Source organism: Corynebacterium glaucum, assembly GCF_030408855.1.
Lineage (GTDB): Bacteria > Actinomycetota > Actinomycetes > Mycobacteriales > Mycobacteriaceae > Corynebacterium > Corynebacterium glaucum.
In genome coordinates this window covers 2,347,632-2,404,036 of sequence record NZ_CP047358.1, presented here as the reverse complement: position 1 = coordinate 2,404,036, position 56,405 = coordinate 2,347,632, and the positions used below count along the sequence as shown (strand labels likewise).

The 56,405-nt window shown below is 61.2% G+C and carries 52 protein-coding genes and 3 rRNA genes (1 of these 55 only partly in view); 33 read left to right on the top strand and 22 right to left on the bottom strand.

Annotated elements, in window-relative coordinates; all coding sequences use genetic code 11:
• Window positions 1–183: 183 nt before the first annotated feature.
• The 3 genes from CGLAUT_RS11625 to rrf all read left to right on the top strand — a co-directional run bounded on the left by CGLAUT_RS11625 (window position 184) and on the right by rrf (window position 5,519).
• Window positions 184–1,695, top strand: a 16S ribosomal RNA gene (locus CGLAUT_RS11625).
• A gap of 495 nt (window positions 1,696–2,190) precedes the next feature.
• Window positions 2,191–5,268 (top strand): 23S ribosomal RNA (locus CGLAUT_RS11620).
• 133 nt (window positions 5,269–5,401) lie between these two features.
• Window positions 5,402–5,519: ribosomal RNA gene (gene rrf, locus CGLAUT_RS11615) — 5S ribosomal RNA — on the top strand.
• The 16S, 23S and 5S rRNA genes sit together here, the layout of an rRNA operon.
• A gap of 86 nt (window positions 5,520–5,605) precedes the next feature.
• On the opposite strand, the gene CGLAUT_RS11610 is transcribed toward rrf, so the two are convergent.
• Window positions 5,606–6,577 carry a pseudouridine synthase gene (locus CGLAUT_RS11610; RefSeq protein WP_095660863.1) on the bottom strand — a complete coding sequence of 324 codons (972 nt, stop codon included), beginning with the start codon at window positions 6,575–6,577 and terminating at the stop codon, window positions 5,606–5,608.
• A gap of 22 nt (window positions 6,578–6,599) precedes the next feature.
• Here CGLAUT_RS11610 and CGLAUT_RS11605 point away from each other — a divergent pair, with 22 nt between their 5' ends.
• From CGLAUT_RS11605 to CGLAUT_RS11590, 4 genes are all read left to right on the top strand, one after another.
• On the top strand, window positions 6,600–6,746 hold the full coding sequence (locus CGLAUT_RS11605) for a hypothetical protein (protein WP_198304939.1): 147 nt from the start codon (window positions 6,600–6,602) through the stop codon (window positions 6,744–6,746).
• 62 nt (window positions 6,747–6,808) lie between these two features.
• Complete coding sequence (locus CGLAUT_RS11600; RefSeq protein WP_232507124.1) at window positions 6,809–7,738, top strand: universal stress protein; 930 nt, start codon at window positions 6,809–6,811, stop codon at window positions 7,736–7,738.
• Between the two features lie 58 nt (window positions 7,739–7,796).
• Entirely contained in the window at window positions 7,797–8,066 is a 270-nt protein-coding gene (locus CGLAUT_RS11595; protein WP_095660862.1) for a GlsB/YeaQ/YmgE family stress response membrane protein, read from the top strand.
• A gap of 130 nt (window positions 8,067–8,196) precedes the next feature.
• On the top strand, window positions 8,197–8,859 hold the full coding sequence (locus tag CGLAUT_RS11590) for a TetR/AcrR family transcriptional regulator (RefSeq protein WP_095660861.1): 663 nt from the start codon (window positions 8,197–8,199) through the stop codon (window positions 8,857–8,859).
• Here the strand turns inward: CGLAUT_RS11590 and yidC are convergent.
• On the bottom strand, window positions 8,856–10,073 hold the full coding sequence (yidC, locus tag CGLAUT_RS11585) for a membrane protein insertase YidC (protein WP_095660860.1): 1,218 nt from the start codon (window positions 10,071–10,073) through the stop codon (window positions 8,856–8,858). The two genes, CGLAUT_RS11590 and yidC, sit on opposite strands and share 4 nt — an antisense overlap.
• A gap of 18 nt (window positions 10,074–10,091) precedes the next feature.
• On the opposite strand from yidC, the gene CGLAUT_RS11580 reads away from it, so the two are divergent.
• The gene (locus tag CGLAUT_RS11580; protein ID WP_290185350.1) at window positions 10,092–10,895 is read left to right on the top strand and encodes a class E sortase; all 804 of its coding nucleotides are present in this window, start codon (window positions 10,092–10,094) and stop codon (window positions 10,893–10,895) included.
• Between the two features lie 8 nt (window positions 10,896–10,903).
• Window positions 10,904–11,062 (top strand): hypothetical protein, encoded by a 159-nt coding sequence (locus tag CGLAUT_RS11575; RefSeq protein WP_095660858.1) that lies wholly within the window; start codon window positions 10,904–10,906, stop codon window positions 11,060–11,062.
• 14 nt (window positions 11,063–11,076) lie between these two features.
• On the opposite strand, the gene CGLAUT_RS11570 is transcribed toward CGLAUT_RS11575, so the two are convergent.
• Window positions 11,077–12,048, bottom strand: a complete 972-nt coding sequence (locus CGLAUT_RS11570; protein ID WP_290185348.1) for a TIGR00730 family Rossman fold protein — start codon at window positions 12,046–12,048, stop codon at window positions 11,077–11,079.
• Window positions 12,045–12,560 (bottom strand): DUF2020 domain-containing protein, encoded by a 516-nt coding sequence (locus CGLAUT_RS11565; protein ID WP_290185346.1) that lies wholly within the window; start codon window positions 12,558–12,560, stop codon window positions 12,045–12,047. The genes CGLAUT_RS11570 and CGLAUT_RS11565 overlap by 4 nt, the downstream gene beginning before the upstream one ends.
• 70 nt (window positions 12,561–12,630) lie before the next feature.
• On the opposite strand from CGLAUT_RS11565, the gene CGLAUT_RS11560 reads away from it, so the two are divergent.
• Together CGLAUT_RS11560 and CGLAUT_RS11555 are read left to right on the top strand one after the other, a co-directional pair.
• Entirely contained in the window at window positions 12,631–13,902 is a 1,272-nt protein-coding gene (locus CGLAUT_RS11560; protein ID WP_290185344.1) for a sensor histidine kinase, read from the top strand.
• A gap of 4 nt (window positions 13,903–13,906) precedes the next feature.
• On the top strand, window positions 13,907–14,554 hold the full coding sequence (locus CGLAUT_RS11555) for a response regulator transcription factor (RefSeq protein WP_095660854.1): 648 nt from the start codon (window positions 13,907–13,909) through the stop codon (window positions 14,552–14,554).
• Window positions 14,555–14,566: 12 nt separating this feature from the next.
• Here the strand turns inward: CGLAUT_RS11555 and CGLAUT_RS11550 are convergent, their stop codons facing one another.
• Entirely contained in the window at window positions 14,567–15,214 is a 648-nt protein-coding gene (locus CGLAUT_RS11550) for a DUF6474 family protein (protein ID WP_095660853.1), read from the bottom strand.
• Window positions 15,215–15,307: 93 nt separating this feature from the next.
• Between CGLAUT_RS11550 and CGLAUT_RS11545 the strand changes: the two genes are divergently transcribed.
• On the top strand, window positions 15,308–16,864 hold the full coding sequence (locus CGLAUT_RS11545; RefSeq protein WP_425551684.1) for a ribonuclease H-like domain-containing protein: 1,557 nt from the start codon (window positions 15,308–15,310) through the stop codon (window positions 16,862–16,864).
• A gap of 91 nt (window positions 16,865–16,955) precedes the next feature.
• Window positions 16,956–17,447, top strand: coding sequence for a hypothetical protein (locus CGLAUT_RS11540; RefSeq protein WP_290185341.1), 492 nt, complete (start codon window positions 16,956–16,958; stop codon window positions 17,445–17,447).
• Here CGLAUT_RS11540 and CGLAUT_RS11535 read toward each other — a convergent pair.
• The gene (locus CGLAUT_RS11535) at window positions 17,444–18,649 is read right to left on the bottom strand and encodes an MFS transporter (protein ID WP_290185340.1); all 1,206 of its coding nucleotides are present in this window, start codon (window positions 18,647–18,649) and stop codon (window positions 17,444–17,446) included. The two genes, CGLAUT_RS11540 and CGLAUT_RS11535, sit on opposite strands and share 4 nt — an antisense overlap.
• A gap of 362 nt (window positions 18,650–19,011) precedes the next feature.
• Window positions 19,012–19,614, bottom strand: a complete 603-nt coding sequence (locus tag CGLAUT_RS11530; RefSeq protein ID WP_095661201.1) for a superoxide dismutase — start codon at window positions 19,612–19,614, stop codon at window positions 19,012–19,014.
• Between the two features lie 91 nt (window positions 19,615–19,705).
• Here CGLAUT_RS11530 and msrA point away from each other — a divergent pair, with 91 nt between their 5' ends.
• On the top strand, window positions 19,706–20,347 hold the full coding sequence (gene msrA, locus CGLAUT_RS11525; protein ID WP_290185337.1) for a peptide-methionine (S)-S-oxide reductase MsrA: 642 nt from the start codon (window positions 19,706–19,708) through the stop codon (window positions 20,345–20,347).
• A 27-nt stretch (window positions 20,348–20,374) separates the two neighbouring features.
• Here msrA and CGLAUT_RS11520 read toward each other — a convergent pair whose 3' ends face one another.
• Entirely contained in the window at window positions 20,375–21,085 is a 711-nt protein-coding gene (locus tag CGLAUT_RS11520; protein ID WP_290185335.1) for a DUF1345 domain-containing protein, read from the bottom strand.
• A gap of 21 nt (window positions 21,086–21,106) precedes the next feature.
• Window positions 21,107–23,050 (bottom strand): alpha/beta-hydrolase family protein, encoded by a 1,944-nt coding sequence (locus tag CGLAUT_RS11515; protein ID WP_290185333.1) that lies wholly within the window; start codon window positions 23,048–23,050, stop codon window positions 21,107–21,109.
• Between the two features lie 56 nt (window positions 23,051–23,106).
• Here CGLAUT_RS11515 and CGLAUT_RS11510 point away from each other — a divergent pair, with 56 nt between their 5' ends.
• Window positions 23,107–23,868 (top strand): glycerophosphodiester phosphodiesterase family protein, encoded by a 762-nt coding sequence (locus tag CGLAUT_RS11510; RefSeq protein ID WP_290185331.1) that lies wholly within the window; start codon window positions 23,107–23,109, stop codon window positions 23,866–23,868.
• Window positions 23,869–23,878: 10 nt separating this feature from the next.
• Window positions 23,879–24,796, top strand: coding sequence for a DUF5926 family protein (locus CGLAUT_RS11505; protein ID WP_290185329.1), 918 nt, complete (start codon window positions 23,879–23,881; stop codon window positions 24,794–24,796).
• Here the strand turns inward: CGLAUT_RS11505 and CGLAUT_RS11500 are convergent.
• The gene (locus CGLAUT_RS11500; protein WP_290185327.1) at window positions 24,771–25,352 is read right to left on the bottom strand and encodes a type II toxin-antitoxin system RelE family toxin; all 582 of its coding nucleotides are present in this window, start codon (window positions 25,350–25,352) and stop codon (window positions 24,771–24,773) included. The two genes, CGLAUT_RS11505 and CGLAUT_RS11500, sit on opposite strands and share 26 nt — an antisense overlap.
• A gap of 13 nt (window positions 25,353–25,365) precedes the next feature.
• Entirely contained in the window at window positions 25,366–25,611 is a 246-nt protein-coding gene (locus CGLAUT_RS11495) for a hypothetical protein (protein WP_290185325.1), read from the bottom strand.
• 378 nt (window positions 25,612–25,989) lie between these two features.
• Here CGLAUT_RS11495 and CGLAUT_RS11490 point away from each other — a divergent pair, with 378 nt between their 5' ends.
• The 10 genes from CGLAUT_RS11490 (at window position 25,990) to CGLAUT_RS11445 (ending at window position 35,999) form a co-directional block, all read left to right on the top strand.
• Window positions 25,990–26,994, top strand: coding sequence for an extracellular solute-binding protein (locus tag CGLAUT_RS11490; protein ID WP_290185323.1), 1,005 nt, complete (start codon window positions 25,990–25,992; stop codon window positions 26,992–26,994).
• Between the two features lie 5 nt (window positions 26,995–26,999).
• On the top strand, window positions 27,000–27,899 hold the full coding sequence (locus tag CGLAUT_RS11485) for an ABC transporter permease (protein WP_290185321.1): 900 nt from the start codon (window positions 27,000–27,002) through the stop codon (window positions 27,897–27,899).
• Window positions 27,896–28,729: an ABC transporter permease gene (locus CGLAUT_RS11480; protein ID WP_290185320.1), complete on the top strand. Its 834-nt coding sequence runs from the start codon at window positions 27,896–27,898 to the stop codon at window positions 28,727–28,729. Before CGLAUT_RS11485 ends, CGLAUT_RS11480 begins: the two co-directional genes overlap by 4 nt.
• On the top strand, window positions 28,726–29,793 hold the full coding sequence (locus CGLAUT_RS11475) for an ABC transporter ATP-binding protein (protein WP_290185318.1): 1,068 nt from the start codon (window positions 28,726–28,728) through the stop codon (window positions 29,791–29,793). Before CGLAUT_RS11480 ends, CGLAUT_RS11475 begins: the two co-directional genes overlap by 4 nt.
• Window positions 29,794–29,797: 4 nt before the next feature.
• Window positions 29,798–30,589, top strand: a complete 792-nt coding sequence (locus CGLAUT_RS11470) for an MBL fold metallo-hydrolase (protein WP_290185316.1) — start codon at window positions 29,798–29,800, stop codon at window positions 30,587–30,589.
• Window positions 30,590–30,617: 28 nt separating this feature from the next.
• Window positions 30,618–31,385 (top strand): glycerophosphodiester phosphodiesterase, encoded by a 768-nt coding sequence (locus tag CGLAUT_RS11465; protein ID WP_290185314.1) that lies wholly within the window; start codon window positions 30,618–30,620, stop codon window positions 31,383–31,385.
• Between the two features lie 118 nt (window positions 31,386–31,503).
• Window positions 31,504–32,457 (top strand): carbohydrate ABC transporter permease, encoded by a 954-nt coding sequence (locus tag CGLAUT_RS11460; protein WP_290185312.1) that lies wholly within the window; start codon window positions 31,504–31,506, stop codon window positions 32,455–32,457.
• A gap of 87 nt (window positions 32,458–32,544) precedes the next feature.
• Window positions 32,545–33,453: a carbohydrate ABC transporter permease gene (locus CGLAUT_RS11455; protein WP_425551688.1), complete on the top strand. Its 909-nt coding sequence runs from the start codon at window positions 32,545–32,547 to the stop codon at window positions 33,451–33,453.
• Between the two features lie 60 nt (window positions 33,454–33,513).
• The gene (locus CGLAUT_RS11450) at window positions 33,514–34,836 is read left to right on the top strand and encodes an ABC transporter substrate-binding protein (RefSeq protein WP_290185310.1); all 1,323 of its coding nucleotides are present in this window, start codon (window positions 33,514–33,516) and stop codon (window positions 34,834–34,836) included.
• A gap of 32 nt (window positions 34,837–34,868) precedes the next feature.
• Window positions 34,869–35,999, top strand: a complete 1,131-nt coding sequence (locus tag CGLAUT_RS11445) for an ABC transporter ATP-binding protein (RefSeq protein ID WP_290185308.1) — start codon at window positions 34,869–34,871, stop codon at window positions 35,997–35,999.
• Window positions 36,000–36,085: 86 nt separating this feature from the next.
• Here CGLAUT_RS11445 and CGLAUT_RS11440 read toward each other — a convergent pair whose 3' ends face one another.
• Window positions 36,086–37,249, bottom strand: a complete 1,164-nt coding sequence (locus CGLAUT_RS11440; RefSeq protein ID WP_290185306.1) for a PQQ-dependent sugar dehydrogenase — start codon at window positions 37,247–37,249, stop codon at window positions 36,086–36,088.
• 65 nt (window positions 37,250–37,314) lie between these two features.
• On the opposite strand from CGLAUT_RS11440, the gene CGLAUT_RS11435 reads away from it, so the two are divergent.
• The gene (locus CGLAUT_RS11435) at window positions 37,315–38,298 is read left to right on the top strand and encodes an aldo/keto reductase (protein WP_343898639.1); all 984 of its coding nucleotides are present in this window, start codon (window positions 37,315–37,317) and stop codon (window positions 38,296–38,298) included.
• A gap of 17 nt (window positions 38,299–38,315) precedes the next feature.
• Entirely contained in the window at window positions 38,316–38,801 is a 486-nt protein-coding gene (locus tag CGLAUT_RS11430; protein ID WP_290185302.1) for a cysteine hydrolase family protein, read from the top strand.
• On the opposite strand, the gene hutI is transcribed toward CGLAUT_RS11430, so the two are convergent.
• The 6 genes from hutI to CGLAUT_RS11400 all read right to left on the bottom strand — a co-directional run bounded on the left by hutI (window position 38,798) and on the right by CGLAUT_RS11400 (window position 46,215).
• Window positions 38,798–39,988 carry an imidazolonepropionase gene (gene hutI / locus CGLAUT_RS11425; RefSeq protein WP_290185300.1) on the bottom strand — a complete coding sequence of 397 codons (1,191 nt, stop codon included), beginning with the start codon at window positions 39,986–39,988 and terminating at the stop codon, window positions 38,798–38,800. The genes CGLAUT_RS11430 and hutI overlap by 4 nt on opposite strands.
• A 28-nt stretch (window positions 39,989–40,016) precedes the next feature.
• Window positions 40,017–41,708 carry a urocanate hydratase gene (hutU, locus tag CGLAUT_RS11420; RefSeq protein WP_290185298.1) on the bottom strand — a complete coding sequence of 564 codons (1,692 nt, stop codon included), beginning with the start codon at window positions 41,706–41,708 and terminating at the stop codon, window positions 40,017–40,019.
• A gap of 119 nt (window positions 41,709–41,827) precedes the next feature.
• On the bottom strand, window positions 41,828–43,147 hold the full coding sequence (locus CGLAUT_RS11415; protein ID WP_290185297.1) for an MFS transporter: 1,320 nt from the start codon (window positions 43,145–43,147) through the stop codon (window positions 41,828–41,830).
• Entirely contained in the window at window positions 43,144–43,797 is a 654-nt protein-coding gene (locus CGLAUT_RS11410) for a flavin reductase family protein (protein ID WP_290185296.1), read from the bottom strand. Before CGLAUT_RS11410 ends, CGLAUT_RS11415 begins: the two co-directional genes overlap by 4 nt.
• Window positions 43,798–43,909: 112 nt before the next feature.
• Window positions 43,910–45,463 carry a histidine ammonia-lyase gene (hutH, locus tag CGLAUT_RS11405; protein ID WP_290185295.1) on the bottom strand — a complete coding sequence of 518 codons (1,554 nt, stop codon included), beginning with the start codon at window positions 45,461–45,463 and terminating at the stop codon, window positions 43,910–43,912.
• Window positions 45,464–45,468: 5 nt separating this feature from the next.
• Entirely contained in the window at window positions 45,469–46,215 is a 747-nt protein-coding gene (locus CGLAUT_RS11400; RefSeq protein ID WP_290185293.1) for an IclR family transcriptional regulator, read from the bottom strand.
• A 43-nt stretch (window positions 46,216–46,258) separates the two neighbouring features.
• Between CGLAUT_RS11400 and hutG the strand changes: the two genes are divergently transcribed.
• From hutG to CGLAUT_RS11385, 3 genes are all read left to right on the top strand, one after another.
• Entirely contained in the window at window positions 46,259–47,203 is a 945-nt protein-coding gene (hutG, locus tag CGLAUT_RS11395) for a formimidoylglutamase (RefSeq protein WP_290185291.1), read from the top strand.
• A gap of 101 nt (window positions 47,204–47,304) precedes the next feature.
• Complete coding sequence (locus CGLAUT_RS11390) at window positions 47,305–48,906, top strand: alanine/glycine:cation symporter family protein (protein ID WP_290185289.1); 1,602 nt, start codon at window positions 47,305–47,307, stop codon at window positions 48,904–48,906.
• 19 nt (window positions 48,907–48,925) lie between these two features.
• A complete protein-coding gene (locus CGLAUT_RS11385; protein ID WP_415877161.1) occupies window positions 48,926–49,381 on the top strand; it encodes a protein-tyrosine phosphatase family protein in 456 nt (151 codons plus the stop codon).
• Here CGLAUT_RS11385 and CGLAUT_RS11380 read toward each other — a convergent pair.
• From CGLAUT_RS11380 to CGLAUT_RS11365, 4 genes are read right to left on the bottom strand one after another with little or no spacing between them, the layout of a single operon-like run.
• Window positions 49,378–50,154, bottom strand: a complete 777-nt coding sequence (locus CGLAUT_RS11380; protein ID WP_290185287.1) for an amidohydrolase family protein — start codon at window positions 50,152–50,154, stop codon at window positions 49,378–49,380. The genes CGLAUT_RS11385 and CGLAUT_RS11380 overlap by 4 nt on opposite strands.
• Before the next feature lie 2 nt (window positions 50,155–50,156).
• Window positions 50,157–51,557 carry a YjiH family protein gene (locus CGLAUT_RS11375; RefSeq protein ID WP_290185286.1) on the bottom strand — a complete coding sequence of 467 codons (1,401 nt, stop codon included), beginning with the start codon at window positions 51,555–51,557 and terminating at the stop codon, window positions 50,157–50,159.
• On the bottom strand, window positions 51,550–52,722 hold the full coding sequence (locus CGLAUT_RS11370; protein ID WP_290185285.1) for a CaiB/BaiF CoA transferase family protein: 1,173 nt from the start codon (window positions 52,720–52,722) through the stop codon (window positions 51,550–51,552). The genes CGLAUT_RS11375 and CGLAUT_RS11370 overlap by 8 nt, the downstream gene beginning before the upstream one ends.
• 13 nt (window positions 52,723–52,735) lie before the next feature.
• On the bottom strand, window positions 52,736–53,902 hold the full coding sequence (locus CGLAUT_RS11365) for an acyl-CoA dehydrogenase family protein (protein WP_290185283.1): 1,167 nt from the start codon (window positions 53,900–53,902) through the stop codon (window positions 52,736–52,738).
• A gap of 393 nt (window positions 53,903–54,295) precedes the next feature.
• Between CGLAUT_RS11365 and CGLAUT_RS11360 the strand changes: the two genes are divergently transcribed.
• Together CGLAUT_RS11360 and ulaA are read left to right on the top strand one after the other, a co-directional pair.
• Window positions 54,296–55,093: a PTS sugar transporter subunit IIAB gene (locus tag CGLAUT_RS11360; RefSeq protein ID WP_290185281.1), complete on the top strand. Its 798-nt coding sequence runs from the start codon at window positions 54,296–54,298 to the stop codon at window positions 55,091–55,093.
• Window positions 55,090–56,405 carry the 5' portion of a PTS ascorbate transporter subunit IIC gene (ulaA, locus tag CGLAUT_RS11355; RefSeq protein ID WP_290185279.1) on the top strand. 259 nt of this gene lie beyond the right edge of the window, so the window shows 1,316 of its 1,575 coding nt (coding positions 1–1,316); its start codon is at window positions 55,090–55,092; its stop codon lies beyond the right edge, outside the window. Before CGLAUT_RS11360 ends, ulaA begins: the two co-directional genes overlap by 4 nt.

Here is a 56,405-nt window from a genome sequence, read left to right as displayed (position 1 = left end):
AGTATTTTTTTAAAACTGTGTTGTTTGTTGGTTTTTCCTCGTCGGATACAGCAACAACATGAAGTAATTTTTGGATAGCCAGTCCAGCACGGTTTTGTGTTGGGTGGTTTGTTTTGGTTGGGTTTGGGCTTTTCACGGCCTGTTTCTTCTGAAGCACGCACTGGGCAGTTATTGTTTGGTGTTTTTGTGGAGAGTTTGATCCTGGCTCAGGATGAACGCTGGCGGCGTGCTTAACACATGCAAGTCGAACGGAAAGGCCGAAGCTTGCTTTGGTACTCGAGTGGCGAACGGGTGAGTAACACGTGGGTGATCTGCCCTGCACTTTGGGATAAGCCTGGGAAACTGGGTCTAATACCAGATAGGACCACGGTGTGGTGATCGTGGTGGAAAGTTTTTTCGGTGTGGGATGAGCTCGCGGCCTATCAGCTTGTTGGTGGGGTAATGGCCTACCAAGGCGTCGACGGGTAGCCGGCCTGAGAGGGTGTACGGCCACATTGGGACTGAGATACGGCCCAGACTCCTACGGGAGGCAGCAGTGGGGAATATTGCACAATGGGCGCAAGCCTGATGCAGCGACGCCGCGTGGGGGATGACGGCCTTCGGGTTGTAAACTCCTTTCGCCAAAGACGAATTTTGACGGTATTTGGAGAAGAAGCACCGGCTAACTACGTGCCAGCAGCCGCGGTAATACGTAGGGTGCGAGCGTTGTCCGGAATTACTGGGCGTAAAGAGCTCGTAGGTGGTTTGTCGCGTCGTTTGTGGAATACCGGGGCTTAACTTCGGGGTTGCATACGATACGGGCATAACTTGAGTGCTGTAGGGGAGACTGGAATTCCTGGTGTAGCGGTGAAATGCGCAGATATCAGGAGGAACACCGATGGCGAAGGCAGGTCTCTGGGCAGTAACTGACGCTGAGGAGCGAAAGCATGGGGAGCGAACAGGATTAGATACCCTGGTAGTCCATGCCGTAAACGGTGGGCGCTAGGTGTGAGTCCCTTCCACGGGGTTCGTGCCGTAGCTAACGCATTAAGCGCCCCGCCTGGGGAGTACGGCCGCAAGGCTAAAACTCAAAGGAATTGACGGGGGCCCGCACAAGCGGCGGAGCATGTGGATTAATTCGATGCAACGCGAAGAACCTTACCTGGGCTTGACATACACCAGATCGCCGCAGAGATGTGGTTTCCCTTGTGGTTGGTGTACAGGTGGTGCATGGTTGTCGTCAGCTCGTGTCGTGAGATGTTGGGTTAAGTCCCGCAACGAGCGCAACCCTTGTCTTATGTTGCCAGCATGTTGTGGTGGGGACTCATGAGAGACTGCCGGGGTTAACTCGGAGGAAGGTGGGGATGACGTCAAATCATCATGCCCCTTATGTCCAGGGCTTCACACATGCTACAATGGTCGGTACAACGCGCTTGCGAGCCTGTGAGGGTGAGCGAATCGCTGAAAGCCGGTCGTAGTTCGGATTGGGGTCTGCAACTCGACCCCATGAAGTCGGAGTCGCTAGTAATCGCAGATCAGCAACGCTGCGGTGAATACGTTCCCGGGCCTTGTACACACCGCCCGTCACGTCATGAAAGTTGGTAACACCCGAAGCCAGTGGCCTGTCAAAAGGAGCTGTCGAAGGTGGGATCGGCGATTGGGACGAAGTCGTAACAAGGTAGCCGTACCGGAAGGTGCGGCTGGATCACCTCCTTTCTAAGGAGCAGTACTCATAAGCCCTGCAGTTGTGGGGTGTGTGGTGGTTGAGGTTGCCGTGGGTGCGCCTGCCACCGAATACATTTTCAAAATATCCGGGTGGTCACATACCGGCGGGTGGCTTCAGAAACGCCGCCCGCGTTGGAGTTAACCCGAGTGCACCGAAGTATCAACGGGGGTTCATAAACATACGCGTTGGCATGCTGTTGGGTGTCTGGAACAACACACCGTTTGTGTGCACTGTGTGTGCATGGTGTGGTGTTCTTGTGGCCCGCATAGTCCTGGACGCAGCCGGTGGTTGTGTGTGGGGTGTGTGGGTGTGGTGTGTGAGAACTGGAGAGTGGACGCGAGCATGAACCAATCAATTGCCTGGCTCCTTGTGTGGGGTTGGGGTTGGTTGGGTAGTGTTTTTTCTTTCTTTTTTGTGTGTTGCCCGCGCATATCCTGCTGTCACCTTTTGTTGTGGTGGTGGGGTGTGTGTGGGTGTTGTTTAGTGTGTTTTGTTCAAGGGCGTACGGTGGATGCCTTGGCATGCTGGGCCGATGAAGGACGTGTGAGGCTGCGTTATGCCTCGGGGAGTTGCCAACTAAGCGTTGATCCGAGGATGTCCGAATGGGGAAACCCAGCCGTCGTTGTGGGCGGTTACCTGCAGGTGAATGCATAGCCTGTGTGGGGGTTGACGCGGGGAAGTGAAACATCTCAGTACCCGTAGGAGAAGAAAACAAGTGTGATTCCGTGTGTAGTGGCGAGCGATAGCGGATGAGGCTAAACCATGTGTGTGTGAGACCTGGCAGGGGTTGCATGCGTGGGGTTGTGGGGTATGACCGTGGCAGGCTGTCAACTGTCGCATCATGGTGTTGTGTGTTAGCGGAAGTGTCTGGGATGGCACACCGGAGTAGGTGATGAGTCCTGTACGTGAAGGTGCACATGCGTGGTGTGGTTGTCGCCCCGAGTAGCAGCGGGCTCGTGGAATCTGCTGTGAATCTACCGGGACCACCCGGTAAGCCTAAATACTCAGTGTGACCGATAGCGGATGAAGTACCGTGAGGGAATGGTGAAAAGTACCCCGGGAGGGGAGTGAAAGAGTTCCTGAAACCGTGCGCTGACAATCCGTCAGAGCACCTCTTGTGTGTGATGGCGTGCCTTTTGAAGAATGAGCCTGCGAGTTAGCGGCATGTCGCGAGATTAACCAGTTGGTTGGGGAGTCGTAGCGAAAGCGAATCCGAAATGGGTGCCTTTTAGTGGCATGTCCTAGACCCGAAGCGGGGTGATCTACCCATGGCCAGTGTGAAGCAGCTGTAAGAGGTTGTGGAGGCGCGAACCCACTTAGGTTGAAAACTGAGGGGATGAGTTGTGGGTAGGGGTGAAAGGCCAATCAAACTCCGTGATAGCTGGTTCTCCCCGAAATGCATTTAGGTGCAGCGTTGTGTGTGTTTGCCGGAGGTAGAGCTACTGGTTGGTTGAGCGGGACTATCATCTTAGCAATGTCAGCCAAACTCCGAATGCCGGTGAAAATTGAGCACGGCAGTGAGACTGTGGGGGATAAGCTTCATAGTCGAGAGGGAAACAGCCCAGATCGCCGGTTAAGGCCCCTAAGGGTGTACTAAGTGGAAAAGGATGTGGGATCGCGAAGACAGCCAGGAGGTTGGCTTAGAAGCAGCCATCCTTGAAAGAGTGCGTAATAGCTCACTGGTCGAGTGGTTTTGCGCCGACAATTCAGTGGGGCTCAAGTACACCGCCGAAGCCGCGGCAACGTTTTTGCGTTGGGTAGGGGAGCGTCGTGCATGGGGTGAAGCTGTACTGGAAGGGGCAGTGGACTGTGTGCGAGTGAGAATGCAGGCATGAGTAACGAATGGCAAGTGAGAATCTTGCCCGCCGAATGACGAAGGGTTCCTGGGTCAAGTTCGTCTTCCCAGGGTGAGTCGGGTCCTAAGGCGAGGCCGACAGGCGTAGTCGATGGTCAACGGGTTGATATTCCCGTACCCGTGTATCCGCGCCCAGTATCGAAGCGGTGAGACTAACCACCCAGAGCCGTACTGACAGCATCCTTTTGGGTGCCTGTGGTGTGGTGATGCGTGGGGCCTGATCCGTGGTAGGTCAGTGATGGGGTGACGCAGAGTGGTAGCCAAGCCACGTATTTGGATTGTGGTGCAAGCGTGCAGCACGACGGCTTGTCAAATGCGGCCGTTAGAAGGTGTGAGGCGTGATGCGTAGCCCTAGTGGGGTGATGTTGGTGATCCTGTGCTGCCGAGAAAAGCCTCTAGCGATGTGGATAGACGGCCCGTACCCGAAACCGACACAGGTTGTCAGGTAGAGCATACTCAGGCGAGCGGGTGAACTGTGGTTAAGGAACTCGGCAAAATGCCCCCGTAACTTCGGGAGAAGGGGGACCACACCTGGTGCGAAACACATGCGGTTTCAAGCTGGTGGTGGTCGCAGAGAAGAGAGGGGAGCGACTGTTTATCAAAAACACAGGTCCGTGCGAAGACGTGGAAGTTGATGTATACGGACTGACGCCTGCCCGGTGCTGGAAGGTTAAGAGGACCTGTTAGGACTTTTGTCCGAAGCGGAGAATTTAAGCCCCAGTAAACGGCGGTGGTAACTATAACCATCCTAAGGTAGCGAAATTCCTTGTCGGGTAAGTTCCGACCTGCACGAATGGCGTAACGACTCCCCTGCTGTCTCAACCACAGGCCCGGTGAAATTGCACTACGAGTAAAGATGCTCGTTACGCGCGGCAGGACGAAAAGACCCCGGGACCTTCACTACAGCTTGGTATTGGTGTTCGGTGCGGTTTGTGTAGGATAGGTGGGAGACTGTGAAGCGGCTACGCCAGTGGTTGTGGAGTCGTTGTTGAAATACCACTCTGACCGTAGTGGATACCTCAACCTTGGCCCATGATCTGGGTTGGGGACAGTGCCTGGTGGGTAGTTTAACTGGGGCGGTTGCCTCCCAAAATGTAACGGAGGCGCCCAAAGGTTCCCTCAGCCTGGTTGGCAATCAGGTGCAAGAGTGTAAGTGCACAAGGGAGCTTGACTGCGAGACTTACCAGTCGAGCAGGGACGAAAGTCGGGACTAGTGATCCGGCACCTACTTGTGGATGTGGTGTCGCTCAACGGATAAAAGGTACCCCGGGGATAACAGGCTGATCTTCCCCAAGAGTCCATATCGACGGGATGGTTTGGCACCTCGATGTCGGCTCGTCGCATCCTGGGGCTGGAGTAGGTCCCAAGGGTTGGGCTGTTCGCCCATTAAAGCGGCACGCGAGCTGGGTTCAGAACGTCGTGAGACAGTTCGGTCTCTATCCGCCGCGCGCGTTGAAACTTGAAAAAGGCTGTCCCTAGTACGAGAGGACCGGGACGGACGTACCTCTGGTGTGCCAGTTGTTCCGCCAGGAGCAGCGCTGGTTAGCTACGTACGGAAAGGATAACCGCTGAAAGCATCTAAGCGGGAAGCCTGTTTTAAGATGAGGTTTCATAGGTTCCCCAAAGACGATGGGGTTGATAGGCCGGAACTGTACCCACAGTAATGTGGTCAGGCGACCGGTACTAATACACCAAAACCAAAACACCAACACAAACCAGCAGAACAAACCTGCACCGCAACGCGTCCATTCTCCGGTATCTGACACACCACACCACCCCAACCAACAGGGGGGACCCCAACCCTGGGGACAACACAGTGTGTGGCCAACAACCACAAATGTGTCGGTAGTTGATAGCGGCGGGGAAACGCCCGGACCCATTCCGAACCCGGAAGCTAAGCCCGCCCGCGCCGATGGTACTGCACCCGGGAGGGTGTGGGAGAGTAGGTTACCGCCGACCCAACAACTTCACAACAACCGCGAACCCGGTACCTGGAAGCACAATCCAGGTACCGGGTTCGCGGCATTTCTGGATTTAGATCGGGTTTATACGACATCGGATTGGGCGGCGAAATGGCGCGCCTGCCCACTCAACGGGTCCTCGAACGCAATCTCGATCGATTTCAACCGCATCGGCACACTGTAATCCTCGTCGCCGAACGCTTTGACCACCGGGTAGACCGGGTCGCCGAGAATCGGCGCACCCGCTGCGCACATGTGGACGCGAAGCTGATGAGTACGCCCAGTCACCGGTTCCAGGAGATAGCGGGCGAGAGGCCCCTCTGTTTCATGGACTCGGTGAAGCGCATCCTCCTGCGCCGGCTGCAGCCGTTCAACCGAGCGGACAATGGTCTCCGCATTTGGTTGCGCACCTTTGACGTTGTTAGAGGCCACTTCGCCATGACGTTTCTCGATGTGGCTCCGCCATACGGTGGGGACCGCGAGATCCAGCTCCGGGGCGATTGCGGTGTAGCGCTTGAACACCTGCCGGGCGGCGAAGAGCTCCTGGTACGCGCCTCGGATATCCCTGCGCTTCGTAAGCAGCAGCAGTCCAGACGTCATGCGATCGAGCCGGTGCGCCGGCGTGAGTTCCTCGTTTCCGGTAGCGCGGCGCAGGCGGACAGTCGCGGTTTCGGTGATGTGCGCGGCGCGCGGCATCGTTGCCAAGAAAGGCGGCTTGTCCACCACCAAGAGATCGTCGTCCTCGTACACCGTCTGGATCTCGTAGGGGACTGGAGTCTCAGGTGCGGGACGCCGGTAGAAGAAGACGTCGGTCCCTGGTTGGATGAGGTCGTCGGGGTTCACGGGGGAGGCGTCGATAAGCACGACCTGCCCCTGAGCAAACCGCTCCATGACTGCCTCTTCGGTGTCTTCCGGGTGGCGGTGGCGCTGCTCTGCAATGACCCGAACGACGAACTCGAAGGCTGTAGTTGGATCGGGGCCCGGGTGGCGGATGCGCGAAGCGGAAAGGCCGCCACGCGGCGGTAATGGTTGTCGGGGGTGCTTCTTGCGGGCCATGATGTGTAGTAGATTATCCGGCATGGATCTTGGCGCACTACTTGAACCTATTCAGAAGTTCTTCGGCGAGGGCATTGGCAAACTGATTGCCGACTTTGCCAGCCTGCTCTACCAGCTGCTGTACCCGTCGAATGCTGAGGCGGCGCAGCCGATCGAAATACCGAAGTAGACCGGTCTGGGCGGGCGTAGAATACATGGTATAACCAGTCTTCTACCTGAAAGGGCGGGATCGTGAGCAACGAAGCTGACGCAGCTCAAGACTCTGTAAGCCACGACGTGAAAGATGTGGTTGTCGCTGTTGACGGCAGCCCGGCCTCCGACAACGCGGTCCGGTGGGCGGCAAACACCGCGATGAAGCGCAACGTGCCGCTGCGGCTGGCATCCAGCTACACCATGCCGCAATTCCTTTACGCGGAGGGCATGGTGCCGCCGCAGGAGTTGTATGACGATCTGCAACGCGAGACGATGCGCAAGATCGACGCGGCCCGTGAACTTGCCGTAGAGGTTGCGCCGAGCCTGGCGATTGGTCACGCTGTGGCGGAGGGCTCGCCGATCGACATGCTGCTCGAGATGTCGCGCGATGCCGGGATGATCGTGATGGGCTCGCGCGGGCTCGGCGGGTTGTCGGGCATGGTCCTCGGCTCTGTCTCCGGCGCTGTGGTTTCTCACGCCAGCTGCCCGGTTGTGGTGGTGCGCGAGGACAACAACGTCACCGAGGAGACGAAGTACGGCCCGATCGTGGTCGGCATCGACGGCTCCGAGGTGTCACGTCGCGCAACAGAGGTCGCCTTCGAAGAAGCGCAGGCTCGCGGAGCTGAGCTGATCGCGGTGCACACCTGGATTGACACCCAGGTGCAGGCTCCAGGAGCCGGCTTCACGGTTAGCGAGGACCGCTGGAAAGAAGCGCACGACGAAAAGTCTGAGCTGCTGGAAAACTACCTCCGTGAACTGGGTCGCACCTACCCTGAGGTGCAGGTGAAGAAGGTGATTACTCGCGACCGTCCGGTACGCGCACTCACCGAAGCAGCCGAGGGTGCGCAGCTCCTGATCACCGGATCGCACGGCCGCGGCGGCTTCAAGGGCATGCTGCTCGGCTCGACCTCGCGTGCGCTTCTGCAGTCCGCACCGTGCCCGATGATGGTGGTACGTCCCCAATCCTGACCGTTTTTCGGCATAATGGGCCTGGAAGCATTACGTACATATTGAAGGGACCTTTTTCATGACTCCTACACTCGGTTTTCTTGGTTGGATCGTGCTCGGCGGTATCGCGGGCTGGATCGCATCGATGATTCAGAACCGCGACGCGCAAATGGGTATCGGCCTCAACATCGTCGTCGGTATTATCGGCGGCCTGCTCGGCGGCTGGCTCCTCTCCCTGTTCGGTGTTGATGTCGCCGGCGGTAACTGGATCTTTAGCTTGTTCACCTGCGTGCTCGGCGCAGTCGTCCTGCTCTGGATCGTCAACCTGGTGACTGGCCGCCGCCGCTAAACACAAGCATTTTGCTTGACGACGGATCCCCTTGGCGCATTGCCGCCAGGGGGATTTTGCCATTCCGGGACACCGTTTTAAGACCGCCCGTTGTAGGATAGTCATACCGGTTTGTCTATTACTGCTCAGTATGCGAAGGAGGCGCCCAGTGACCAGCTCAAACACCGGCTCAGACGCGGGCAAGAAGAAGCCAAGTGCACGGCGCCGAAACCGCCCGAGCCCGCGCGAGCGCCTCCTTGACGCCGCGACGAAGCTGTTCAACGAAGAGGGCATCCGCGTTATTGGCATTGACCGTGTACTGCGTGAAGCGGACGTGGCCAAGGCTTCGCTGTACTCGCTGCTCGGATCGAAAGACAACCTTGTTGTGGCCTACCTGGAGCGTCTGGACGAGGAGTACCGGGCGCGCTGGGAGGAACGCGCCGCGAAGGCGGATGACCTCGACGGCAAGATCATCGCGTTTTTCGATATGGCGATCGATGAGGAGCCGGGCAAGAACTTCCGCGGCTCGCCGTTCTTCAACGCGGCCACCGAGTACCCGCGCCCAGAGAGCGAGTCTGAGCGCCGGATTGTGGAGACCAGCCTGAACCACCGCCGCTGGATGCACACCACGCTCACCGAGCTGCTCACGCGGAAGAACGGGTACGAATCCTCTGAACAAGCGGACGAGATGCTCATCTACCTCGACGGTGGGCTGGCCGGCGCGCGCTTCACCCGCAGCGTCGCCCCGCTCGAGACCGCGCGCCAGTTGGCGAAGAGCGCTCTCGGCGCACCGGCGGCGGACTACTCGATTTAGCTCTTCGCCGACCCAGGCGCAGCCGGCGGCGTCCAGCGCGTCGACCCAGCGATGGTTGGAGCTTCATCCTTTCCAGCCTGACCCGCCTTACCAGCCTTCTTTGCTTCCTTGGCTGCCTTGCGCTCGGCCATAATCTGCCGGTTGAGCTCCTTGCGTGCCTGGTTGCGCTCCTTCGTCAGCGCCTTCTTGTCAGCTTTCTCCGCGGCCTTCGCGTCCTTGCGCGCCTGCTTCTCGGCCTTGATTTCACGTCGAATCTCGTTGAAGGACTGGGGTCGCGTGATGGCGGTGAGACGCTTGCGTCGTAAAGCAAGCTTGCGCTCCTTGTTTTCCCTCTTCCTTGTGTCGACCGCGGCCTTAGCTTCTGCCTGCGACCGGTGGTGGATCTCTTCTGAGGGGTAGCGGCGCACAATGAGCACCGAGAACGCGGCGGTCTGCAGCGTGGTGAAGAGGTTGTTGCACACCCAGTACATCAGCAGCGCGATGGGGACGAGGCCGGTGAGTCCGGCAGTGAGCAGGGCGCCGGCGACGATCGGGATGAGCCAGTAGAGCATGTAGTAGGTCTGGCGCGTCATCGTGTTTTCCCACTCCAGGGTGGCGCGGTTGCGAAGCTGGTTAACCAGGAGGTTCGTGGAGGTGAGCACGATCGCGGTGGCGATGAGCGGAATGGCGAGGGTGCGGACATCATGCTGCGTGGTACCCAGAAACTCGAACTGCTCATCCGACATGGATACGTAGGCGGGCAGCGGGACGCCGAAGAGGACGGCGCTACGGAAGGACTCGATCTCAGGCTCGGAAAGCACGCCGAGCGAGCGGCCGCCGGCGGCATCGGGCACCGCCATCCAGAGCAGCAGGCGGTACAAGCCGAGGAAGACCGGGATCTGGATCAGCGCCGGCACGCACGCGGCAAGCGGGTTGTAGCCGTGCTCCTTCTGAATGCGCTTGCGTTCTTCGTCCTCCGCGCGAAGTTCCTCCGGGGTGACGGACTCGCCGTACTGCTTCTTCACCGCCTCCAGGTGTGGGCGCATGAGGTAGGTCGTGCGCGCGGATTTATACGTCTGCCACGCGAACGGGAGGATGATGCCGCGCACCGTGAACACCAGCAGGATCACCGACGCGATCCATGTCGCGTTGGCGGGAATATTGAACTGCTCGGCCAAAAGCCAATGCCAGAACTTCATCACGGCAGAGACCGGGTACACGAACATTTCCAGCATGTGCGTTAATGTTAGGCCATGACCTCGCCCGATACGGAACCGCTGCGCATCGGGCAAGTTGTGGCAGAGCTGCTGGTCACAGCGGGGGCACTGCTGCTGCTCTTCGCGTTTTACGAGTCGTTTTGGACCAACATCGCTTCAGGCCGGATGCAGGACGAGGCACAGTCGCGGCTTGAGGGTCAGTGGCAAGAAGAAGGTTGGACCAACCCAAGGTCGCAAGAAAGACCAATGCTTGGCGACGCCTTCGCCCGCCTGTTCATCCCAGCCTTCGGCGCGGATTACCAGTTCGCCGTGCTCGAAGGTGTGGATGAAAAGACGCTCTTGGCTGGCCCCGGGCGCTACCCGGATACGCAGTTGCCCGGCGAAGCTGGCAACTTCGCAGTGGCTGGGCACCGCGTGGGAAAGGGCGCGCCGTTCAACGATCTCGGTGCGCTGCATGCGTGTGACGCGATTGTGGTGGAGACGCGTTCGTCGTGGGTGACCTACCGGGTGCTGCCAATGGGTCTTGCGGCGGAGGAGCGGCGCGCTGAGGGGACGGCGTGTTTGCCGGAGGCGTTGAACGAGCGCGTCGCGGCGGGCGACTACGCAGCAGTGCAGGGCAGGCACATCACCCTGCCGAATGACGTCGAGGTGCTCAACCCGCTTCCGGGTGATGCCTCGATGGAGGTCGCTGATGGCGCAGAGGGGCTGATCACACTGACCACGTGCCACCCGCAGTTCTCCAACGCGGAGCGCATGGTCATCCACGCGGTGCGCACTGAGGTACTGCCGAAGACGGAAGATGGCGGGCCGCTGCCCGCGGCGATGACGGAGCGTACTTAGGAAACGGTATGGGACTTTACGGATTGTTCTGGCGCACTCTGCCCGGCCCGCCGCCGGTGAAATGGCTGCTCACCCTCATCATTGCGGCGGCGGTGTTCTTCCTGCTGATGGAAGTGGTGTTTCCCTGGGTGTCCGCGCAAATGCCCTACAACGACGTCGCGGTTTAAGGTTGCGGCTCTCCTTAAATCCAGCGCGGGACGGGCGGCACCCACGCTCGCAGCGCAGCCAGCAGTTCCCCCGGCTCATCAGCGACGATGAGGTGCTCGCGGTCCGTCGCGCGCACAAACCCGTGCTCGACCATGTGATCCACCATCGTCAGAAACGGTGTCCAAAACTCCACGCCCAGCAACCCGATCGGCTTGGAATGAATCCCCAGCTGCTGGCTCGTCCATTCGTCAAAAAGCTCATCCAGGGTGCCCACGCCGCCGGGCAGGACCACGAAGGCGTCGGCAAGCTGGCTCATCAGCGCCTTGCGCTCAGCCATCGTGCCCACCACCTCCAGCCGGTCCAGCTCATCAAACTTCAGCTCGTAGTTCGCAAGGTGGGTGGTCAGCACACCCACCAAAGAGCCATTGCTTGACGACGCCCCGCGGGCCACTTCACCCATCATCCCCAGCTTCGAACCGCCGTAAACCAAGGTGATGCCAGCCTCGGCGAGTGCGGCGCCGAACTCGAAGGCGAGCTGCGATGTCGCCGCATCGGAGCTGGGGCGCGCGCCAGCGAACACGGCCACCGCCCCGATGTCGCGGGGTGCGAGCGCCGGGAAGATGCGCGTGGTCAAAAGCGGGGCGAGTTCGTGGCCCTGCGGATCTGTGGGGTCAATCCACGCGACCTCGGCAATCTCTGCCGCGGGTGCGGGGTTGTTCGGCACCACCGAGCTGGTGAACGCCGCCGAGGTCACGGTGTACCCCGGCTCGTTGGAAGCCTCGGCGGTAAACCGCCCGAGGAAGCTCAGCGATTCGCGCGGAACGTCAACGCCGACTTCTTCGCGCGTTTCGCGGATCGCGGCGTCCACCATCGATTCGTCCCGCTCCGGCTTGCCTCCGGGCAGCTGGAAGCGGGGACTCTTGGCCTTGCGAACGCAAAGCACCTCACCGGCAGCGTTGCGGATGACCACGGCGGCGACATTGATGGTGGAGGCTGCGGAGTTCACAACCCCAGCGTAGCGATTACGTGCTGCGCGACCACCTGCGCTTTGAAGGATTCGTCCTGGTTAGTGAGCACCACCACAGCCACGTTGTCCTTGGCCACCGCATAGCCTGCGCCGCTTCGCCCCGGCACCTCGCCGCCGCCGAAGCGCCCGCCGTTCCAGCCTTCCGGCTCGTCTGCTGGCGCGGTGTGCTCGATCGGCGCGGCCCAATCAACCACGGCCATCGCCTCGTCGAAGGAGCCCATGCGCCGCACCAGCACCGTCAGCTGCGGCTCTTCCGGGTAGGACCAGAACTGGCACGCCGGCGGGTCGAAGCGGGTATCCACACCGACACCGGTGACCACCTGCCCGTTCGTCTCAGCGACAAACTGGGGGTCCAGGTACGGGCACGTGTCCGAAGCATCGCGCGAGGTGTCCGGAACGGCATCGACCGGGAGGCCGTCTCCGGCAGGCGGAGCCGGGGCGGCCTGGGGGTCCGAGGATTGCGGGGGTGGGGATAACGTGGGCGTCGTCAAGCTTGAGCCCTGTGAACAACCCGCAGCCAGTGCACAAACCGTGACCAGTGGGGTGAGTAGTCTCAAGCGCATGAGCTCCAGATTAGTGATGCTGGAACGCGATCCCGCCGACATCCCCGACAACAAGGCGCTGGACGCGGGTATCACCGTGCTGTCGGTGTGCTTGGTGCTGGTCTCGCTTGGGGTGCTCGCGCGGATGCCGCTGAACTCGGCGCTGCTGCACATCATGCTGGTCACAGCGTTTTCCTTCCTGCTGTTCTACGGGATCGTCGAGATGCCGAGGTGGGGCGCGTGGAACCGGGTGATTTGGCTCGTCGGGCTCACGGCCGTGTGGGTGGCGGATATGACGATCTCGCCGGTGGCCGTGTACTGGGTGTTCATTCTGTTTTTCGTCTACCTGCGCGCGTTCAACGATTGGCGCGGGCTGCTCGGTGTTGTGCTCGGGCTCGGCGCGGCGATCGCATTCCAGGTACCCGCGGGGCTCACGCTCGGCGGCATCATGGGGCCGACGCTCGCCGCGGTGGTCGTCGTGGCCACGAACTATGCATTCACCACGGTCAGCAGGGTCAGCAGGGAGCGCGAGGCGCTTATCGACGAGCTCTTGGCAACGCGAGAGCAGCTCGCCAACTCTGAACGGGAGGCGGGCGTGGCTCAGGAGCGCGAACGGCTCGCGCACGAGATTCACGACACGGTGGCGCAGAACCTGTCGTCGATTCAGATGCTGCTGCATGCCGCTGAGCGCGATGTGCAGGCGCTTGGGTTGGGTGAGGAGCAGGTGGAGGCGCCGCTGCGGCGAATGGAGGCGGCGCGGCGGGCGGCATCGAATAACTTGGCGGAGACGCGGGCGATGATCGCGGCGCTGACGCCGGCGGGGCTACGGGAGGCGTCGCTGTCGGAGGCGCTGGGGCGCATCGCGAACGACTTTTCGCAGGCCGCTGACATGAGCATCGAGGTAGAGGCGCACGGGGAGGTCGCTGAATTGCCGATGCGCACCGAGGCCGGACTGCTGCGAGTTGCGCAGGGGGCGGTATCGAACGCGGTGCAGCACTCTGGGGCATCGCGGGTGCGCGTGACGCTGACATATGAGCCGGACGGGGTGCGTCTGGATGTGGTGGACAACGGCGTCGGCTTCGACGTTGCTGCGCAGGCGGGCAAACCGTCCGGGCTCGGGCATTTAGGGTTAAACGCGATGCGCTCGCGGGCGGCGGAGTTGGGCGGGGAGCTAGTGATTGAGTCCGCACCAGGTGGGCCGACGGCGTTGTCCGTGGCGGTGCCTGATGAGGTGCCCGCCGAGTCGCCTGCGGGTGCTGTCAATCAAAAGGATGAGGCGGAGATAGGATAGAGCCATGATTCGCGTGTTGCTGGCAGACGACCACGAGATTGTGCGCCTCGGCCTACGCGCCGTACTGGAAGACGCCGACGACATCATGGTGGTTGGCGAAGTCGCCACCGCCGAAGCCGCGATTGCAACCGCGCAAGCAGGCGGTGTGGATGTCGTGCTGATGGACCTGCGCTTCGGCGCCGGCGCGGAAGGCGCGCGCGTGATGACGGGTGCGCAGGCGACGGCCGAGATCAACGCGGCAATGGAGACCCCACCGAAAGTGCTGGTGGTGACCAACTACGACACGGACGCGGACATCCTCGGCGCCATCGAGGCCGGTGCGGTGGGCTACCTGCTCAAAGACGCACCGCCGGACGAGCTGGTTGCTGCGGTGCGCTCCGTGGCGCTCGGTGAAGTGGAGGAGCAGCCGATGTCGGCGGTGGTGCGCGACCGTTTGGAAGTTCGTGAACGCACCCCACGCACCTCGCTCACCCCGCGTGAGCTTGAGGTGCTGCAGCTGGTGGCTGCCGGCTCGTCGAACCGAGAGATTGGCCACGAGCTCATGCTTTCCGAGGCGACGGTGAAAAGCCACCTCGTGCACATCTACGACAAGCTCGGCGTGCGCTCACGCACCTCGGCGGTGGCCAGCGCTCGCGAACTCGGGCTGCTCTAGCGAATAGAGCGTCTAGCCGCGCTGCTTCGCGTGGATCTCCGCAGCGAGGTCGGTGAGGTCCTGCTCGATCGCGTTGTGGGTGAGGCGCTGCTGCTCCGGGCTCGCGTGCTCCGCGTTGCGCACTGCCTGATCCAGGTCGGCCAGGCGCACACGCGCGTCGTCGGCAAAGCCACGCGGCAGCGATGATTCGTTGTCGACGTTTGCCCGCAGTGCCTCAATGCGCGCCTTCAGCTCCGCACCGCGGCCCGAGTGGCGGGCAAGATCCTGCGACGTCAGCCCCATGCCTGCGGCACGGTTGTCCAGCTCGCCCTGGCGGTAGGAGGTCCAAGCCTTGTAGATCAGCGGCAGCAGTACCGGCACGAGCGCACGGGCGGCACCGGTCCACTGCTTCGCCTTCTTCTTGGTCAGGCCGGACTCCTCGATGCGTTTGAGGTGCGCCTGCGCAAGCTGCTTCTCGTGCTTGCGCTTGCTTTTCAGGGCCTTCTTCTCCTCCTTGACCAGCCGCTGCTCCGCCTTGTCCAGAAGTTCCATGGTGCGCAGGTCAGCCTTCGCCTCGTCGCGGGCGAACTTCCGTGCGCGTGCCTCAGCTTTCTTCAGCTCGGCCTTGGCCTTGGTGGCCTTCACGTTCTTGCGGCGGCGGTTCTTCTTCAAAATTCCCATGGGGTGCGGGCTCCTCAAGTTGCATAGGTAACTTCGGCTAAATTCGCTTCGCCCCACAACTGTACCCGGCTCCCAGGTACACTCGCTGACATTGTGGATACGGTGCGTGCGTCCGATCTGGTCGGCTGCAGGTTTCGGATGCGTCAGCGTGCGGCGCACCCGGATGTCCCGCCGTTGCCCGACGCACTCGCCCGACAGCCGCAGATTGACGCTGCTCGGGCCGTTGTGTTTGATGCGCTGCCGGTGGAACGAGCGGTTGGGGACGGGCGTCGAAAAGCATTCGTGCGAATTGACTTGGACCCTGCTTTTGGCACCGAGCGTGAGACCGAGCAAGCCCTCGCGCGGCGCGCGCACCTGATCACGAACGCGACGCTGCGCGGCACGGTCGCAGGGATTGAAACGGTCGCGGAGGTCGATGTTCTTGTGCGTGTCGACGACGCGTACGCCCCCGTCATCATCTCGAACCATCGCGTCGCACGACCGCACCCCACCGCCACGCTCGAGATGGTGGCCACAAACCGGCTGGGACTGTCGAAACCGCTGGTAGTGAATGCCAAAGCTCGCCATCACACCACTGACGGGTACCGGCTCGCGCTCGCTGAGCTGCTGTTGCGCGAGCGCGGCTTAGCGACGGGGCGCGGAGGCATCATCGGCCAAGACCGCTCCCGCGCTTATGTCGGCGATGTCACCCGTTTCATCCCGCCATTGCTGGACGCGCTCGCAGCGCCGGTACCGACTGAGCCGAAGCGGCTGAAACAGTGTGCGACCTGCCGGTTCTGGCCGCTGTGCGAGCCGCGGTTGGAGGAGCTCGACGACATCTCGCTGGTGCTGCCTGGCGGGCGCGGCGACACGTGGCGCGAGCGGGGGTATGCGACGGTGCAATCGCTTATCGACGCAGGCGTGGGCGAGCCCAGCGCCGTCGCCCGCGCGTGGCGCGAGGGTGTGCCGGTGCTTCGCCGCCCCGGCGAGATTGCGATGCCGCGAGCCGACGTGGAGATCGACGTGGACATGGAGGCGTACCTGGACCAGGGGGCGTACCTGTGGGGCGCATTCGACGGTCAGACCTACCGCGCGTTTGTGACCTGGGATGAGCTGGAAGCGCCGACTGGGTGCGGGGGTGCTGGCGGGCGCGGGGGTGCTGGCGGGCGCGGGGGTGCTGGTGCGCGCGGTGCCGATGCAGCTGTGACCGCTGAAGAGGCGAACTTCAACGCGTTCTGGACCTGGCTCATGGGCGTGCGCGCCGAGGCCCACGCGGCCGGGAAGACGTTCGCCGCGTACTGCTACGCCTCCGGCGGCGAGAACTACTGGCTGAAGGCCTCTGCGAAGCGCTTCGACTCGATCGATGCGGCGGAGGTGAACGCGTTCATCAGCTCTGACGAATGGATCGACGTGTTCGCGCATGCCCGCCGCCACCTCGTCGGTACCGATGGGCTGGGGCTGAAGGTACTCGGACCCGTGGTGGGTTTCGAGTGGGAGGACGACGACGTCGACGGTGAGCGCTCCGTCGCCCTGCGCCGCGCGGCCCGCCTCGGTGACCAGCGCGCCCGCGACATGCTGCTGCGTTACAACGAGGACGATTGCCGCGCCACCCGCGCCGTGCGCGAATTCCTCACCGCAGGTGCGCCGGGGCTACCGGAGCTTCACGCTTGACGACGCTTCTCCGTCACGGCGTTAACTGGTGCCGAACAGGGAAGAATTAGGTTCGGTGCGGTTTAGAATCAGCGCTTATAATTCTCAATTTATGGCTGGGGATATCGGTAGCAACAACCGCATCGAAGGAGACGGGAACTTCTTCTACCAACACATTGGTGGTGTCAATCTCGGTAGTTTGGACGCGGCTGGGTTGGCCGACGAGTGGGCTCTTGCGGGCAAGGTAAAACGCGAAGCCCGAACTGAACGTTTAACTCAAGCTGGGGAAGCATTTGCCGCGGCCCTAGTCCTCATGGCGCTTGGAGCGTATCTTCTATGGCGAACCGGTGGTTTGGACTCCGCCTCGGCGATGTTAGAAGCGGTACAGGACGTATCGGTTGAATTGATCGGCGGAGGCCTCGCTGCAGCGATCAGTTTATTCTGTGCTGCGCTTGGCTTTGGGAAGCTTCAGACTTCTGAGGCGGAGCGTGAGGCCGAGCAACATCAATTACACGCGGATAATGTTGCACGTTACAAAACCGATCGTCGTAATTGGAAGCGGCTTAAGAAAGAAGCGAAGTTAGCCCGACACCGTCGAGACTAGTGACGTCGCCCGTCGTCACTCTGACCATAACGCCTCTCCGTTCTAGCTAACCAGCCCGTGATCACCGTGAGCGCTGCCAGAAGCGCGGCGAGCACTCCAACGAATCCGCCCCAGGACAGAGCCTCGAAGGCGCGACCCGTCGCCGCGCCGAGGATTGACGAGCCCATGTAGTAGGAGAACACGTACAGGCTCGACGCTTCGGCGCGGTCGCGCTCCGCGATCTGGCCCACCCAGCCGGACGCCGTCGAGTGCATTGCGAAGAAGCTTGCAGTGAAAACAAGCAGGCCGAACAGCGTCGCCCACAGATTTGGGCTCGCCCCGATGAGCGCGCCGACAAGCATGAGCGCTGCACCAGCTAGCACCACCCGGCCGCGGCCGAAGCGCTTCACAAGCGAGCCAGCACGGGCGCTCGACCACGTGCCGGAAAGATACATAAGGAACGCGAGTCCGGCGAGTGAAGGTGGCAGGCCGAAGTCATTGATCGCGCGGAACCCGAAGAAGTTGTACATGGACACGAACACACCCATGCCCAGAAATGCGGTCACCGCGAGCGCCACGAGGCGCGGGTTGCGCAGGTGACCTGCCACAGCCCGGAACTCTGCGGCAGGACGGATGGTGTCCTTCGCGTGGAAGTTGCGCTGCTCCGGCAAGAGTATCCAGGTGGCTATAGCCATTGCGAAGCTGACCATCGTGCCTACTGCGAGTGCCCACCGCCAGCTGGCTACCTCCAGCACGAATGCGGGCACGATGCGGCCCATGATTCCGCCAACCGTGTTGCCGGCGATGTAGAGACCCATCGCGCCGGGCAGGTCGCGCTCATCGAGCTCCTCAGACAGCCAGGTCATGGCCACTGCGGGTGTCCCCGCCAGAAGCGCTCCTTGCAGCGTTCTGAGCAGCACCATCTGCTCGATGCTCTGAGTCAGCGGAAGAAGCAGACCAACGGCGGTGGCGGCCACCGCCGAAATGACGAGCACCCGCCCACGGCCGAACTTCTCAGACAGGATCGACGCTGGCACCACGCAGATCGCGAGTGAGCCAGTGGCGGCCGAGACAGTCCACGCGGCCTCGGACGGAGTAATGCCGAGCTCGATGGTCAGCGTCGGCAGCAGCGCCTGGGTCGCATACAGCGAAGAGAAGACAGCCAACCCGACGAACAGCATGGCGATTGTCGCCCTGCGGTACTCCGGCGTTCCCTTCCTCATATCCCTATGCTCTCGCACCGCCGGTGCCGCCGCAAAAACCGCTCTTTCGTACAGCCATCTCTGGTCAAACCCGGACAATGGTGCCAAACCCGGATATCTACGAGGGTTTATGTCTGTTGGTTCAGGCATAAAGGGGTGTAACTATCCGGGTTTGGCACCATTGTCCGGGTTTGGCTGAGCGGATAGGTGGCGAAGCGGGCGGCCCGGTGGGTGGTCGCGTGGGTGGGCGGATAGGCGGCGGGGCAGGAGAGTAGCGGAGCGGGAGGGCGCGAAACCGCCACCACGCGAAACGGCACCCGGCCCGGCGGTTGAGCCGGGCGGGGTGCCGCCGTCGTTAAGCGTTAAGCGAAAGCGAACTGGGCTTACGCTGCTGCCTTTGCGTAGCGCTCGTTCACATCGTCCCAGTTGACAACGTTCCACCAAGCGTCGACGTAGTCAGCCTTGACGTTCTTGTACTGCAGGTAGAACGCGTGCTCCCACATGTCCAGCATGAGGACCGGGGTGAAGTCAACGGAGATGTTGCCCTGCTGGTCGGTCATCTGCTGGATGATCAGGCGGCCAGCGATGTGGTCGTAGCCCAGGACTGCCCAGCCGGAGCCCTGCAGGGAGTTGGCTGCACCGGCGAAGTGCTTCTTAAACGCCTCGAAGGAACCGAAGTCGCGGTCGATCGCAGCGGCGATCTCGCCGGTCGGGTTGCCACCAGCGTTTGGTGCCATGTTCTTCCAGAAGATGGAGTGGTTGGTGTGGCCACCAAGGTTGAACGCGAGGTTCTTGGACAGCGCACGGATCTTGTCGGCATCTGCCTCGCCGCCCCGCTCCGCCTCGAGCGCCTCGAGCGCTGCGTTTGCGCCCTTGACGTAGTTGGCGTGGTGCTTGGAGTGGTGCAGCTCCATAATCTCGGCGGAGATGTGCGGCTCCAGCGCGTCGTATGCGTAAGGAAGTTCCGGAAGCTCGTAAACAGCCATGATCATGAGTCCTTTCGTTGGAGATCAAGTTACGGCACCCCATGGTAATGAAATTTGGAACACCGCGACTTTTCCGGGCGTTAGCACTGGTATGGGATTCCTTTTCGCACCGAAACCTGAACTCGTCGAACCCGGCCGCGCGCTTCCCGGCCGCGATGAGCCCGTCTTGGCCAACCCCCGCCCGCACGCCGTCTTAGGCGCCCCGATCACCGGCCCGTGGAAGCCCGAGCAGAAACGCCTGCTCATCGGCATCGGCTGCTTCTGGGGTGCGGAGAAAATGTTCTGGCAGATGCCGGGCGTCGAATCGACGTCTGTCGGCTACGGCGGCGGCGTCACCCCGAACCCCACCTACCGCGAGGTCTGCTCCGGCCAGACTAACCACGTTGAGCTGGTCGAGGTGGTCTACGACCCCGCCCAGGTCGAACTCAAGGAGCTGGTCCGCGCCGCGCTCGAGGCGCACGACCCGACCCAGGGTTACCGCCAGGGAAACGACGTCGGCACCCAGTACCGCTCTGCGTTCTACACAGACTCAGCCGAGGAAGCGGAAGCCATCAAGGCTTGGGTTGAGGAGTATGGGCAATCGCTTATCGACGCAGGGTTTGGCGCGCCTACCACCGAAATCGCAAGTGGGGTGGACTACTACTTGGCTGAAGACGAGCACCAGCAGTACCTGCACAAGGTGCCCAACGGCTACTGCCCGCATCACTCCACGGGCGTTGCCTGCGGGATCTAGGCGGATCTAGGCTGCTGACTTCGAGCGCTACTCCATCAAGCCGGTGGTCACCATCGCTACCACCACGGCGATGACCAGGGTGTTGAACGCGAACGCCACGATCTTGTTCGCGCGGAAGCGGTTCCACCCCTCGCGGGTGATGGGCACGGCTGGGCTCGCCGAGCCCATCGTGGAGGTGGTGGTGGCGAGGGTGAGGTAGTCGTCGAAAAGCGGCTCGTCGGTGTGCTCAAAGTTGAATTGACGCTCGTCGCCGCCCAAGTCGAGCTCGAGATACGAGGTGGCGTAGGCGACCACGAGGTGCGCCCACGATAAGACAGCAGTGAGGGCGGCGAGTGTCAGCATGATGGGGTCGTGGCGCGACCAAGGGATGCGCGCGACCATGATGGACATGGCCAGCGCAACGATTGCCGCGGTGATCGTGATCGTGGCAGCGCCTTTGGTACCGCTCCAACGAACCCAGCGTTTTTCGGACACGCGAGACTCGCGCCTGGCGTAGGCGCGCAGCTCTTCGATCGTGCATGCACGCAGCATGCGAATCGTCCACCAGACATAGATTCCGATGTAGAGCACCCAAAAGACCAGGTAGTACGCCAAGCCAAAGCCTAAGGGTCCGATGGCTTCGAAATCCAGCCGGTCGGAGGCGATCACCCAGTTGAGCGCAACGGTGGTGATCATTGCGGCGATGCCAAGCGACGAGTAGTCGCGGTATATCTCCGAGCGCATCCGTGGTTTCGCCATGGCTGTGCTGCCTTGCTGGCCCTAGTACCCGTGCTTGGACGGAAAACCGCCCGGAGGCTTGCGCAACTTCACCGCGTCGTTGTGGATCCACTCGGCTGCGCGATCCATCTCCGCGTCGCTTAAGCCTCCGTTGACACCGTGGACCACTGCATTCCAATAGGCCACCGTCTCGTCGTGGTAATTGTGCCCGTGCGGGGACGGCACATCCTGCGAGGCCAGCTGGTCGATCCCGACCTGCCACCACGTGATCAGCGGCATCCAGCGCAACGTCTGCAGCACGTCAAGCTTCTGCGCTTCGGGGGCGGCGTCGCCGCGCGAGCCGGGTTCTTTCAACCAGTCCGGAATCTTCCAGATCAAGCTAGGTTCCCACCACACCACCGGATCCGAAGCGTGCTGGGCAAAGACGTAGCGCGGCGACTCCCATTCGTGGGCGTAGTCGTCGCCCTTGAAATCGTGCGTGATGTGGTCCGGGTGGGCGGTGAAACGGACATGACGCCCGCCGTCGACAAGCGGGAGGCGCTGCGGCGAGCCCTCCTCGCGTGCGCGGGTCAACTCCGAGTGGTTGCGGGCAAAACCTGGCACTCCGGTGAACACACCGCCAGAGGTGGCCTGGAGGAATTCTTCCACGCTGCGGAACACGTCGGACACTCCGTAGGCGCCGAGCGATTCGCCGCCGACGTAGAGTTTCGGGCGCACTGATTCGTCGATAAGCGAAAGCTCCTCCCGGATGGCGCGCACCAATGCGCGGGAGGAGCGGACCGGCGAGTCGTGGTCGGCGATGTAGGAGTACGCCGAGGGGAGGAACGAATACTGTACGGCGACGATGGCGCTGTCGCCGCGGGTGACAAATTCGAAGCCGGACGTGTGGAAATCGTTGATCCAGCCGGTGCCGGCGGCGGACATGACGGCGATGTGGTTGCGCTCGAACGCGCCGGTGCGGTGCATCTCGGCGACGGCTTCCTGCGCCATTTGGTCGAAGTCCGGCGACTCGTCCGGGTCGAGGCCGTGCAGGCCGATGAAGATGCGGATCGGCTCCTTGACCTCGTCCTCGCTGACGCCAAGCACGCGTGCGATCTGCGCCTTGCGGGGACCGCCTGCAGCCGTTGCGCGGCCCTGACGGCCCATGGAGCTCCAGTTCACGTTGGATTCGGGCGAGCCGGAGCGCTCCGGCTCCGCCGGCTGATCAGCGCCCTTCATAAACGCGCGGTCGAGCTCCTGAGCGCTCTGGGAGACCCGGGAGAAAAAGCGGCGCACAACCACCCGGTCGGCAAACAGCAAGATCACTCCGCCGCCAACAGCAATGGCCAGCGGCCAGGAGGTGACGGGCGGCAAACGCTTGCCCAGCACGGCGTTGATCGCGTCAATGAAGGATTGGATCGCCTCGCCGACCGTCAGCATCGCGCCGTAGCCGAGCGAACCCAGCGCAAGGCCGCCGATGGTGTCCCACACCGAGTACTCGCCTTCGACCTCGACCAGTCGCTCTTGATCGCGGCGGCGATACAGTGCCATGGCATACACCCCGAGCGTCGTGGCGGTCATGCCCAAGCGCGCGGGCGTGGGCAGCGGGCCGCCCTCGCTTCGCTTGCCCGGGCGCACCGCCTGCGATACCGCGGTGGTCACGGCGTGGCCGATGCCCTGGAGCACCGCCGTGTTCGCCGCGGTGGTGGACCACTTGTGCGGCAAGAGCGAAGGCGAGACCGCACCCCAGGTGGCTACCTCCGCGCCGACGGCGCCCACGCGGAAACTCTGCGGCAGGCGCTGCAACCCGCGCAGTCGAAGCCCCGGCGTGAGGTCGGTGAACACCTCGAACGCTGCCACGGGAGCGGCGAGGATGCCGTCGCGGCTAACCGAGTAGCGCCGGCGCGCATTGCGCACCGTGTTGAAGGCTTCGGCGGCCTTGTCGCCCAACGGGGATGGCAGCCGGCGGAAGCTGGACATGGGTTGTACCGGGTCGTCGAAAAGCACACGCTCATTCTGGCAAAGATCGAGCGGGGAAGCGGGGCAGCTGTACGTTGGGTGTCGTGGACAACCGAGCGCAAACCCAGATCATCGCGCACCGTGGGTTCTCCGGCCTGTATCCGGAGCACACGCAGCGCGCGTTCGAGGAAGCACTGAAGCTGCCCATCCACGGGATCGAATGCGACGTGCGTCTGACCCGCGACGGCAAGCTCGTGGTGTTCCACGACGCGACGGTGAACCGGACCACTAACGGTCGCGGGCGCGTGGCCACCATAGATTACCGCGACCTGCGCGAGCTCAACTCCGGCACGGAGGAAGACCCGCAGCACATTTTGCTTCTCGACGAACTGTTGGAACTCTTATCCGACTATCCCCACAAGCACATCTATATAGAGACCAAGCACCCCACCCGCTTCGGTCCAGAAGTGGATGAACAGACGCTGCGCGTGCTGCGCTACAACCGCCTGCAGGATTCGGAGCGGGTGCATGTGGTCTCCTTCAGCCACTCGGCGGTGCGCTACTTTGCCAAACAAGCGCCGGAGCTGGAGACCTACTACTTGTTCCACCTACGCGAACGAACCTGGAACCCGGGCAACACGATGTTTTCGAAGCCCTTCGGTGTCGGCCCTGCGCTCTCTCACCTGCAGCACAAGCACGAGCTCCTCGGCTTCAAGGGTCTGAAAACCTACACCTGGACCGTGAACACCCCGCGCGAGATGCTTTGGTGCGCGGAGAAGGGCGTGGACGTGATGGCCACCGACTTGCCGAACTTGGCGCTGGACACGTTCGAGCGCGGTCAAGGTGGTGTCGAGGGCGTGCGCTAGCCTAAAGCGCATGCCACCTAGGAAACCGAAGAAGCAAAAGAACCAGCTGCCCGAGGGCATGACCCGCCGCGAGGCGAAGCTTGCCGCCCGCGCCGCCGAGCGCGAGCAGTTTGCCAAGGATCCCCGCCCGTACGGCGGCTTGGCCATGGAGTCTGACCTCATCGCGCTGCAGGAGTTCGTCCCGTCCGCCGTCGCGCAGGTGGAGGTCAAGGGTACGCCGGTGAACATCGTCACGGTGCTGCCTGGCGCCGGCGCCGCCATGGTGCGCGCCGAGGAGGAGGGCGGCGAGCGCTTCGTCGCACTTCAGGTGCAGTCCCACTCGCAGAACCCGGGCCGCGACCTGGCGTACGCGCTTAACTGGGTACTCGAGGCAAAGCCAGGGGAGACCTTGGGCTCCACAGTTGCGGATGGCTCGCAGCCAGAGCTTTCCTCGCTTATCGACGCCTCGTCCCAACTGCAGATCACCGAGCACAACGACTTCGGTTGGTGGTTCGCCGAGGGCGCGACCGTGCCCCCGGAGATCCGCCAGGCCCTGGGCCGCGCCAACGAGGCTGTCCTTCCGTCTACCCAGGTCAAGGTTGATCTACCGGGTTCGATCTGGTGGGTTAACCCTGGCGGCGGCAAGGCCCACATCCGCTGGGTGCGCCCGGAGGAGAGCGAGAACCAGATGCTCACCGCCCTGGCTCGCATCGCCGCTCGCGGCGAGCTGAATCTGGGCGAGGGTACCAAGTTCGCTGGCGCATTCCGCACCCACGGCGTGGTCGTGCCGGTGTGGGACCTCGACCCGTCCGTGGACGCCGCCTCCTACGCCGAGGCGCTGACCGCGCTGAACGAGAAGATCGAGGCGGAGTACGCCTCCGATGCGCAGCTCTCCGCCGAGGAGCGCAAGCAGCTGGACAACATCAAGTCCCGTCAGGTGACGATTTAGGTCGACTCCAGTGGTAGGCCAACATCTGCTGTGCTTCCTCTTGAGTGAGCACGCTGATGCGCTCGTCTGACAAATGCAGTTGGTCCTTTAGAGCCTGCGTGAGCCATGTGGGCAAGTCAGCGGTTCCTGATGGCTCCGCATGCGCCTCTATTCCGGCATACCGTCGCCCAAATTCGGCCAGAATGTCAGCCAGTGCACGGGTCTCTAGGTCCTCTTCATTTTCGAGTAGCTCCGCTCGGTGAACCATTTCGCGGTAAACCGCGGCGTCTGACCGGGCTCCTGCTGCCCACACCTCCGCGATCTCGAGTACCGGTCGGAACCTCTCATCATTAGAGACGCGCCACACGATCCGATAATCGCGATCCCCGATGATGAGCTTTCTGAAGGTCACTAGTGAACCTAGGAGCGGCTCGCCGGCGTAGGGGGATTGCTCCAGGAGCAGCATCTTTCTAAAGATGCTTCGGACAATTTGGGGATCCTTCTTTTCCAGCCGCCGGAGGTCTTCAACTGCTTCCTTAGTCAACCTCACCCGGGCGGGAGGATTCGCTTCTGCCATTGGCTTGCGGACGCTAGAGGGATTCCCCATCGGCCGCGATCTCGGCCATTAATTCTGCGCGACTAAACCCGAACATTTCCATCGCATCGTCGAGGTCGGTGCGTTCGCCTGAGTCAGTCGCAAACCTCCCGAGCGCGAGAACAGCGTCCCGTAGCGTCTCGCTATCCCGGCGCAAGCGCTCAATCTCGTTGGTGGAAACTACTTCCGCGACAACTCTTCCGTGCCTAGTCAACGGCACCGGTGCGCCGGATTCAGCCATTGAGACCAGTCTCGAAACACCGGCTGAGGAGGCCTGGCTGATGGATACGGTTTGCATAGACCTAAAAATACCCAGATTTCTACCTAGATTCAATGGGTTGCGGTGAAGTGGCTGTTCCACGGATTCAGTAGCGGGTCTAATAGGTTGTGCTTGAACTAATAGTCGCCTGAAATCCAGCTTAGAGAAATTTACCGTGAATTTACCGTAGGTTCCCATCAGCGACAGCCCGGATTTAAATTCGCGAGCGAAACTTTCCTGAGCGAGTCGATTCGAATCGCGTTGTCCGATTACGCCACTTCGGTGGCCGACGATGAGAGGGAAAGTTCGATGTTTAACAACCGATTGGTTCGCGGAGTTTTCGCAGTCTCCGCTGTCGCTATGCTCAGCGCATGCGGAAATACTGGGGTAGACACCTCTGCAGGTTCCTCCGATAAGAGCTCTTCGGGCGGCGCGCAGACCGTAATCTCCTACAACTCGCCTGCGGAGTGGGGCAACTTCGGTGAGGTACATGCTGCATTCAAGGACTCAACGGGAATCGACGCTCCCAACGACCCGAAGAACTCCGGGCAAGCGTTGGCTGCTCTGCAAGCAGAGAAGGCTTCTCCGGTTGCAGACGTGGTTTACACAGGTATTGCTTTCGGTGGCCAGCTGGTTGAGTCCGGTGTTCTCCAGCCGCACACCCCTAAGCGAGCCGGTGACATTGCCGATGACTTGAAGAGTGCGGATGAAATGTGGCACACCGTGCACTCCGGCACCGTGGCATTCATCGTGAATGAGGAGTTTCTCGGTGGTGCGCCGGTTCCGTCCTCGTGGGCGGACCTGTTGAAGCCCGAGTACAAGGGCAAAGTAGGTTTCCTTGACCCGACTCAGGCTGCAGTCGGCTACTCCGTTGCAACCGCCGCGAACGAAGCGATGGGCGGAAGCCTCGATGACTTTGGTCCGGGCTTGGATTACATCAAGCAACTCGTCGATAATGGCGCGATTATTTCTGCTCAAACTGCGACTGCAAAAGTGGCACAAGGCGAAATCCCGATTCTCATCGACGCCGACTTCAACGGATACAAACTGCGTGATGAGGGATCGAATGTGAGCATCATTATCCCCGAAGAGGGCTCTCTTCAGATCCCATACGTTGTGGGTCTCGTCAACGGTGCGCCACACGATGATAACGGTAAGGCTCTGCTTGATTTCTACTTCTCGGAGGAAGGGCAGTCACTCTTTGCGCACGGTTACATGCGCCCGGCAGTTGGGGAAATCCCAGCCGACATGCGCGGAAAGTTCCTGCCTGAGGAGGATTACGAGCGTGCACGCACTGTCAACTACTTGAAGCAGGGTGAGGTACAGCAAAAGTTCAACGAGGATTACAAAGCTCTGATCGGGTAGACCTCATGAACCAGGCAAACTCCGCGCCAGCAGAGAGTGCCGGACGAGACGCCGTGGAACGCAAATCGAAAAGGTTCAGTCTCGGTTTGCTGGCACTCATTCCAGTACTTGTGATCGTCATAGTGTTCGGCCTTTATCCCGTTCTGGTCTTGATACTCAGGTCATTCGGGATTGGTGAGGTGGGCATCTATGAGACCTCGGGGCCTACCCTGCAGTATTACAAAGAAGCGCTGGGCTCCGCTTTTATCGCCAGGTCGGTTCGCAACTCGGTGATAGTCGGTTTGGGATCGGTGGTTATCACCGTGGTTCTTGCGATCCCAACCGTTCTATACCTGGCGAAGCGGTCACGCGAGAATCGAGCTCAACCTGCGTTGGATGCCCTGCTCACTTTCCCAATCACTCTGCCGGGAATCATCATCGGGTTCTTCTCGATTGTCCTGTTGGGTAGGAACGGTTTGATCGGGCAGTTTTTTCCGCCGTTGGCTGGCGCTGCTTTCACATACTTAGGGTTCTTCATCGCATATGTCTTCTTCTCGGTCCCCAGAATCGTTGGGCCACTGAGAGGCGCGGCCGAGATGCTTAATCCCGAGTATGCGGAGGCTGCTGAAACTCTTGGGGCCTCGAGGTTCCGAGCATTCTGGACCATCCAACTGCCTCTCATTCTCCCTGCCGCAATTGAAGCGTCCGGTACGGCTGCAGCTGTGGCTCTAGGTGGGTACGGGACTGCTGCGACGCTGTCTGAAGGTATCCGGCTGTTGCCGCTGGATGTCGTCGATGCGTTGAACAACGGGTTCAACATCGCAACATCGTCCGCTCTAGCGGTGATTCTGGCGTCCTTGGCCTTACTCGCTATCGTTGCCGGCCGTCTGTTGGCACGTCTCGTTGAAAGCGGACTCAGAAAATGACCATGCATGAAACTGGCGCACCCGTAGAGCGCGCTACCCCCAACGAGAATCCGGTCACTGCCGGCCGGATAGTGACGTGGCTGCTGACGGTCTTCATTATTGTCCCGGTGTTGGCTACCTTCATCGCAGCCACATCTGTCGATTTTTCAAAAGGGCCCTGGGGCGGTGGATTCACCTTAGACTGGTTCGTCCTTGGTTGGAATCTACTGGGATCGACCCTTCTGCGGTCTCTCCTTGTGGCGCTGCTTGTAGTCGCTCTCAATCTCCTCATCGTTTTTCCGCTTGCCTGGTGGGCTCCGCGGTTGCCGGATTGGGTGTCGAGGGTGCTCATTACGCTGTCAAACATTCCGCTTGCCATCCCGGGCATTGCGCTTTCGATTGCTCTTATCGGGACATTCTCGGGGTTAAGGCCCTCCGGCATCCTGCTGGTAGTGGGCCACTTGATCTTCACCCTCCCGTTCGCGATGTCAGCACTTGTCCCGGCGCTCGCAGACCCTCTCCTGCGTGAGGCTGAATACACAGCGCATTCACTGGGGGCATCGTGGCTCAGGGTTATTTTCAGTATCACGATTCCATGGACGAACGTGGCGATTCTCCAAGCTGTGACGATGATTTTTGCCATTTCGTTCGGCGAATTCAATATCTCGTTCTTCATTAATCCGCCTGCGACACCTATGGCTCCGTTCGCACTGTTCGATGCCTACTCAACGCGGCGCCTGGAAGTTGCGTCTGCGATGTCCTGCCTGTTTATCGCTTTTGCAATCCCGGTGCTTGTGGCGATTGTGGCGGCCCGTACACGTTCAAACTCTCAAGCAAAGGACAAGAAATGACTTCAGCGGCAATCAAGGGCGGCAGCTTGGCAGTTGATCGCATCACGGTAAAGTACGGCGACTTCGTGGCTGTGGAGGACATCAGCTTGCAGGTTGAGCCAGGGGAGACCACTGCTGTGATCGGTCCCTCGGGCTGCGGCAAATCGACCACGTTGAAAGCCGTCGCCGGGTTGAATCATGTCTCGAAGGGATCAGTGATCATCAACGGGAAGGACGTTACCGAGCTCACTGCGGCTCAGAGAAACATCGGGCTGGTCCCTCAATCTTATGCCTGCTTCCCGCACATGACTGTCAGGGGGAACATTGGCTACGGCTTGAAAGTTCGTGGCATTGATGCTGGTAAGCGAGACGAAACGGTAGAGCGCGTGTTGGACCTCACCCAGCTCACCGAGTATGCCGATCGTAAGCCGGCCCAACTTTCGGGTGGTCAGCGTCAACGCGTCGCTCTGGGACGCGCCATTGCAATCGACCCAAGCGTGTTACTCCTTGACGAGCCCCTCGCAGCTTTGGATCCCCAGTTGCGCAATGACCTCCGCCGCCAGCTCGCCAACATTGTCGCCGACGTCGGCTGTGGAACATTGATTGTGACCCACGATCAGCACGAGGCACTCGCTCTCGCAGACAAGATCGCTATCTTGCGTAGTGGAAAGCTCGTTCAGTATGGGACTCCTGACGAACTCTGGATGCGGCCGATCGATGATTTCGTGGCCAACTTCTTAACCAACTCGACACTCCTCGACTGCGAGGTCGGAGACGGGTTCGCCTATGCGCTCAACCGGACATGGCGAGTCCCGCTATCCGATCTCGTCATCCGAAACGATGATCGCCCGAAACCTCAATTGCTGATTCGTCCCAACACCCTGCAGCTCGCTGACAACGCCGATGAAAACGCATTCGACGCGGTAGTTGAATCTGTGGAGTACATGGGGGGTCGATTCCAGGCAGTGGTGAAAACTGCGGACGGTGTGGCTCTTCTCATCACTACAGACGAGCGACTATCCAACGATGACACCGTGCGTTTGACGGCACGTCCCGGCGAAGCTGCACTTCTAGGAAGGATCTGATCCCATGACAATCAGACTTCAGGTTCTTGGTTCTAATGCAACCGCACCATCGGAGCACGGAGGAGCTTCAGGGTACCTTCTGCAAACCAGTGAAGGCGTAGTACTCGTGGACTCCGGACCGGGCGTCATGTTGAGCTACTTTCAGCAGGGCTTCGAGCTAGACCAGCTAAAGGCCATTGTGCTCACGCACATGCATGCCGATCACTCACTCGACATGATGGCATGGGCTTTCAGGTGGACATTTCCGGTGGTACGTGATCCGGTTCCAGTTCTCCTTCCCTCCGGCGAGACCGAGAAACTTGCCCGTTTCGACGATCTTTTCGGCATAGAATCCTTGCCGACCATGGCTCGCCCGATCACCGGAAACTTTGAAGTAAATGAGATGCCGATGGACGGCGGGCGCACCGAACTTCAACTTGCAGGGTTAACGCTCACCACGTTTGAGGCAAGGCACGCGGTACCGTCTGCTGCACTCCGTTTCGAAGCCGAGGGGAGAACCCTAGTATTCAGCTCTGATACGGGGGATTGCGAAGGGCTGCGCGACGCCGCTTCGGATGCGACGGCATTCGTTTGTGAGGCAACGTATCTCGATCCCCGCGAGCAAGCAATGGCCGAGCATGGGCACCTAACCCCAGCTCTCGCTGGGGAAATCGCAGCATCAGCTGGTGTGGAGAATCTCATTCTCACCCACCTTGAAGATCCCAATAATGGGGAGGAATCTGTGCGACGGGCAAAAGCCACTTTTGGTTCGGAACAGGTGCACTTGGCCCGTCCGGAGTTTACGTTCGATCTGTAAGGCGAGTATCTCAAGGAGCGCAGCACGTATGTCCACACCCACCACCACCGGCATCATCGCCCACCGCGGCCTCAACGGCATCTATCCCGAAAACACCCGCCGATCCTTCGAAGAAGCCCTCAAGCTCGACGGCGTTGCCGGCATCGAATGCGATGTGAACCTCACCGCCGACGGCCAAGTCGTGGTCATCCATGACCAGACGGTGGATCGCACGTCGGACGGGAGTGGGGAGGTCGCTGAAATGGGCGTCGATAAGCTCAAAGAGCTTAACTTTGGCACCCAGAGTGACCCGCAGGAGCTTTTGCTTCTCGACGAGCTGTTGGACCTGCTCGATGCGCACCCGGGCAAGATGATTCTGATTGAGACGAAGCATCCGTCGCCCTTTGGTGACCGGCTGGAGCAGGCCGTGGCCGACGTGCTGCGTGCGCGCGGGATGGATTCAGACGAGCGGGTGCAGCTGATTTCCTTCAATCCCGAAGCGATTGAGCGGTTCGAGGAATTGCTGCCTGAGCTGCAGTCCTTCCTGCTGCTTGACCCTGAGCCGCTGCTGACGGGGAAGGGCGGGGCGCCGTTCGAGCGGATCGGGACGTGCGGTGTGGGGCCGTCGATGCGGCAGGCGAAGGCGGAGCCGGAGCTATTGGGTGGCGATGTGCCGAGCTATGTGTGGACGGTGAATTTGCCGAAGGACATGCTGTGGTTGCGTGAGCGCGGGGCGAGCCTGATTGGCACTGATTTGCCGCACATCGCGGTTGAGGTGTTTGAGGGGACGCACTTTCCGCAGGGTACGAATGTGTGACATCGCAACAACAGTTCGACGAGTGTTCATCAAAGTAACGCACATGCAACGTTAAGTTCCCTGTAATACAAATCCAATTTCATCGTCTGTTCATTCGGGGATTCTAATTTCGTTCCTCATGAACACGATGATTCCTGCAGTCTCCGTGGAGCCGGAGGTCTCCGAGGAATACGCAGCAACGTATAAAAAGCGGAAAGGTCGGATCGACTGGCACCAGGTCGGCCTAGCGGCGCTGCTCATCCTGCCGAATTTGGCTCTGCTGATCCTGTTTACCTACCGCCCACTGATCGACAACATCCGAATCTCATTCTACAACTGGAACATTTCCTCGCCGAACATGACGTTCGTCGGGCTGAAGAACTACACCGATTGGTTCACAGCGCCGGAGACGCCGACCGTGGTGTGGAACACCGTGATCTTCACCTTCTTCGCCGTGGCGGGTTCGATGGTCATTGGTCTGCTCCTGGCGATTCTGCTGGATCAGAAACTGTTCGGCCGCTCCGCGGTTCGATCGATGGTCTTCGCGCCGTACGTGATCGCCGGTGCAGCGATCGGTGTGGCCTTCCAATTCGTGTTTGACCCGAAATACGGCCTGATCCAGTTCTTCCTGGGCTTGGTGAACATCCCGGTGCCGAACTTCTACCAGCAGTCGGGCTGGGCAATGTTCATGATCACGGTGACCTACATCTGGAAGAACGTCGGCTACGTCTTCGTGATCTACCTGGCTGCATTGCAGGGCCGTCGCGCGGATTTGGACGAAGCGTCGGAAATTGACGGCACCTCGCCGGTGCGCCACTTCTTCCGGGTGGTGCTGCCGCAGCTGCGCGGCACAACTTTCTTCCTGCTGATCACCGTGCTGCTGAACTCGTTCCAGGTCTTCGACGTGATCAACGCCATGACCCGTGGCGGCCCGTACGGCTACGGCACCACCACCATGGTGTTCCAGGTCTACACCGAGACCTTTGTGAACAACCGCGCTGGTTACGGCGCCGCTGTGGCCACCATCATGTTCATCGTTGTCCTGATCATCACCGTCGCCCAGATCAAGCTGCAGGAAAGGCTGGACAAGTAAATGTCGACGAAATTTACTCAGGGCAAAAAGACCGCCAAGGTTGCAAAAGCAGTGTCTGCGTCGGCGGCAACCCACGAAGAGCGTGATATGCCCCCGGTGCCGGGCAGCCAAGCAGAGGGCGAGCCGGTCATTTCAGAAGCCCAGCGCAAGCGCAAGGGCGGAGGCGCAGATTACAGCTCTCCTGGGATGAAGATGTTTGGCTACCTCGCGCTCGTGCTCACCGTGCTGTTGATCATGGTTCCGCTGTACTTCATCGTCATCACATCCTTCAAGACGTACCAGGACGTGTACTCGGACCCGATCACCTTCTGGCCGAACCCGTTCGAGCCGGGCAACTACGCGCGTGTGTGGGAGACCTCCGGTTTCCAGAACTACCTGCGCAACTCCATCGGCATCACGCTTATCCTCACGGTGATCGAGGTCGTGCTCGGCGTGATGTCGGCGTACGCGTTTGCGTTCCTGCGGTTCCCGGGCCGCAACGCACTGTTCCTGCTCGTGATCGCGGCACTGATGGTGCCGAACCAGATCACCATCATCTCCAACTACGCGCTCGTGGCCTCGATCGGCTGGCGTGACACCTGGCAGGGCGTAATCATCCCGCTTGCCGGCGTGGCATTCGGTTGCTTCCTCATGCGCAACCACTTCCAGTCGCTGCCGGGCGAAATCATGGAGGCCGCTGACATGGATGGTGCCGGATTCTTTACCAAGCTCTTTCGCGTGGTGCTGCCTATGTCTTGGCCGACCTTGTCCGCGTTCGTCCTGATCACCGTGGTCAACGAATGGAATGAGTACCTGTGGCCGTTCCTGATCACGGACACCCCAGCGGCGACGACGCTTCCGGTCGGTTTGACCCGCCTGCAGGACGCAGAGGGACTGACCAACTGGGCACCGGTGATGGCCGGCACCGTGCTTACCACCCTGCCGATGATCATCGTGTTCCTGCTCCTGCAGAAGCAAATGATCAAAGGCCTGACCGCTGGCGCGGTCAAGGGATAACCGCCGTCCAACAACCCAACACAACTTCACCCCTATAACCCCCAAGAATGGAGTCCCCCCATGTTCGCATCCAACTCTCTTCGTAAGCGCATCGGTGCAGCCACGGTTGCAGCGCTGACCGCTGTCACCCTGACCGCTTGTGCAGGCGGCAGCACTACCGGCGGCAATAACGATGGCAACGCTGGCGGCGACGAGAACAAGATCGTCTTCTGGTCCAACCACCCGGGTTCCTCCCGCGACCTCGAGCTCGAGCTGATCGCAGCATTCGAGGAGGAGAACCCGGACCTGACCGTCGAGCTGGTCACCGCCGGTTCGTCCTACGAGGAGCTCGCCCAGAAATTCAACGCAGCACTGGCTGGTTCTGACCTGCCGGACGTAATCGTCGCTTCCGACGTGACCTGGTTCAACTTCGCCCTCAACGAGGCAACCACCCCGCTCGATGAGCTGTGGGAGAAGGAAGGCCTGGACCCGGATTCTTACGTTGACACCCTGCGCGAGGACTACGAGTACAACGGCAAGCACTACGGTGCCCCGTACTCCCGCTCCACCAACCTGATGTACTGGAACACCGACGATCTGGCTGCTGCTGGCCTGCCGGCAGATCGTGGCCCGGAGACTTGGGAAGAGTTCGATGAGTGGGCTGCAAAGCTGAAGGAGCAGACCGGTAACCCGGCACTGGTCATCCCGGACGGCTCGAACTACCTCGACTGGTACTTCCAGGGCATGGTGTGGGCATTCGGCGGCGCGTACTCCAACGAGTGGGAGCCGTCCTTCTCCGACCCGAAGACGCTTGAGGCAGCTAAGTTCCTCCAGGACCAGGTGAACAAGGGCCACATCGAGATCAGCACCGACCCGACCGTCGCTTTCGGCAACGGCAACGCTTCTGCCCTGCTGCAGTCGACTGGTTCCCTCGCAGGCCTGACCGACTCCGCGACCATCCCGTTCATCACCACCTACCTCCCTGGCCCGGGCCCGTCCGCCGCAACCGGTGGCGCTGGTCTGGCTATCCCGAACGGCATCTCCGACACCCGCAAGTCGAACGCGATCAAGTTCGTCGATTTCATCACCAACACCGAGAACACCATCATGTTCAGCCAGAAGACCGGTTACATGCCGGTGCGCAAGGACGCGTTGGAGGATCCGGAGGAGCGCACCTTCCTGGATGAGAACCCGAACGCTGAGACCGCGATCAAGCAGCTCAACGAAAACACCAAGCCGCAGGACTACGCCCGCGTCTTCGTGCCGGGTGGCGGCAAGCGCATCGGTGGCGCCCTGGACAAGATCACCAACGGTGGCCAGGACGTGGAGAAGGTGTTCGCTGACCTGGATAAGGAGACCCAGCAGGTCATCGACCGTGACATCACCCCGAACCTGAAGAACTAGCCCCAGTCCGATTAGGAGAAAAGGAGTCACACATGGCAACCGTTGAGTTCCGCCAAGCGTCTCGCATTTATGACCCAGCGCGTCCGCCAGCGGTGAGCCGTGTCAACCTGGAGATCGCGGACGGCGAGTTCTTGGTCCTCGTCGGACCATCCGGCTGCGGCAAGTCCACCACGCTGCGCATGCTCGCAGGTCTCGAGCCGGTCGATGAGGGGCAGATTCTTATCGACGGCCAGGACGTGACGGAAACCCGTCCCCGCGAGCGTGATGTCGCGATGGTGTTCCAGTCCTACGCCCTGTACCCGAACATGACGGCACGCCAGAACATGGCGTTCGCGCTTGAGAACGCCAAGGTGGACAAGGCGACGATCGAGGAGCGTGTCGCCTTCGCCGCAAAGATGCTCGAGCTCGAGGACCTCATCGATAAGAAGCCGGCGGCAATGTCCGGTGGTCAGCGCCAGCGCGTGGCCATGGGGCGTGCAATTGTGCGCCAGCCGAAGGTCTTCCTCATGGATGAGCCGCTGTCCAACCTGGACGCGAAGCTGCGTGTGTCCACCCGCGCGCAAATCCTCGCGCTGCAGCGCGAGCTGGGTACCACCACGGTCTACGTCACCCACGACCAGACCGAGGCGATGACCATGGGCGATCGCGTGTGCGTGCTGAAGAAGGGCATCCTCCAGCAGGTAGACACCCCGGACACCCTGTACAACAACCCGGGTAACACCTTCGTGGCCACCTTCATCGGTTCACCGGCCATGACGATCATCGAGAACGTGCCGTTCATCGACGGCCGCGTTGTCGGCGGTAAGGATCACGCGCTGGATTACTACATGCCGCGTGAGCTGGCGGCAAAGGTGAAGACGGACCGCGTGGTTGTTGGCGTGCGCCCGGAGAACTGGGAGATCGCTGGTGTGAATCATGCGGGCGAGCAGTACGGCCTGCCGGTGCACGTCGACATCGTGGAGCACCTCGGTTCTGAGCTCTACGTTTACGGCAGCCGTCAGGAACAGGCGGACAGCAAGGTCGCCGTGCGCGGTGACCGCATCACGGTCAAGGTGCCGCGCGGCATTGACATCGATCAGGGCGACACCATCTACCTGCGCCCGATGGAGGGCGGCTCCGTCTTCTTCGATCCGGAGACCGAGATCAACTACGACTACCTGTAGTCACTAACCCGCCACACCAAAGCGAGGCTCAGGGTGTCATCCCAACCGGGGTGGCGCCCCTTGCCATTCCGGCCAAGTGCAACGGATCAGCGCGGGCGCAGCTCGAGCAGGTACCCGCCCTTGTCCTCCATCACCCAGATGGCACCGTCGGGGGCTTGCTCCAGCGCCCGAATGCGCTGGCCCATGTCCCACTTGTCCAGCTGCGTGGCAGTGCCGTCCTCGTTCAGCTGCATGCGCACGATCGTCTGGCCGCTCAACCCGCCGAGGAACGCATTGCCCTTCCACTCCGGGAACAGCTCGCCGGTGTAAATCATCAGGTTGGCAGGTGAAATCGCCGGTTTCCAGTACGCGGCGGGCGCCTGGTACCCGTCGCCGGGCCCGTGGTCGGGGATCGGCTGGTTGTCGTAGTGGCTGCCCATCGACGCGTTGGGCCAACCGTAGTTCTCCCCGCCGACAATCAGGTTCAGCTCGTCGCCGCCCTGCGGCCCCATCTCGGAGGCCCAGATGCGGCCGCTCTCATCTGCCGCGATGCCAAGCGGGTTGCGGTGCCCCATCGACCAGATCTCCGCCGAGCGCCCGCCCTGACCCGCGAACGGGTTGCCAACAGCGGGCGTTCCATCGAGGTTCAACCGAAGGGTCTTGCCCTGGTTTGTACGCACGTCTTGTGCTGGGGTGAAATCGCGCCGGTCTCCGGATGTGACGTACAAGAAGCCGTCGATAAGCAACATGCGCAGCGAGAAGTGACCGTCGCTTTCGCCGGGGTCCTGCTCCCAGATGACCTTGAGGTCTTTCAGCTGCGCGGTGGCGGTGTCGAGGTGGCCGTAACCCACAACACCCTGCGCACCTTTGTCGTGCGGGCGCACCCACGACACGTACAGGCCACCGTCCTGGGTGAAGCTCGGCGCGGCGACTACGTCGTGGAGGCCGGCCTCGGACTGGTGGAAGATCTCCGGCACTCCGCTTACCTCGCGCAGCTCGCCGGTGGTCTGGTCGCGCAGCTGCAGCAGGCCGGAGCGATCGGAAATCAGCAGGTAGTCGGTGCCGGGGAGGAACTCCATCGCCCAGCCCTCCGCATGCCGCTCATGCTTGATCACTTCGAAGGGGAAGTTGCGCATGTCCGAGAGCGAGCTCGAGCTGGGCAGAATGCTTGACGACGGCTCCGGGACACTCGACATCGGCGAGGTCAGGCCGAACAGGGAAAGGAACGAGAAAAGGATGGTGTGGATGAGGCTGACAACGGCGGAGCTCATGGCCCACATTTTAGGTCTATACTCGCGCATAACCGCGGACAGACGCGCTCAGCAAAGGGGTCACTATGAGGACGAACATCGGTAGATTGTTTCCGTCGAGTTCCAGGGTTGGGCTCGGTTGCATGGGTTTCAGTTGGGGGTACAGCAGGCCAGGGCAGCTTGACGACGGCCAGAGCGCGGAGACAATCCGACGTGCCTACGAAGCAGGGGTGCGACACTTCGACACCAGTGATATGTACGCCGCAGGCCACAACGAAGAACTCGTTGGTCGAGCGCTTGTCGGTTGTCCGGACGCGTTTGTGGCGTCGAAGGGCGGCATCGTCGTCGACAGCGTTGAACCGTTGTCCATGCACGTCGACGGCACGCGTGCACATCTGACGGACGCGCTCGAGCAGTCGCTGCGCCGACTCAATCGAGACCACATCGACCTGTACTACTTGCACCGGTTAGATTCCGAGGTCCCCGTGCAAGAGCAGGTGCAGGTGCTCGCGGAGGCGCAGCAAGCCGGAAAGATCCGCCACATCGGTGTCAGTGAGGCCACGGTAGAGCAACTCGTTGCCGCTGCTGAGGTGGCCCAAATCGCCGCGGTGCAATCCGAACTTTCCGTGTGGACCCGGGACCCTCTCAAACCTCAGGAGGCGAAGGAAGGCGCCGAGCCGCTGAGTGTCCTGGATTGGTGCGAAGAACACGGTGCGACGCTCGTGGCCTTTTCACCGCTGGGACGGGGATACCTCACGGGCAAGCTGGATACCTCAAAACTCATGGAGGGTGATTTCCGGACGTGGATGCCCAGGTTCACCCCTGATGCGCAGGAGCGGAACGCGCAGATCGTTGAAGCGCTTGAGCGTATCGCCGATCAGCGCGGGGTCGCTACGTCGCAAATTGCCCTGGCATGGGTGCTCGGTCTCAGCCAGTCGACGGCCGTGATCCCCGGCAGCCGCAGCATCGGCCACATTGAGTCGAACCGTGACGCGGGCACCATCCAGCTCACGAGTGAGGAGATGGAAACGATCACCTCGCTGCCGGAGCCGGTCGAGTCCCGGTACTAGGTCAGCGCTGAGAACCGATGTCTTCCTGTCTCGTCGTCATCGACGCTCAAGATTGGATCCTCGACCTCGCGGGCGGGCCGCTCTCCCGGGCTGAGCTGATCAGCGCGATAGCGCGCCGGGTTGCGCAGTTCCGTGCCGGCAATGTGCCGATCATCTGGGTGCGTTTCCTTCGCCAAGACGGTTCGGACGGTGGCCCGGATGGGGCTGCACAGATCGCTGATGGCTGCGGCTTGATCGACGGTGATGTGGTGATCGACAAGTTCGGGGTGGATGCGTTCGCCGGGACGGAACTTGACTCGGTACTGCAGGCGATGAGGATCGACGAGCTTGAGCTGGCCGGTTTTTCCACTGCCCACGCGATCATCGAGACTGCGGTAACCGGTGCGGATCTCGGGTACCGCATCAGTGTGCTTGCGGACGCATGCTCTGCGCCAACGGCTCAGATGCACGCCGACGCACTGCAACAACTCAAACGCGTCTGTGGGATTGTCGTCGAGGCCTAGCCGTACACCCGCTCACCGGCGACCCAGGTTTGCCACGTGATGGGCATGCCGGGCCGGTAGGCGAGATTGATCGCGTTTTCCGCATCCAGGATGTGCAGGTCCGCGGCCGCGCCGGGAACCAGCGTGCCTTTCGCGGGGCGGCCCTGCGGGTCTTGGCCTTCGCCCACGTTGTGGCGTCGCAAAGCCTTGGCGCCACCGGTGGTCGCTGCCTCAATGGCCTCGTCGAGCGTGAGGTGTTGTTGCAACACCGCGGTGGTCACGCAGAAGTTCATTGAACTGGTGAAGCTCGTGCCGGGGTTCAGGTTCGAGGCAATCGCTACGGTCGCCCCAGCATCGATCAGCCGTCGGCCCGGTGCGAGTTGCTCTCGGGTCGAAAGGTCGCACGCGGGCAAAAGCGTGGCGACGGTCTGTGAACCCGCCAGCAACTCAAAATCCTTATTAGACAAGTAGTTCACGTGGTCCACGCTGGCTGCACCCATCTCCACCGCGAGCCTGACACCGGGACCTTCACCGAGCTGGTTGCCGTGTACCCGCACTCCGAGGCCCGCAGCCTTGCCGGCTTCGAGGACCCGCCGGGATTGCTCCTCGTTGAACGCACCGCGTTCGCAGAACACGTCGATCCACTGCACGTGTTCCTTCACCGCGTCAAGCATGGGGCCGACGACCTCGTCCACGTACGCCTCGACTTCCGCACCTGGCGGCACGAGATGGGCGCCGAGGAACGTCACGTCATCAACGTGGCGCGAAGCCACGCGCGCGGCCTCCAACTCGGATTCCACGTTGAGCCCGTAGCCCGTTTTCGTCTCGAACGTGGTTGTCCCGCCTGCACGGCCCGCAGCGACACGCTCCGCGAGCAGCTGGTCAAGTCGCGCAGCACCCGCCGACCGGGTCGCCTCCATTGTCACAGCGATGCCGCCCGCCGCGTAAGATTCGCCGGCCATGCGCGCCTCGAACTCCTCGGCGCGGTTGCCGTCGAACACCATGTGAGTATGCGAGTCGACCCATCCCGGTAACACCGCGCGCCCACCCACATCGACACGCTCTGCAGCGTCCGCCCCGGCGGGTATTTCCTCGGCGGGGCCAACCCAAGCGATCACGCCGCCGTCGATGAGCAAAGAGGCGTCTTTGATCGTTCCAAGCTCAGAGACGGTGCGGAGCTCGGAGATGCCGGTGATGAGGGTGTGCATAATTGCCTTTCAGCGCGGGTAGCAGTTGTTAGTCGCGGGCCTGGAATGCCATTGGGATGCGCACGTCGCGCTCCTGTGCCACTTCCCACGCGCGAGAGTAGCCGGAGTCAACGTGGCGGATCACGCCCATGCCCGGATCATTGGTCAAGACAGCCTCGAGCTTGGCCTCGGCGATCTCGGTGCCATCAGCCACCGTTACCTGGCCGGTGTGGATGGAGCGGCCCATGCCCACGCCGCCGCCGTGGTGAATGGACACCCAGGTAGCGCCGCCGGCAACGGCGGTCATGGCGTTGAGCAGCGGCCAGTCTGCCACCGCGTCGGTGCCATCGAGCATGGACTCGGTCTCACGGTACGGTGAGGCCACCGAACCGGAGTCCAGGTGGTCTCGGCCAATAACGATCGGTGCCTTGACCTTGCCTTCCTTGACCAGGTTGTTGAAGATCACGCCGGCCTTGGCGCGCTCGCCGTAACCGAGCCAGCAAATACGCGCCGGCAGGCCTTCAAACTCCACGTACTCCTCAGCGGCGTCGATCCAGCGGTGCAGGTGCTCGTTGTCCGGGAAGGCCTCCTTGATTGCCTGGTCTGTGACTTTGATGTCCTCCGGGTCGCCGGAAAGCGCAACCCAGCGGAACGGGCCGAGACCCTCGCAGAACAGCGGGCGGATGTAGGCCGGGACGAAGCCGGGGAACTCGAAGGCGCGGTTGTAGCCGGCCTTACGGGCTTCGTCGCGAATCGAGTTGCCGTAGTCGAACACCTCGGCGCCCTCGTCCTGGAATTCCACCATCGCCTGGACCTGGGTGGCCATCGCCTCGCGGGCCTTCTTGGTGAAGGTGGTCGGGTCGGCCGCCGCCTCGGTGTGCCAGTCGCTGAAGGTGATTTCAGTTGGCAGGTAGCTCAACGGGTCGTGCGCCGAAGTTTGGTCGGTGACAATATCAACGGTGAACTCGCCTGCGCGCTGGCGGCGCAGCATCTCCGGGAAGACGTCTGCGGCGTTGCCAACGAGGCCGACGGAAAGCGCGCGCTTTTCCTCTTTCGCCTCGGTGACTAACTTAATGGCCTCTTCGATGTCGGTGGTGACTTCATCGAGGTAGCGCTTGGCCTGGCGGCGCTTCAGCCGAGCCTCGTCGACATCGACGATCAGGCAGGCACCACCGTTGAGAGTGACGGAAAGTGGCTGCGCACCGCCCATGCCGCCGCAGCCGCCGGTGAGGGTCAACGTGCCTGCAAGCGTACCGTCAAAGCGCTTCTTGGCTACCGCGGCGAAAGTCTCGTAAGTGCCCTGAAGAATGCCCTGGGTGGCGATGTAAATCCAGGAGCCTGCGGTCATCTGGCCGTACATCATCAAGCCTTCGTCTTCGAGTTCGCGGAAGTGCTCCCAGTTGGCCCAGTCGCCGACGAGGTTAGAGTTGGCGATCAGGACGCGAGGTGCCCATTCGTTGGTCTTCCACACGCCGACCGGTTTGCCGGATTGGACCAGGAGAGTCTCGTCAGCTTCGAGGTCGCGCAGCGTATCGACGATCGCGTCGAACGCCTCCCAGCTCCGCGCGGCGCGGCCGGTGCCACCGTAGACCACGAGGTCATCGGGGCGCTCAGCGACCTCTGGGTCGAGGTTGTTGTGGAGCATGCGCAGCGGCGCTTCGGTTTGCCAGGATTTTGCGGTGATGTCCGTGCCGCGCGGGGAGCGCACCTCGCGCGCACCCTCAGACCAGTTCTTAGCCATGGTGGTTCCTTTCCGTGGGGTGTGGTGGTTGTTGGTTCAAGGTTAGAAACCGAGAAAACGAAGCGCGGGCGTTTCTGCTCGCTTTCGTCTCGGATACGAGACGTGAATGACCGTTGGGCCTATGCTTTCAGGTCGAGATCCTTTGTTTCTTTCATCAGGGCGCCGGTGAGCAGTGTGACTGCTGCCATTGCCACAAGGTAGTAGGGGAATAGGTGACCGTAGCCCTCTTTAGACAGCCAGGTGTTCAGGTATGGTGCCGTGCCGCCGAAGATGGCTGTTGCGGCAGAAAGCATGGTGGCTACGCCTACGGCGCGGTAGCGAGTGGGCAGTGCCTCCGTCCAGATTGCCCCGTTCACACCGAAAAGAAACGACAGTGACACTAGCGCTGCTATTTGGCCAACCAGTTGCGTGATGAAAGTGCCGTCGAGGAAGCGGTAGATCGGGATGGTGATCAAGACGAAGAGGGTGCCCGCAATCATCACCATCGGCTTCCTTCCAATGTGGTCGCCGAGCATGCCCATCAGGGGGATTGCGAGTAAGAAAATGAACTCTGCGATTAGGCTCGCGCTGAGCGCGCTGTTCGCAGATTGGCCGTGCACCACTTGGACGTGCGTGGGCAGATAGATCGACCAGGTATAGAAGAACAACGACCCGCCTGCAGAGATAAGGAAGATGCGCACCAGGCCGCGCCAGTGTGACCAGATGGAGTCTTGGGTGCGTGCAGTGCCCGTCGCGGCTACTGCACCGTCGGTTTTCTCGGTGTTGAACGCGTCCGTTTCAGACATGCTGCGCCGCAGCCACAGGGCGTAGAGCCCGAGAACACCGCCGATGATGAATGGGATGCGCCAGCCCCACGCCCCAACCTGCTCTTCGGTCAGTAGGGCGTTGATGAGCAGACCGGTCATGGTTGCCGTCATGGTGCCGATGACAACGCTGGTCCACGACGTTGAGCCGAAGAATGCACGGCGTCCCTCTGGTGCGCGCTCCACCAAGTAGGTCACCGCGGTGCCCATTTCGCCGCCGTGCGCAAGACCCTGGATGAGGCGGGCGGCCACCAAAATGACAGATGCCCAGACTCCGACGGCGTCAAACCCGGGAGCAAAACCAATCACCAGCGAGCCGACCGCAGTGGTCATCATCGCAACCACCAACGCCTGCTTGCGGCCGACCCGATCGGCGTAGGCTCCGAAGACGAATCTGCCGATGGGACGAGCGACAAAGCCGACCGCGAACACTGCGAGGGTGCTCAGCAACGCCGAAGTTGGGTTGTCGTGGTTGAAGAACTGGATCGCCAGAAATGGTGCGAAGATCGTGTAAACGTTCCAGTCGTACCACTCCAGCACGTTACCCAGGTTGGCAACCAGCATGTCGCGAACGCGCGACTGCTGGGGCGTAGCCGGCCAAGTGGGAGAGGGCCTGCCCACTTGTGCGGTTGTCATGCCGAGCCTTCCAAGCCTGCCTGGGCTGCCGAATCGGATCCTGGTACTCGCATTTCAAACTTCTCGGTGACCACGGTGTAGTCGAAGTAGCCCATGCGTGCGATAGGGCGGATTTTCAACACGTCGATCTTGCCGTCCGCGTCGAGGAAGTCTTCGTTGATGTGAATCGTCTCCACATCCGCCACGACCAGATCAATCGTGCCCACCGGTGTATTGCCGGGGATGCGCAGCGTGGTCTTGTAACGGCATTCGAACTTGATCGGACTCTCGGCGATCATCGGAACCGGGTAGTTATCGGCGTAGATTTTGGTCACCTCGAGGTGGTCCCACTCACTTTCCTCGTGCGGCAGAGCCATAGCGGACTTGTTCACCTCCTCACGCAGGTCGTAAGTCGCCATGTTCCACACAAACCAACCGGTTTGCTCCGCGTTGAGGACGGTGTCCTTTCTACGCCCATCCGGGTATTGGTTTGCGGAGAACATCACCATCGGCGGATCGAAGGTGAGGTTCTGCCACTGGCTGTACGGGGCAATGTTTTCGCGCCCCTCGGGGTCGACGCTGGAGAGCCAACCGATAGGGCGGGGAACCGTGCTGGACTTGAACGGAGAGTAAGGCAACGGGTTCGGTTCGGTTTTTGGGTGCCATTTCATGACAATGCCTCCTGTGACTTGAGTTACATGGGAGAGCATATTGCGGCGCAGGGCACAAAATCCAGCGTTAGATATGACGACTAGTCTGAGATCCCAGACTTAACCCGTGCTCTTACTGCAGAGCCCCCACGGCGTTCTCTACTGCGGTGACTAAAGTGCCCGATTTGACCAGCTCGACAGTGTGCTCAATTTCCGGTGCAAGGAAACGATCCGGGCCGGGACCGCTAACCCGCTGGCGCAACGCACCCACAGCAGCGGCAGTTCCCGGCGCGGGTGCGCCTTCGCGCATATCCAGTGCGCGGGCTGCGGTGAGAATTTCAACGGCCAGCACGCGCTGCAGACCGTCCACACTGCGACGCAGTTTCCGTGCGGCTGCCCAGCCCATGGAGACGTGATCTTCCTGCATCGCCGAAGACGGGATCGAATCCGCCGACGCCGGCGTCGCGTTGCGCTTCAGCTCGTGCACGATTCCGGCCTGCGAATACTGTGCAATCATGTGCCCAGAATCCACGCCCGGGTCATCGGCAAGAAAAGCATTCAGCCCACGGTTGCGCGCCGTGTCTAGAAAACGGTCGGTGCGCCGCTCGCTTATCGACGCCAAATCCGCGACGACAATCGCTAGAAAGTCGAGTACATACGCCACGGGCGCGCCGTGGAAGTTCCCGTTCGAGGTGACACGCCCATCCAGCGCCACCACGGGGTTGTCCACCGCGGCGGCGAGCTCCCTGCCCGCGACCTGCTCCGCGTGAGTGAGCGTGTCGCGGAATCCGCCAGCTACCTGGGGTGCGCAACGCACCGAGTAGGCGTCTTGGACCTGCTTTTCCCTAAACTCTTCTGCTGCTGCCGCGAGGATCGCAGAGTCTGCGGCGACAGTGCGGATGTTCGCCGCTGAGGCGGCTTGGCCAGGGTGGGGACGTAGCTGCTGAAGATCGTCGTCAAACACCGAGAGTGTGCCGGTGAGGCCTTCTACCGTCATGGCGGCCGCGATATCGGCCACCTTCGCGGCCTGGCGGAGATCAGTGATGGCGAGACAAAGCATGCCGAGCATGCCATCGGTGCCGTTGATCAGTGCCAGTCCTTCCTTCTCCTGCAGCACCAGCGGAGTAATGCCTGCATCTGCGAGTGCATCCGCGGATGCCATGATCGGGCCGCCATCAACGCGGCATTCGCCTTCACCAATCAAGGCGAGTGCGCAGTGCGCCAGCGGAGCGAGGTCGCCTGAACACCCCAGCGAGCCGTATTCGCGCACGACCGGGGTGATGCCGGCGTTGAGCACCGCCGCGTACGTCTCAGCGACCACCGGTCGCACGCCGGTGCGCCCCGTGCACAAGGTGGACAGCCGCAGGAGCATGAGTGCGCGGACGACTTCTTCCTCAACTTCCGGTCCGGTGCCCGCGGCGTGCGAGCGGATCAATGAGACCTGCAGTTTGGCACGCATGTCTTCGGGGATGTGACGGCGCGCCAACGCGCCGAAGCCGGTGGAGATCCCGTAGACCGGGGTGGGGTCGTTCGCCAGCTCCTCGACACGCGCGCAGGTGGCGGCCATTTCCTCAATTGCAGCGGAATCAATTTCAACCTGCGCGCCGTAGCGCGCAACAGCAACGACGTCGGCGATGGAAAGCGCGCCTACGCCGACGGAAACAATGTGGTCAGCAATTTCAGTCATGGAAGTCAACCTAATCCGTTTCCAAAGAATCGTTGCGAGATTTGGGTCGCGGCGTTCGTAAGTGCGTCGATAAGCCTGGATTTTTCCTCCCTGGACTTACCGACGGGGAATGTGACGGCGAGTGCTGCGGCGGGGCGGGCGAGGTGATCCACAATGGTGACCGCGATGGACTCCTGCCCGCGAGACACCTCCTGATGCTCCGAAGCCCAGCCCTGGTCGCGGGCCGTGTCAATTAGTTCCTTGAGCTCCCGGTACTTCCCCCGCTCGCCCGAAGCGTCAAACACCGCGCGCAGCTCGGCCTCCGGGAGATGGGAAAGCATGGTCCGCCCCGAGGCGGTGGTCAGGGCAGGGAGGCGAACACCGACCTCTGTCAACAGTGACATCGTGCCAGGGGCGCGAATTTCCTGGAGGTACACAATCTCTGACCCCGCAAGCCTAGACAGGTGCGAAGAGCCGCCCGCGAGCTTCGCGATACGTTGCATGTCCTTCGACGTCGCTCGCACAAGCGGCTGCTGAACGGTGTATGCCTGCGCCATCTGGTATGCCGCCAGCCCCAGGCCGTACGTCGCCGGCTTATCCAAACGGACCACGAAACCGGACCCCTCCAACTCGTGGAGCAGGTGGTACGTGGTGGAACGGGGCAAATCCAACTCGCGCTGAATGCGGGTAGCGGAAATTGGCGCGTCCGTGTTTGACAGTAGCGTCAGAATCCGCAGCACATTATGCGCGGCAGGTACCTGCGGCTTAGTCATGCACCCAAGTATGCAATACCCGCACACAGCTAGGCTGGGGCGCATGAACACAGTCAGCGCGCCCCTGTACACCCCAGCTAAAGCATGGAGCGGGCGTGATGACGGCCCCGGCCCGGAGCACGCGCGCTGGCACAGCGTCATGCAGCTCGCCGACACCTCGGCCACACCCCGCGACGGCGTCGCGCTCATTGGTTTCGCCTCAGACGAAGGGGTACTGCGCAACGGCGGCCGGCAAGGTGCCGCCGCTGGCCCGGAAGCACTTCGCGCAGCGCTGGGAGGTTTAGCGGTGCACGAGGAGCGGTTGCTTTACGACGCAGGAACCGTGACCACCCAAGGCGACGACCTTGAAGGTGGCCAGCGTGAACTCAGTGATCGCGTTCGTGAACTCGCTGAGGCTTCAAACATGGTGATCGTTCTCGGCGGCGGGCATGAAACGTCGTTCGCTTCCCACCGGGGAGTCTTCGAAGCGCGCGGGCCGATGCAGGTAATTAACTTCGACACGCACTTTGACCTGCGCAAGGCGGACCGTGCGACCTCTGGCACCCCGTTCCTGCAGATCGCTGAGCTGGCCGGGGGGGAATTTGATTACTCCGTGCTGGGAATCTCCCGACCGAACAACACCGCGGTGCTCTTCGACACGGCAGAATCGCTCGGTGTGCGCACGGTGTTGGATACCGAGCTTGCGGGTCTGTCGGTGCACGATGCTTCGAAGTTGATCGATGAGATCGTGGGGAGAAGTACGCTGCCGATCCATCTGAGCATCGACTTGGACGTACTGCCCGCAGCAGTCGCGCCGGGGGTGTCCGCTCCAGCTGGTTACGGAGTGGCGATGGAAACCGTGTTGGCAATGGTGTCCGCAGTGGCGGCAACCGGGCGAGTAGCACTTCTCGATGTGGTGGAGCTCAACCCTGACTTTGACATCGACTCACGCACCGCCAAGGCAGCAGCGCGACTCATCGAAGAAGTTGTCGCCTCCGCCATTTCCTAAGCAACAAATTTGGCTGAAAGTGACGCGGGACACACGGCGATGGCCTAGATTCTCTATTGACCTACAGGTTTCCGTTTGTCTTGCCACTTCAAGGAGGCGCTATGGAGGACTTTCTTTCAACGCTAAACGGCATTATCTGGTCCCAATGGCTCGTGTTCCTTTGCTTGGGCGCGGGCGTGTACTTCACCATCGTGACATTGTTCATGCAGGTGCGTTGCCTGCCTGACATGTTGAAGCAGCTGTCCCAGGGAGAATCATCCGAGTCAGGTATCTCGTCGTTCCAGTCCCTGATGATGTCGCTGGCAAACCGCGTCGGCGTAGGCAACATCGCCGGTGTGGCGACCGCTACCGCGTTCGGTGGTCCGGGCGCGGTGTTCTGGATGTGGATCGTGGCGTTCCTGGGCGCTGCCACCTCCTACATCGAGTGCACCCTGGCACAGATCTACAAGGAGAAAGACCGTGACACCGGTGAGTATCGCGGAGGCCCGGCGTACTACATCGAGAAGGCGTACTCGCACACCGCAGCGCGCCCGTTCGCGCTGGTATACGCGATCTTCTTCGCCATCTGCATGATCCTGGCTACCTCCTACTTCCTGCCTGGTATTCAGGCAAACGGTGTGGCAGCCGCGGTGCAGAACGCGTGGGGGATCGAGACCTGGATCTCCGCCGCGATCATGGCTGTGCTGCTCGGCGTGATCATTATCGGTGGCGTGAAACGCATCGCCACCTTTGCTTCCCTGGTTGTGCCACTCATGGCAGGCATCTACATCTTGATCGCGCTGGTCGTACTGTTCGCCAACTTCTCGCAGATCCCGGAGGTCTTCGGCCTGATCTTCCGCTCCGCATTCGACCAGGAGGCGATCTTCTCCGGCATGCTTGGCGCGGCGATCATGTGGGGTGTTAAGCGCGGCATCTACTCCAACGAGTCTGGCCAGGGCACCGGCCCCCAGTCCGCAGCCGCAGCCGAGGTTTCCCACCCGGCGAAGCAGGGCTTCGTGCAGTCCTTCGCGGTGTACGTGGACACCTTGTTTGTCTGCTCGGCGACCGCGTTCATCATCATCTCTACCGACATGTACCGCGTGTTTGAAGGACAGTCCGAGGACGGAGCGGTGATCTACGAAGGCTCGCTGCCTAGTGACATTGCTGTTGGCCCGGGCTTTGTGCAAGAGGGTCTGAACACGATTGCCGGTGGTCTCGGCCCGAGCTTCGTGGCGCTGGCGATCATGTTCTTCGCATTCACCACCGTGCTTGCCTACTACTACCTGGCCGAGGTGAATTTCACCTACCTCAACCGATGGGTGAAAAACGTGGCTGCACGCCGAGCAATTATCTGGATCCTGCGCGTGCTCATTGTTGTCGCCGTGTTCATCGGTGCGACCTCCACGCCGGGCACCGCCTGGGCGCTTGGCGACATCGGCGTGGGCGCGACCGCTTGGCTCAACATCGTGGCGATCCTGTTCCTCCAGGTACCGGCGATGAAGTGCCTGTGGGACTACCGCCGCCAGAAGAAGGCCGGCCTGGATCCGCAGTTCGACCCGGAGGCGCTTGGCATCAAGAACGCCGAGTTCTGGGAGGTGCGCAAGCGCGAGATGATCGAGGCTGGCACCTGGCCCGGCGTTGAAGGCTCCGTAGTGACTAGCAACCGCTCTTTTGGTTCTGCCGGCACCAGCTCTACGGGCGGAAGCGACACAGTCGCACGGTAACCGGAAGCTCTACTGCATGATGAACAACCGCACCTGGGACCACACCGCCCCGGGTGCGGTTGTTTTGCCTTCAGGCCGTGTGGTGCTCGGCCGCGCATTGAGCAAACCGCGACCATTGCAGCGCGATCCCGAGCTGGGTATTTACCTTTCCTTCCGCCCTCCCCGGGATACTCCGTGGGACTCGCGTTGGATTCAGTGGGCTGACTTCTGGATCCCGAGTTCCCGCCCCGACGCTTATGCCTCGCTTACTGAGGCGTGGAAGCGCTCAGCTGCTGAACGGGTCGAAGTGGCTTGCCGCGGCGGCATCGGCCGCACGGGCACGGCGCTGGCGGTACTGGCCGTCCTCGACGGCATCGAGCCCCGCGCTGCTATTAAGTACATACGCGAAAACTACCACCCCAGGGCAGTAGAAACCCCCTGGCAGCGGCGCTGGGTGACGCGGCTTCCAGAGGGAGCAGGCGGCGCGAGCTGCTAGGTTCGATGCAGATACCAGCGCGCCGCGTTGTTCCAGAACACATCTTCTACCGCGTGCGCGCCGAGTGCATCGGTCACGGTTTGCGCGATCAGGTCCAGGTCCGAGATCTCAAACGGGCGCTTCGCGCGTGTCGACGGCACGTCGGTGCCCACCATCAACGCCCCCGGGTTCACACGCAGCACGGCGGCCATAGTCTTTGCCGGGTCGAGTTCCACCCGCCCAAAACCAGTCGCTTTCACCATTGCGCCGCGTTCAACGAGGCGCAGCATCGCGTCGAGGCCGTCCTGGTGCATACCGAGGTGACCGATGCTGATCCGAGGAAGGCGTGCAAGAACAGGTGCGAGCTCGTCCAGCTCTCGGGAGTCGACGTAGAGCTCGGTGTGCCAGCCCGCGAGGTCGTAGACGCGGTGAGCCAGCAACTCCAAGTCTTTGACACCGGCGGATCCGCCACGCTTGAAGTTGAAGCGCACCGCCCGCACACCCGCGGCGTCGAGTTCGAGCACTTGGGAATCAGGCACGTCGGCGGGCAGCTGGGTGACGCCCACAAAACCGTCGCCAAGCATTGAAAGCCCCTCGGTGAGGTAGCCCTGATCGAAAGCCTGGAACGAACCGGAGACGATGGCACCTCCGCGAACCTCGTAGCCGCGCTCAGACCATGTTTCGGTGGTGGAGCGGTAATCGGCGACCGTGTACGGCTCGGGCATGAACCCGCTGTTTTCCACCAGTGGATGGTCGGGAGAGATGATGTGGAAATGGGCATCGAAGAGCAGCATGCTTAAAAGATCAGGTACGCAATCGGCACGGTCAGGATCACGGAAAGCACCACGCGCTCGAACCAGATCACAACCATCTTCCCAATGCTCAGAGGGATGTCGGTGGCCAGCACCGCCGGGATCATCGAGGAAAAGAAGAACACCTGGCTGATCGAAACCACTCCGACGGTGAAGCGCAGAATTTCGGATTCGTTGCCAGAAACCAAGGTGGCTGGCAAGAACAGCTCTGACAGGCCAATGGCAAACGCTTCGGATGCAAGCCCGGGATCAGGGATCTGCATGATCCAGGCCAGTGGATAAAACGCGAGGCCCAGGATCTTGAATACCGGTGTGTAGAAGGCGAGCGCCAAACCGATGATGCCGACAGCCATGATGCCTGGGATCACCTGGATGGTCATCAACACGCCGTCTTTGAAGTTGCGCCAGATCGTCGTGGCCAACGATTCGGACTGGGCCAGGAACGCCTTTGCCTCTTTCCATGCGGCAGCAAAGATGTTGCCTTCAGCGCGCTCTTCCGGTTGCGGAGTCGCCCCTGGATAGTAATCATCCGGAATGGTGCTCAGCGGCGGGATGCGCACGATGACGGCAGACACCAGGAAGCACACAATCAGGGTGACGCCGAAGTACACGCCCCAAATGTGCATCAGATCGAGGGTTCTGGCGACGACGACCATGAAGGTGGCAGAGGCCGTCGAAAAGCCTGCGGCGATGATAGCTGCCTCTTTCCCTGTGTATCCTCCAGACCGGTAGACACGGTTGGTGATCAAAAGTCCGAGCGAGTATGAGCCGAGGAACGATGCCACTGCATCGACGGCTGACTTGCCTGGGGTGTGATACACCGGCCGCATGAATCGCTGCACCAAGACTCCGATGAATTCCATGAGGCCGAAGCCAACGAGGAGCCCGAGGAAGACTGCGCCTACCGGGATTAGCAGGCCCACCGGGATGACCAATTTGTTCAGGATGAACGGCCCCAGGCGGTCTTCGAATAGGAAGGCTGGACCAAAACCAAACACCAGCATTGCGCAGAGCAGCACGGCGAGCGCGCTGAGAAACGCGAACACTCCGCGGGCAAAGTCCTCTTTCCACCTGCCCGAGATGAACTGGTAGACAGCGCCCGCCGTAATCATGAACAGCGAAATGTATGGAAGAGCTGTTTCGAGAGAGGATTGCAGCAGGCCAACAATATGATCCAGCAAAATGGTGTTCTTCTCGCCGATGGTGAACGGCACGAAAAATGCGAAGATGCCAATGCCGCTGTAGACAAAGAACCGCCATTTATGGCTCGGTTCACCGGGATCCGTTGTCGGGTGCGGTTGGGGCGGAGAGGGAACAGCTGCCAAATTCTCAAAGTCGATGCGCCGCGAAATTCCCCTCACGCGGCTGTCGGAGCTTTCACTCATCACGGTCCTCCAATCCAGTGCGGGGATCCTCGCTAAGCCAGGAATCAATTTCGTCATTGTTCGCCCCCAGACTTGGGGCCGGGTGAGGCAGGCCCATCCCCTCCAGCTTGAGGGGGGAGGCCAGGGTGCGGAATCCGTCAGACTCCTCTACAACCACGCCACGCTCTGTTGCCAACGGGCTTGCCAGGGCGTCGTCGAGCTCATATACCCTCGCGGTGGGAACTCCGTGTTCACCGAAAAGCGCGATGGTCTCGTCCATTGTTTTTGTACTGAGGGCTTCTTCGATCAGTTCGCGCAGCGCAACCCGGTTCTCAGAGCGGTCTAGAGGTTCGGCGAAGCGGTAATCGGTAGCGAGCTCGGGCATTCCCAGAGCGGCTGCGAGCCGCTCGAACAGCCGATTGGTCGTAATCGCGATGACTACGTCTCCGTCCTTGGTCGCGTAAGTGGAAAATGGCGCGGAAAGGCCGTGGTCGTTGCCGATGCGGGTGGGCGGCGTGTCGTCGTACAGCGCGCGCATGCCGACAGACTCCATGACGGAAATGAGCGAGTCGTACATAGCCAAGTCGATGTGCTGGCCTTTACCGGTGTTGTTGCGCTGGTACAAGGCGGAGACGGTGCCGAGCGCCGCGTAGAGCCCGGGGATGAGGTCACCGAGGGAAATACCTACCCGGGTTGGCTTGCCGGTGGGCCAACCCGTGATGGACATAAGCCCGCTCATGGCCTGGGCGACAAGATCGTAGGCGGGCTCCTTGGCCATCGTTCCGGTCTGTCCAAAACCCGAGATGCTGGTGACAACAAGGTTGGGGTTGAGCTCGAGGAGCGTCGCAGGGCCGAGCTCAAGTTTTTCAAGGACACCTGGGCGGAAGTTTTCCACAACCACGTCTGCGCGTCGGACCAGTTCTCGCAGTACCTCCTTGTCTTCGTCCTTCTTAAAGTCAAGCGTGATGCCCTTCTTCGAACGGTTGAACAGGCGGTAATAGGCTGAAGTGCCATCGACAAAGGGTCCGAATTGGCGTGAATCGTCGCCCCAGGGTGACTCCACCTTGATCACTTCCGCGCCGAGGTCGGCCAGGAGCATTCCGCAGAAGGGGCCAGCCAGCACGCGGGACAAATCAAGGACTCGGATGCCAGCCAATGGTGCTGAGTGTGCCGTTGAGTGTGTCATGGATGGCAGCTCCTCACACGAACGCGGATTCGCCGGTGAGCGCGCGCCCAACGATGAGTTGGTTGATGTCGAAGGTGCCTTCGTAGGAGTAGATGGCCTCAGCGTCGTTGAAGATCTTGGCCATGCGGTAGTCCGAGATCAGGCCGTTGCCGCCCATGACCTCCCGGCCCAGTGCAACGGTCTCGCGCATGAGCTTCGAGGTGAATGCCTTCGCTAGCGCAGACTGCTCATTGTTTGCGGTGCCGCGGTCTTCCATGCGTGCTAGCTGCGCCATCATGGATTCGGAGGCCACCAGGTTGCCCTGCATCGTGGCAAGTTTGTTCTGATTCAGCTGGAAGGAAGAGATTTTCTTGCCGAATTGCAGGCGCTCGTCGGCGTAGTTCAGCGCAACATCGAGCGCGCCCATTTGTGTGCCGACGGCTTGCCAACCCACCGTGGAACGTGCGGATTTGAACACCTTGTTGATGTCTTTGAAGGAGTTCGCGTTGGCCAGCTTGTTCTCGTCGGGCACGAACACGTTGTCCAAGGTGATGTCGGCGTTTTGCACCGCACGAATCGCAACGCGGTTTTCCATCAGAGTTGCGGTGTAGCCCTCGGAATCAGTTTCTACGATGAAGCCCTTGACCTGCTCGTCTTCGGGGTCTCGCGCGTACACGGCCACGTAATCAGAAAACGTCGCGTTGCCAATCCAGCGTTTCGCGCCGTTGAGTACCCAACCACCGTCGACCTTCTGCGCCGTGGTTCGCATGCCTTGGGCCACGTCGGAGCCCGCCTCCGGCTCGGTAATGGCGAGCACACCGGTCTTGCGCACCGCGTACAGGTCACTGAGCCAACGCTCCTTTTGCTCGTCGGAGCCGAGCAACTCAATCGAGCCGGTGAACAGCCCGTCCTGGCCAGAGAAGAAGGTGCCCACGGAACCATCTGCGCGGTGGATTTCTGCTGCTACCAACCCGGCCAGCAAGCGGGAGCGTCCCTGTCCCCGGACCAGGCTGATGATGTTCAGCTCCGCAATCTCCGGCAGGAGTTGGTGGGGAAATTCCGCCCGGTTCCAGTGATCCACTGCGATCGGCAGCACGGAGCGCTGCGTCCAATCGCGGACCTTGTAGAGAATGTCTTTCTCTTCGGTCGAAAGCTCCCCTTCGAAATCGTAGAAATCGCCATTTGGGTAACGGCCAGCCATGTGCATCCTCCCATCACGAAACGTCCTATTCGAGTTTGGAAGTAGCTTAAGTCACACTAAGAGACAATCAAGATGCAAATTACACTTGAAGTCTCGGATTCGAGACACCCACAGCACCACGTTGCCCACCTCTTTGCCAACCTGGTTGCCCACATCGGTGTCCATGAACCCGCCGAACCGGATGGTCACCGTTTCTCGGCCGCCGCGCATGGCCAGCGGGATGCGCGTGAGGTTCCAGATGCGGTCGCCCTAGTCAAACACGAACATCGACGGCCCTGACGGATGGTCGGGGGAGATGATGCGGAAGTGGGCGTCGAAAAGCTGCATGCTTGTGAAAATAATCCCATGTCAAACGGGTACTTCGACCGCCGCCATTGGTTGTAATATTCAATCATGTCAGAGATCAATAAACTACTCGCGGATGAGTCGATCGATCTTGCGGGATCGGCATCCACATGGTCGGATGCGGTGCGGCGTGCAGGAGAGTTGCTCGAAGCCACCGGAAAGGTAGGTTCCGCCTACACCGAGTCGATGATCCGCAGTGTGGAAGAAAACGGGCCATACATTGTCGTGGCCCCTGGTTTTGCTTTTGCGCACGCCCGCCCCTCGGAGGCAGTGCATGAAACCACCATGTCGTGGCTCCGACTGGATCGGCCGGTTGAATTTGGGCACTCGAAAAATGACCCGGTCGACCTCGTTGTTGCACTTGCCGCGGTGGACTCAAAGTCGCACCAGAGGGCAATGGGGGAAATCGCCAATTTGCTAGCGAGGCGCCGCAGCGAGCTGAATGCTGCGCGCACACCCGATGAACTCAGAGAGGTGCTCACCGGAGGCGGCGAGACGGCGCAGGCGCGCTCCACCGAGTCTGGCTCGGGTGCGTCCGGCACGACGAAGAACAAGATCCTCACCGTTTGCGGCAACGGCCTTGGGACCTCCCTGTTTCTCAAGAACACGCTGGAGAGCGTGCTTAGCCAATGGGGCTGGGCCCCGTACATCACCGTCGAAGCTACGGACACCATCTCGGCGAAAGGTAAGGCCAAAGAGGCAGACCTAATTCTCACCTCCGGTGAGATCGCGCGCACTCTTGGTGACCTCGGAGTGCCGGTGCATGTGATCCAAGACTTCACCTCAAACGCTGAAGTTGACTCCGCGCTCCGCGAGCTCTACGACATTGAAGGGATGCAGTCATGAATCCGCTGATTGGATTTGCGCAATTCATAGTGAACGAGATTCTGGCGGTGCCAGCCTTCTTGATTGGCATCATCACCGCAGTCGGTCTCGCAGCGCTTCGGAAGTCCGCTGGTCAGGTTATCGGCGGCGCGATCAAAGCGACCCTTGGCTTCCTCCTGATCGGCGCGGGCGCAACCCTCGTTGTCGCCTCGCTTGAACCGCTCGGTGTGATGATCCAGGGGGCAACCGGCGCGCAAGGCGTGATCCCCACCAACGAAGCGATAGCCGGTATTGCTCAGCAGGAGTATGGCGCGCAGGTCGCGTGGCTGATGATTCTCGGCTTCGCTATCTCGCTCCTTCTCGCTCGAATCACCCCGTTGCGGTACGTGTTCCTCACCGGTCACCACGTCCTGTTTATGGCCACCATGATCACGATCATCCTGGCCACAGCCGGATACAACTCGTGGGTTGTCGTGCTCTTAGGCGCAGCGCTGCTGGGTGTGCTGATGGTGTCCCTGCCAGCGATCGCGCACCCGTGGACACGGCGAGTTACAGGTGATGACAGTATCGCCATCGGCCACTTCGGCACCGCCGGTTATGTTGCGGCCGGCGCAACCGGCAAGTTGGTGGGCGGTAAAGGCGAGAAGATGTCGCGCTCCACGGAGGACTTGAAACTTCCAGAAGGCCTGCGGTTCCTCCGTGACTCTATGGTGGCTACTGCGCTGTCGATGGTGCTCATGTACGTCATCATCGCTGCATTGCTCCACGCGCGTGTGGGCAGTGCAGAGGCTTTTGAGGCCTTCCCCGATGGCGCGGCAAATGTGGGCAATTACTACATGCAGGCAGTAACGCAGGGTCTGTCTTTCGGTGTGGCTGTCGCCGTGATCCTCTTCGGTGTGCGAACCATCTTGGGCGAGCTCATTCCCGCCTTCCAGGGCATCGCCGCGAAGGTGGTTCCCGGTGCGATTCCTGCGCTGGATGCGCCGATCGTCTTCCCTTACGCGCAGAATGCGGTGCTCATCGGCTTCATTTCATCGTTCGTCGGCGGCCTGCTGGGTCTTGCCGTGCTTGCTGCGTGGCTGAATCCTGCGTTCGGCATCGCACTTATCCTGCCCGGCCTCGTTCCCCACTTCTTCACCGGTGGTGCCGCTGGCGTCTACGGCAACGCAACGGGTGGAAGGCGCGGCGCGGTCTTTGGCGCGTTTGTGAACGGCCTGCTCATCACCTTCCTGCCCGCGTTCTTGCTCCAAGTACTCGGCGCATTCGGCTCGGAGAACACGACCTTCGGCGACGCGGACTTTGGCTGGTTCGGAATTCTGCTTGGCCTAGCCAC

Bases quoted from the DNA above. Each gene is read 5' to 3' on its own strand.
- CGLAUT_RS11610 (WP_095660863.1), bottom strand. From the start codon at position 6,577: ATGGCCCGCAAGAAGCACCCCCGACAACCATTACCGCCGCGTGGCGGC.
- CGLAUT_RS11605 (WP_198304939.1), top strand. From the start codon at position 6,600: ATGGATCTTGGCGCACTACTTGAACCTATTCAGAAGTTCTTCGGCGAG.
- CGLAUT_RS11595 (WP_095660862.1), top strand. From the start codon at position 7,797: ATGACTCCTACACTCGGTTTTCTTGGTTGGATCGTGCTCGGCGGTATC.
- CGLAUT_RS11590 (WP_095660861.1), top strand. From the start codon at position 8,197: ATGCGAAGGAGGCGCCCAGTGACCAGCTCAAACACCGGCTCAGACGCG.
- yidC (WP_095660860.1), bottom strand. From the start codon at position 10,073: ATGCTGGAAATGTTCGTGTACCCGGTCTCTGCCGTGATGAAGTTCTGG.
- CGLAUT_RS11580 (WP_290185350.1), top strand. From the start codon at position 10,092: ATGACCTCGCCCGATACGGAACCGCTGCGCATCGGGCAAGTTGTGGCA.
- CGLAUT_RS11575 (WP_095660858.1), top strand. From the start codon at position 10,904: ATGGGACTTTACGGATTGTTCTGGCGCACTCTGCCCGGCCCGCCGCCG.
- CGLAUT_RS11560 (WP_290185344.1), top strand. From the start codon at position 12,631: ATGAGCTCCAGATTAGTGATGCTGGAACGCGATCCCGCCGACATCCCC.
- CGLAUT_RS11555 (WP_095660854.1), top strand. From the start codon at position 13,907: ATGATTCGCGTGTTGCTGGCAGACGACCACGAGATTGTGCGCCTCGGC.
- CGLAUT_RS11550 (WP_095660853.1), bottom strand. From the start codon at position 15,214: ATGGGAATTTTGAAGAAGAACCGCCGCCGCAAGAACGTGAAGGCCACC.
- CGLAUT_RS11540 (WP_290185341.1), top strand. From the start codon at position 16,956: ATGGCTGGGGATATCGGTAGCAACAACCGCATCGAAGGAGACGGGAAC.
- CGLAUT_RS11535 (WP_290185340.1), bottom strand. From the start codon at position 18,649: ATGAGGAAGGGAACGCCGGAGTACCGCAGGGCGACAATCGCCATGCTG.
- CGLAUT_RS11530 (WP_095661201.1), bottom strand. From the start codon at position 19,614: ATGGCTGTTTACGAGCTTCCGGAACTTCCTTACGCATACGACGCGCTG.
- msrA (WP_290185337.1), top strand. From the start codon at position 19,706: ATGGGATTCCTTTTCGCACCGAAACCTGAACTCGTCGAACCCGGCCGC.
- CGLAUT_RS11520 (WP_290185335.1), bottom strand. From the start codon at position 21,085: ATGGCGAAACCACGGATGCGCTCGGAGATATACCGCGACTACTCGTCG.
- CGLAUT_RS11505 (WP_290185329.1), top strand. From the start codon at position 23,879: ATGCCACCTAGGAAACCGAAGAAGCAAAAGAACCAGCTGCCCGAGGGC.
- CGLAUT_RS11500 (WP_290185327.1), bottom strand. From the start codon at position 25,352: ATGGCAGAAGCGAATCCTCCCGCCCGGGTGAGGTTGACTAAGGAAGCA.
- CGLAUT_RS11495 (WP_290185325.1), bottom strand. From the start codon at position 25,611: ATGGCTGAATCCGGCGCACCGGTGCCGTTGACTAGGCACGGAAGAGTT.
- CGLAUT_RS11490 (WP_290185323.1), top strand. From the start codon at position 25,990: ATGCTCAGCGCATGCGGAAATACTGGGGTAGACACCTCTGCAGGTTCC.
- CGLAUT_RS11485 (WP_290185321.1), top strand. From the start codon at position 27,000: ATGAACCAGGCAAACTCCGCGCCAGCAGAGAGTGCCGGACGAGACGCC.
- CGLAUT_RS11480 (WP_290185320.1), top strand. From the start codon at position 27,896: ATGACCATGCATGAAACTGGCGCACCCGTAGAGCGCGCTACCCCCAAC.
- CGLAUT_RS11475 (WP_290185318.1), top strand. From the start codon at position 28,726: ATGACTTCAGCGGCAATCAAGGGCGGCAGCTTGGCAGTTGATCGCATC.
- CGLAUT_RS11470 (WP_290185316.1), top strand. From the start codon at position 29,798: ATGACAATCAGACTTCAGGTTCTTGGTTCTAATGCAACCGCACCATCG.
- CGLAUT_RS11465 (WP_290185314.1), top strand. From the start codon at position 30,618: ATGTCCACACCCACCACCACCGGCATCATCGCCCACCGCGGCCTCAAC.
- CGLAUT_RS11460 (WP_290185312.1), top strand. From the start codon at position 31,504: ATGAACACGATGATTCCTGCAGTCTCCGTGGAGCCGGAGGTCTCCGAG.
- CGLAUT_RS11455 (WP_425551688.1), top strand. From the start codon at position 32,545: ATGCCCCCGGTGCCGGGCAGCCAAGCAGAGGGCGAGCCGGTCATTTCA.
- CGLAUT_RS11450 (WP_290185310.1), top strand. From the start codon at position 33,514: ATGTTCGCATCCAACTCTCTTCGTAAGCGCATCGGTGCAGCCACGGTT.
- CGLAUT_RS11445 (WP_290185308.1), top strand. From the start codon at position 34,869: ATGGCAACCGTTGAGTTCCGCCAAGCGTCTCGCATTTATGACCCAGCG.
- CGLAUT_RS11440 (WP_290185306.1), bottom strand. From the start codon at position 37,249: ATGAGCTCCGCCGTTGTCAGCCTCATCCACACCATCCTTTTCTCGTTC.
- CGLAUT_RS11435 (WP_343898639.1), top strand. From the start codon at position 37,315: ATGAGGACGAACATCGGTAGATTGTTTCCGTCGAGTTCCAGGGTTGGG.
- CGLAUT_RS11430 (WP_290185302.1), top strand. From the start codon at position 38,316: ATGTCTTCCTGTCTCGTCGTCATCGACGCTCAAGATTGGATCCTCGAC.
- hutI (WP_290185300.1), bottom strand. From the start codon at position 39,988: ATGCACACCCTCATCACCGGCATCTCCGAGCTCCGCACCGTCTCTGAG.
- hutU (WP_290185298.1), bottom strand. From the start codon at position 41,708: ATGGCTAAGAACTGGTCTGAGGGTGCGCGCGAGGTGCGCTCCCCGCGC.
- CGLAUT_RS11415 (WP_290185297.1), bottom strand. From the start codon at position 43,147: ATGACAACCGCACAAGTGGGCAGGCCCTCTCCCACTTGGCCGGCTACG.
- CGLAUT_RS11410 (WP_290185296.1), bottom strand. From the start codon at position 43,797: ATGAAATGGCACCCAAAAACCGAACCGAACCCGTTGCCTTACTCTCCG.
- hutH (WP_290185295.1), bottom strand. From the start codon at position 45,463: ATGACTGAAATTGCTGACCACATTGTTTCCGTCGGCGTAGGCGCGCTT.
- CGLAUT_RS11400 (WP_290185293.1), bottom strand. From the start codon at position 46,215: ATGACTAAGCCGCAGGTACCTGCCGCGCATAATGTGCTGCGGATTCTG.
- hutG (WP_290185291.1), top strand. From the start codon at position 46,259: ATGAACACAGTCAGCGCGCCCCTGTACACCCCAGCTAAAGCATGGAGC.
- CGLAUT_RS11390 (WP_290185289.1), top strand. From the start codon at position 47,305: ATGGAGGACTTTCTTTCAACGCTAAACGGCATTATCTGGTCCCAATGG.
- CGLAUT_RS11385 (WP_415877161.1), top strand. From the start codon at position 48,926: ATGAACAACCGCACCTGGGACCACACCGCCCCGGGTGCGGTTGTTTTG.
- CGLAUT_RS11380 (WP_290185287.1), bottom strand. From the start codon at position 50,154: ATGCTGCTCTTCGATGCCCATTTCCACATCATCTCTCCCGACCATCCA.
- CGLAUT_RS11375 (WP_290185286.1), bottom strand. From the start codon at position 51,557: ATGAGTGAAAGCTCCGACAGCCGCGTGAGGGGAATTTCGCGGCGCATC.
- CGLAUT_RS11370 (WP_290185285.1), bottom strand. From the start codon at position 52,722: ATGACACACTCAACGGCACACTCAGCACCATTGGCTGGCATCCGAGTC.
- CGLAUT_RS11365 (WP_290185283.1), bottom strand. From the start codon at position 53,902: ATGGCTGGCCGTTACCCAAATGGCGATTTCTACGATTTCGAAGGGGAG.
- CGLAUT_RS11360 (WP_290185281.1), top strand. From the start codon at position 54,296: ATGTCAGAGATCAATAAACTACTCGCGGATGAGTCGATCGATCTTGCG.